We start from the raw sequence: 57,671 nt of genomic DNA, 5'->3' as shown, positions 1-57,671 counted from the left end.
ATCCTGACCAAAATAAGACAGTCATTTAGCGTCATTAGTCTGCTAGTGTCAGAGATAACAACCTTTCTCAGTCCAGTAGTCAATGCACCATATAGAAGAGTACTAACATTGACAACTTCAACACAGATCTCAGACAATAAGTCTACTCCATCCTTTATCGCATTACTGCCACTGTTTCTATTTCTCAGCCTGTTTATTGGTGCAGGTGTCTATTTTCAAAGCCAAGGCGTTGAATTTGCCTTTTACCAGTTACCCAGTGTCGTCGCCATATTACCCGCGATTATTTTTGCCATCATCATTTCCAAACAAAAACTCAATCAATCAATCAACACCTTTTTAGCGGGCATTGGCCACAGCAACATTATCGCTATGTGTATTATTTATTTATTGGCTGGCGCATTTGCTGCTGTCGCTAAAGCAACGGGAGGCGTCGATGCAACCGTTGCTTTAGGTTTATCTTTAGTCCCTTCCAACTTACTCTTGCCTGGTTTTTTTGTTATTGCCGCTTTTATTGCGACGGCAATGGGCACATCAATGGGTACCATTGCAGCTGTTGCGCCTATTGCACTCGGCGTGGCCAATGAAGCCCATATTGAGTTACCTTTAATGGCTGGGGCAGTGATCTCAGGAGCATTATTTGGAGACAACCTATCGATCATTTCTGATACCACCATCGCAGCCACACGGACTCAAGGTTGTGAGATGCGAGATAAATTTAAAGAAAACTTAATTTTTGCAATTCCAGCGTCTTTAATAACATTAATCCTATTTATCGTTGCAGGCCAAGGGCAAGCTCAAGTCACACCTCAAGAAATAGATTTTATTAAAGTCATCCCTTATTTGACGATCCTCGTTCTTGCTGTTATGGGCTTAAATGTCTTCTTAGTCCTTACCGTCGGGATCATACTGGCTGGGATGGCAGGCCTCTTGACGATGGATTACTCTGTCATTCAATTCGGGCAAGATATCTATACCGGTTTTAGTAACATGCAAGAGATCTTTATCTTATCGATGCTTGTTGGTGGACTCGCTGCACTGATGCAGCAACAAGGTGGGCTCATCTTTATCAGTTTAAAAATTGAATCCCTCATTGCACGTTTCTCTAAGTCAAAAGACGGACGATCACGCCGAGCATCAGAACTCGGAATAGCCAGCATAGTAACAGCAACAAATGCCTGTGTTGCCAATAATACTGTTTCGATTGTTGTCACTGGCGACATCGCAAAAGATTTAGCCAATAAACATGGCGTCAGTCCAAAGCGTTCTGCCAGTATATTAGATATTTTTTCTTGTATCGTTCAAGGTATTATTCCATACGGTGCCCAAGCTTTACTGGCAGCCTCTATTTTTGCTTTATCACCATTAGAAGTAGTGACACACGCATGGTATTGCATGATCTTAGCCGTGGTTGCTGTCACTATTGTTATCTTTCGTAAAAGAATCTAATCAATTTTCAAAATCAGACCCACTACGAATCATTAAACCAAAGTAAAGAAGTGCATTGTATGCACTTCTTTACGCGTTATATTTGGAAAATAATCACCAGATGAATAATGTCAATCCACTTCAACCATTACAGTATGACCTCCACCGTTTTCTCATGTATATGCTTATCATCGGCGCTGTGTGTATTTTCTGTGGGATCAGCATTGCATTATGGGCACAATACCAGTCCAATGGTTCATCCGTTTTCTTTTATCGCTCTGATTTACTGGGCAACTACTCTCACTCTCCTTACGCTTTTATCTACAATATAGCCCTCATGTTGGCAGGCTTTTTTATTCTCATTGCCATGTTGGCACTTTACTTTATCAAGCTCAGTCATATTAGCTTATTAATTTCTCTGGCTGGCGCATGGCTTGGGATCTCGCTCTTTTTTATGGGTATATTTCCGGTAAACTATTTACAGTTACACCATATAGCGACATTCAGTTATTTATTAAGCACCTTAATGCTTTACTTCTTTACCCTTACGGCCCGCTCTAGTCATTCCTATTTATGTACCTATCCAGTACTCTTTTTCAGTGGTATCGGATTTATTGTAGCCTTAATTTTACTGTTAAGTCTCAATTGGCAAGCGCTAACTTTTCCGTCATGCAAGCATTCAAATGAACAAGCCTGTTGGATTTTACTCATGGTATGGCTAAGGCCTGTCATCTTACTCGCGTGGTGTTTTTCTTTAGGTTTCAGTGTTAAACACATCATAAAAACAAGCACTCAATCCCCAATCGGTCATGATTTATAATAGAGGCATTTAAGTGAAAATAAGGTTAGCTCAATATCTTGCCATGACAGGGTTATGTTCTAGGCGAGCCGCCACTCGATATATACGAGATGGGCGAATAATGTTTAATGCGAGATTAGCTAATCATACTGATGCAGTGATACTCATTAAGCAAAACGATCCTAAAAAAGCACCATTAATAGATGATGTTATTTTATGTGATAATCAAGCCATCCCAAATATTGAAACAAAAAGCTATTGGTTGTTTCATAAAGCGGTCGGCACGGACTCACGTTTACTTAAAGACGATCCGAATAGTTTACTGCACCTTTTACCTACATCCCCTCGCCTCTATCCCGTTGGCCGGCTTGATAAAGACTCCAGAGGATTATTATTATTAACCAATGATGGTGCGTTAACACATCAACTTTCACATCCCGATTTTGGGCATAAAAAAGCCTATCATGTGCAACTCAGCAAGCCCTTTAACGATGCCTTTATAATATCTATGGCCAGTGGTGTGCATTATAAAGGCATCGTAACCTTACCCTGTCAAATAAATAGACTCGACTCCACAAAGTTTGAAATTATTTTAACGCAAGGACTTAATCGTCAAATTCGCCGTATGTCACAAGCATTAGGCTATCATGTTATCGATTTAAAAAGGGTCTCAATACAAGGGCTATCTTTGGGGAATTTACCTGAAGGTGAAAAAAGACAATTAACCCAAGAAGAAAGAAGCTGTCTCACTAACTTGCTCTCCTTAAACAAATCTGACTCACAGTAAAAAGGAGTGAGTCAATCTTCTCACTCCTTTATTCTTGACATTGAATTAGTGCACAATATCCATTTCAGCCAACAAATTATCAGCATTGTCCACGTACTTCATCACCCATAGCATATAGCGACTATCAACTTGAATTGACCTATTATTCTGAGGGTTATAATTCCAATCACCTATGATACTTTCATAAACACCATCAAATAACAGCCCGACTAATTCAGCGCGGCCATTTAACGTCGGAGAACCTGAATTTCCGCCGGTGGTATCTAATGTTGATAAGAAATTAACCGGAACCGAATTGACCGCCTCAACATAAAAGTCACCGTACTGCTTTTTCTTAATAAGCGCTAACTCTTTCTCTGGTGCATCAAAGGGGGCAATCCCAGTATTTTTTTGTACAATCCCTTCTAAACGAGTAAAAGGCTCAGCATATAACCCATCTTCTGGAGAATAACCTTTAACATAACCCACGCTCACTCGTAAACTAGAATTTGCATCTGCATAAATAGGCTTACCTTGGGCACGGTAATAAGCAATCAATGCCGCCATATATTGGGGACGTACTTTCATTAATTCACCCGTTAATTGTTTTTCTTTACTCTCCTGCGTCATATCACTTTCATACATAGCAACGGCAAATTGAATAAAAGGATCGTTCGATGCTTTAAACTCATCAATCGATTTATTCATCCAAGATAAGCGGGTGGCTTCATCTCCCAATTGTGTTTTTGCATACATATTATCCAGCGTTTGCTGAACCGATTTAGCATCAAAACCCGCTTTTATGCCAAAAAACGTATCCAATGCGCTAATATGTTCATTTTCAGGTAATTGTGAATAGCGCTGTAATAAATCAAATAATAATGCTTTGTCTACACTGGCTGCATAGCGGCGATCAATACGCTCTAACTGAGATTTAAATTCAGGTATATCACGCAATTGATAACCCGGCTCCCTATCGATATCCGCTAATTTTTTCTCATTCGCTAAACGATAAAGCTGACGAGCCGTAGGCACCATAGCGGTATAATCCATATACCCAAGGATCATCTTACGAGCTTGATTTTCTTGAGACTCAACAACCAAAGCATCTAATTGAGTTAGACTATCAGAAAAAGTCGCATTGTTTTTCGCATCCACTTTAATCCAAGTCGACAACGCTTGCTCACCTTGCTCTTTATCCGCTAACATCCCTGACTTGCCATAAAACTCAATCATAGAAGTGTAGTTTTTGGCATAATTTGCCAGTCCCGCAATCAAGCTTTCATATTTAATACGCTCATCCGTGCCAGATGGTGCCGTTTGCTTAATAATATCGATAAAACGCTCCCTCAGCATTTTAGCTTCAGGATAAGACCACTCAAACGTATTTTGGATCTCATTAGCCGTACGGTATCTATTCGTTCTTCCGGGATAACCCGCCACCATCACAAAATCATCTTTACTAACGCCTTTCGCTGACACTTTTAAGAAACTTTTAGGCTCATAGGGAACATTATCCACACTGAAATCGGCAGGCTTACCGTCTTTAGAGACATAAGCTCGATAAAATGAAAAATCGCCAGTATGGCGAGGCCACATCCAGTTATCAATGTCTCCGCCATATTTACCCACACTGGCTGCAGGATTATAAACTAAACGCACATCGCGTATAGCCAATTGCTTGACTAAGTAATATTCTAAACCACCATGAAAGCTATACACTTGACAGCGATAGCTTTTATCTATTTCACAGGCTGAAATTAATGCTTTTTCTCTTTGCTCAATACCTTGATAAAAAGCCTTCCCTTTTAGCTCCATGAGTCCATGTTTAATCTTATCCGTCACTTCAACCGCAGATTCAGTGACATAAACACGCGATCCAGGTGTCGCCGCAAGCTCATCTTGATACGTTTTAGCTAAAAAGCCGTTTTTAAGCAGATTATTCTCGGGTGTAGAATTATATTGTATTGAACCATAAGCACAGTGATGATTGGTCACCACCAAACCTTTTGGAGAAACAAAAGATGCTGTGCATCCTCCTAAGCTAATAACAGCATTCATGGGGTATTCAGTGAGAGTTGAAATATTCTCTGCATCGATTTCCAATCCCTTTGCCTTTAACTCATCAGCCATAGCGGGTAATTGATAAGGCTGCCACATTCCTTCATCGGCTTGCACCGAAAAACAGCCGACAAGCATGGTCATTAAAAACATTTTTTTCATTATATATCATCCATTTTTTTACTTTTATTCCTGATATTGAACAGAGTTAATCTTCATTAGAAGAGCTATTTTCTTTCCATTAACAGCTTTCTTCATCAGATTAAACTCAATCCTTTACGACTAAACCTTATCATAATTGTGTTCTTTAAATAACAATTCAAGAACCATATTGACACATTAAGATGTGTAAAATAGTCGTATTGAACATATCTATTCATGATAATGATGATAAAAACACATTTGGAAAGTGCGCTTTAACACTCTATGTTCTACAGTTGGAATATGAGAATGCTCCCAAAACGGCCTTGTCCATGACTCATTCGACCCCAGAGATCTTTTTATTGATTTTTGCGATTGTTGCTATGGCCATTGCCATACTCTTGCTTTCGCTCAATAGACTTATCGCAGGCAAACCTTTGCCTCGCGAACAAGAAGTGCCGTTTGAGTGCGGACTCAACCCCACGACAAGCCCATCCAAATCTCTTTCTATCAATTATTTTTTAGTGGCAAGTGCCTTCCTTATTTTCGAACTCGAAACCGCCATATTGTGGCCATGGGCGGTAAATTACTGGGAGTTGGGCATGGGAGGAATGATTTCAGCCGTCAGTTTCATGATTATTTTATTACTCGGTCTATTTTACCTATTAGCCAAAAGAGCCTTATCAATATGAGTAAAAATATTCCCATTCACCAAGATCTTAGCCCATTAGATAAACAATCCCCCCCCTCACCCACTAAAAATGGGGCGATGGGAACAGTATTAGCCGAATTAGATAATGTTATCGCTTGGAGTCGAAAGTCCTCTTTATGGCCCTATAATTTTGGCACCTCTTGTTGTTTTGTTGAAATGATGTCAGCCATGACATCCCGTTATGATATGTCTCGCTTTGGCGCTGAAGTTATTCGAGGCTCACCAAGACAGAGCGATGTATTGATTACCTCTGGCACCATTTTTTGTAAAGTCGCCCCCTTAATAAAACGCCTACACGAACAAATGTTAGAACCTAAATGGGTGATATCCATGGGCTCTTGTTCCAATTCTGGCGGTATGTATGACATCTACAGTGTTGTACAAGGACTCGATACCTTTATCCCTGTCGATATCTATGTGCCAGGCTGTCCTCCACATCCTGAAGCACTACTGCAAGGACTTAATCTACTCCAAGATCATGTACAAAATAATCCTAAAAGCATTTTCACTCGAGACAGAAAACCCTTAGGTCTCATTGTTGAATGAGTGGTATCAGTACAATAAATATAAACATCATTAGCAGGCGGGACCTTTCAGTATAAAAAATCATTTGCCCTAGCGCCTTAATTGAGAAATAAAGCCAGATGAAAACAAACACTGATAAAAAACAACAACACTCTTTAGAACTCAGCTTACTCGAAGATTTTAATGCTGAGCTCATTCTCTCGGTATCCGCTAACCTACCCAGTTTTAAGGTCGCCATTGCCGATCTCATTCCTATACTCAAATACCTCAAAGGGCAATCTCCAGTCAAATACGAAATGCTATTTGATATCTCCGCTATTGATGAATCTGAACGCTCAGATGATGGCTATTGTGTGTTTTACCATCTAATCTCTTTAACCGCTAACCGTGATATTTGCATTCGCGTTTATTTGAAAGACGACGCGCAAACAATACCGAGTATCACGTCAATTTGGCCATCGGCTAACTGGTATGAGCGCGAGATTTGGGACATGTTTGGCCTCACTTTTTCGGATCATCCTAATCTCACCCGATTATTAATGCCCGAATATTGGCAAGGACATCCCTTACGCAAAGATTACTCTTTTTATGCCACCAAAATGCCTCCTCCGTTTGATCTTGATAGTGAAGATTACGCCAACATAATGGAAAGCTATCAAATTCCCGATAATCGACGGCCTGATGAAGAAGATACCATGCTGCTCAATATCGGCCCGAATCATCCTGGAACCCACGGTATTGTTCGTCTAATGACAAAACTTCGCGGAGAGACGTTACTCGAAATTACCCCCGAAATAGGGTACCACCATAGAGGCGTTGAAAAATTAGCTGAACGACATACTTACCATAATTACATCCCCTATACCGATCGCGTTGATTATTTAGGCGGTGTTGCAGGAGAACTCCCCTACCTCTTAGCCATTGAACAACTCATTGGTAGCCATGTCCCTGAACGTGCGACTGTCATTCGAGTCATGCTCACAGAATTTTTTCGTCTCTCGAGTCATCTCGTTTGGATAGGTAGCTTTGGCCATGACTTAGGGGCCATTAGCCCTGCTTTTTATTGTTTTAAAGTACGTGAAGAAATTTTTGATTTCATCGAGCTTGTCACCGGAGCTCGCATGCATCCGGCTTTTTTTCGAGTCGGAGGTGTCAGCCAAGATATGCCCGACGGCTGGCAAGTATTAGCCCAAAAAGCCTGCGATAGCATGGAACAATGTTTACCTGAATTAGAAAAACTGACTATCAAAAGTCTTATTTTTCAAAATCGTACTCGAGATATTGGCATTATCAGCCGAGAACAAGCCATCGATTGGGGTTTTACCGGACCCAATCTACGCGCATCAGGGCTTGCATGGGATCTTCGCCGCACACGACCTTATTGCGATTATGACACTTATGATTTTAACATCCCCACCGCTCAACATAATGACTGCTTCACTCGTATCGACATTCGCCTACAAGAAATCACTGAAACGTTAAAAATCATCAGGCAAGCGATCGCTAGGTTAACAGTCATGCCTATTGGACCCGTTCAGGACATGGACTGCAATGATTATGCCTTTCCTCGTAAACAAAACACATTACAAGATATTGAAACCTTAATTCATCATTTTATCGATACTGGCCGGGGGCTTAACATGCCAAAAGGCGAGACTTTCTTTGCCACCGAAACCTCTAAAGGAATGACTGGCTATCATATCTTTAGTGAAGGTAAATCCAGTCCCTATCGCCTTCGAGTGAGAACCCCTTCGATCCCTCACTTTCAATCTGTTAAAGCCGTATGTGAAGGTGAACAAATAGGTAATTTAGTCGCTTACATTAGCTCCATCGACTATGTTTTATCAGATCTGGACCGATGAATTAAAAATAAAAAAGGATGCTTCTATGTTCACACCAGATGAGTTGACGCACTTAAAACAACATGTAAACCATTATCCTGAGCCCCGTGCTGGGGCGATTTACTGTCTCTATGCCGTACAAGATAAAGTAGGCCATATCAATGATAAAGGTATCGAAATAGTCACAGAGCTCACCGGACTGTCTAAAACACAACAAGAAGAGCTCATCTCTTTTTACACCCTATTAAGGCGCCGACCCATTGGGCGTAATGTGCTTAGGATCTGTGACAGTATCTCTTGCCATGTCATGGGCAGTAAAGCCATCTTAGATGCCGCCATTAAACAAACAGGCGTCCCCATTGGAGAGATCAGTAAAGACGGTTCAGTCACCGTACTGCCGAGTATTTGCTTAGGTTTGTGTAATAAAGCCCCCGCGGCCTTATTAAATGAAATGGATGAAGTCGAAAATTTAAATGTACATTCTATCAATGAGTATTTAAACAAACTCAGCGAAAAGCCACACGATCTGAATAACAAAGGTAGCGGTTCAAACATTATCGCCACGTCAGGACGGGAAAATAACAGCTAATGGATAAAATTCTCAGTCGTAATTTTCATCATCCGCACCCTCTTAATATCGATGAATATCAACAAGCGGGAGGATATCGTTCTTTAGACAGTATTATTGGACAGCCGCGAAAAGAATTATTGGCCACACTCAAAAATTCAGGGTTGCGTGGCTGTGGAGGAGCCGGATTTTCAACGGGATTAAAATGGAGCTTTAAAGCCCCCGATGCGCCCCACCCTGTTTATTTAGTCGTCAACCTCGATGAAGCTGAGCCCGGTTCCTTTAAAGACAGACAAGTTCTGTATCGCGATCCCCATACCATCATAGAGGGGGTCATTGCCTCAAGTTATATACTTGAGGCAGACAAGGCTTTTATTTTCATTCGAGGCGAGTACCGTAAAGGCGCTCAAGGGTTAGAAGCCGCAGTCAACGAAGCAAAAGCCGCAGGTCTACTGGGTTATAATATTCGTAATTCCGGCTGGAACCTTGAGATTGATGTGCACTTAAGTGCTGGGCGTTATATTTGCGGTGAAGAAACCGCCCTACTCAATGCCATTGAAGGCTACCGTGCCAACCCAAGAGCTAAGCCACCTTTCCCTATTGCTAAAGGACTCTGGGGAAGCCCGACTATTGTCAATAATGTTGAAACCATTTGCCATGTGCCCTTCATTTTACATAAAGGGATAGAGTGGTTTCAAAATCAAGGCACCAATGGCGCGTATGGAAGCCACATTTTTCAAGTATCCGGACCCGTTAAAAACCCAGGCTTTTTTGAACTCCCCTTAGGGACCACCGCAAGAGAAATTATTTATGAACATGCGGGCGGATTATTGGAAGGAAGAGAATTAATTGGTTTTCTTCCCGGCGGCGCCTCAACCCAGTTTATGTTACCCAAAGATTTGGACATTCCCATGCATTGGGATGGTCCGCCTACCGTTGGCGCCCGATTAGGAACAGGCGGGATCATCGTCATGGATGATAGCCTTTGCCCAATCGATTTTATGATTAATCTCATGCAATTTTTCACCCGAGAGTCTTGTGGATTTTGCACCCCCTGCCGTGATGGTCTACCTTTTGTTAAATATCAATTAGAAAAATTTGAAACGGGTGAAGCAGACATGACTGACATTGATACCTTACGTGAGTTATGCGACATCATTTACCCTAATACTTTTTGTGCTTTCGCGCCGGGAGCGTTAATGCCAATAAAATCAGGCATGGATAAGTTCGAAACACTGTTCCACCAGCATATCGACAATCACGGTTGCACTCACCCTTCACACACGCCCTCAACTGACGCGATAAATAATAAGGTTGATTGCTAATGGGCAAGTTCTATATTGATGATCAAGAAGTCAACTTCGAACCCGGACAAAATGTCTTACAAGCTGCATTAAAAGCGGGCATTAATGCCCCTTACTTTTGCTATCACGAAGCTCTGGGATCGGCCGGGGCTTGCCGCATGTGTACCATGGAGCTAGAGCCCACCAAAGAAGGAGAAAACTCAAGACTCGTGGTGACTTGCTTACAAGCTGCACAAGATGGTCAGCGATACCGTTTAAATAAAGGCATAGGCGATCATGTGCGTCAAGGCGTGGTTGAATATTACATGACTCGCCACCCCCATGACTGCCCCGTTTGCGATGAAGCGGGCGATTGTCAATTACAAGATATGACCATTCTTTCTCATCACACTTATCGACGCTTTAAAGGTGCCAAGCGCACTTACATGGATCAACCCATGGGCCCGTTAATTTATAATACGGCTAATCGTTGTATTACCTGCTATCGCTGTACTCGCTTCTATCAAGATTATGCATTAGGGGACGATTTTGGCGTGTATGCCTCAGGCAATAGAACGACGTTTAGACGCTCTGAAGAAGGCCACTTTGACAGCCCTTTTTCGGGGAATTTAATCGATGTCTGCCCAACAGGTACCTTTACCGATAAAGTCTTCAGGCGTAAATTTAGCCGCACATGGCAACTAGAAAAAAACGAATCCATATGTGGCCATTGCTCTGTCGGTTGCCATACAGAACCTGGTGGCAGAGACAATAGCTTACGCCGCGTCCACCCTTTTCCAAATACTAAAGTGAATGCCCACTTCATCTGTGACAGAGGCCGTTTCGGAGAACATTTCAGTGAAGCCAATGACAGGCCTTTATCGGCCCAAATAAATGGCGTCGTGGTTGATAATCAAAAAGCACTCGATCACATCAAAGACATACTCACAAAATCAGCGGGTAGAATAGGGATATTAAGCAGTCCTGATGAAGATGTATCCTGCCATTATGCCCTCGCCAACATTGCAGAGCATTTCAACGGACTCTTTAGCCCTTTTGTCATGCCCCAAACAGAAGATCGTACCGCAGCGGCGTTAGCACTCAGTCGTAACACACCCTCATTAACGGATATTGAAACGGCTGATGGTGCCATTATCGTTGGCGCATTAACTGAGACGGCCCCTATGATGGACTTGGCCGTACGTCAATTAATTAAAGCGGGAAAAACGGTGCATATGCTGCACGCCTCACCCACTTTACTGGCAGATATCGTCCGTAAACAGCACCCCGATCAAATTCATCAAGCCGCGCCCAAAAACTGGGCTCAGATTATTAGTAGCTTTGATGCTTCGCATGAAGCAGAAGAAATGGGACCCAATTTATTTGCCAATCTGGACACGGGAAAACGTATTATTATCCTTGGCGTTGCCGTTGAAATGGATATTGCCTCCATGCACGCCCTACATGATTTATGTCAAGCCTTCGAAAATAAACAACTCACGGTACAACTAGGCTTTGCACTCAATGGTGCCAATGCCACTGGCTCAGCCATGATAAGCGCTCAATATCCGTCAAAGCAGCTACTCGATGCCGTCAGGAAAAAAGAAATAGATACCTTAATGGTTTGCGGAGCCGATCCTTTCGGCTTCGGTGCGGCCGATTGGCTACCGGCAAGAGAACACATCAAACAACTAATTGTTTTTGATAATGTGAATTCGCCTACACTACAGATTGCCGATGTGATATTACCGCACGCCACTTGGTCTGAACGTCGCGGGATCAGCATTAATTATGAAGGGCGCATTCAAGGTTTTAATCATGCCTATCAGCGAGCTGGGACTCTCACTGCCGTTAACTTGGCCACCGCATTGATAGGGATTTCAGCCAATAATTTCTATGAACAGCAACATAATAATATAGAGACACTAACAGGGTTAAATGAACTCCACTATAATGGCTGTCAATGCTTAAATTTACATACTCAATTTGAAGGTCGCGCCGAAGCCAATCAAGTCTCTATCGATACCAATAAAGACAGTGTTCAAGTTGTTCGCCTCACTTGGCATGGGGGCAGTAATAAAGCCAGTTACGCGACCGCATTAGCCTCTATCAAGCCTTGGAAAGACAATATTATTTATTTACACCCTGATACGGCTAAACGACTGCAACTTAACGCTGAAACTAAGTTAAAACTAGGCAATCCAACCAATGCCAATGACAATCCCATCAACCGCTCTGGTATGGATCAGGCTTTTCCCATCATACTCAATGATAATGTCGCGGTAGACTGTCTCGCCTTAACCCGTACCACACTTCACCATGTCGGCCACTTAGTCAATGCGATTATTCCCATCGATAAACTCAGTATCATAGCAAAGGAAGGGTAAGCCAATGAATACTGAATTCTTTATTTACTGGATTGTGGCAATCATAGGTATGTTTATTACCTGTATCGTCTTAGTCTTAGCCGCCGGTTATATGGTCTTTTTAGAGCGACGAGGACTTGCCTTATTTCAAGATCGTTATGGGCCTAATCGCGTCGGTCCTTTCGGGTTATTACAACCCATCGCCGATGCATTAAAATTACTGACTAAAGAATTTTTTACTCCCCACTTTGCCGATAGATGGCTCTACATGCTAGCACCTCGTCTAGTCGTTTTCGCTGTGTTAGTGAGTTTTACCGTTATTCCATTAGCCCCTGGAATATCATGGGCTTCAGGTTTAAATATCGGTTTATTGCTGATATTAGCCTTAAGCTCATTACATATTTATGGTGTCTTTCTTGGTGGTTGGGCATCCCACAGTCAATACTCCCAACTCGGCTCTATACGCACCATTGCCCAGCTGATTAGTTATGAATTGGCCATGGGGCTGTCGTTATTAGGAGTCGTCATTTTAGCGGGATCCTTTAGCATCGATGACATCATTAAAGCACAAACTATTCCTTACATTTTTTTGCAACCCATCGGTTTTGTAATCTTTTTTTTAGCCGGGATCGCCGAGACGCATCGACTCCCATTCGACATGCCTGAAGCCGAAAATGAACTCGCTGCAGGCTACAATACCGAATATGGTGGTATGGCCTTTGCCATGTTCTTTTTGGGTGAATATCTCGGAATTATTTTAATTAGCGCACTCACGACAGTATTGTTTCTCGGAGGTTGGCATGGCCCATTTGTTGAAGATTGGCCTTGGCTTGGGGCAGTATGGTTATTACTAAAAGTCGCCTGTATTTTATTCTTTTTTGTGTGGATGCGGGCAAGTGTGCCACGAACCCGCTATGATCAATTGATGAACTTTGGTTGGAAATATCTGCTGCCTTTAAGCTTGCTCAATGTCATTGCCACAGCATTAATTTGTAGCTTTTGGTTATGACCTTGATAACGGCCTATCTTGATAAAGACCAAAAGAGGGGATCATGTATAAATTAATTCAAGAAATCTTTGGTGGATTTATCGTCACTTTAAAACATGCATTTCGTCCTAGAGACACCATTCAATACCCTGAACAAAGAAAAGCACGCAGTGAACGTTTTCGAGGCCGGATCGTGCTCACCAAAGATCCTGACGGTCAGGAAAGATGTGTATCTTGCTATTTATGTTCATCTGTTTGCCCTGTAGATTGCATCGATATACAAGGTACTGAAGATGAAAATGAACGTCGATATCCAGCAAAATTCGATATTAACTTTAGTCGCTGTATTCTCTGTGGCCTGTGCGAAGAAGCATGCCCGACATTAGCCATTCAACTCACCCAAGATTATGAGTTTTGTAGCACCAATAGAGAAAAATTACTGTACCACAAAGAAGATTTACTCATCGATGGAACGGGTAAACATCCTGACTACAGTTTTTATCATCATGCTGGTGTTCCCATAAAAGGTAAAGCCATAGGCGATAACCCTGATGAACAAAAACCTGTTGATGTTTATACTAATTTACCTTAGCAGTCATCAATGACAATCCGAATTTAAGACCATAGACCTAATACAAACAGCGTCAAAGAAATGTAGACCCATATTTCAAGATTAATACAAACAACATAATGGATATGAATATGGAAATCATCATCTGGAATATTATTTTTTATCTCAGTAGTGGTATTGTTTTAGGCGCATCCATCGCACTTATTTTTGTCAAACAAGCGATGCATGGTGCCGTATATCTGATTATCTCCCTGTTAGCACTCGCCATCGATTTTTATCTACTGGGTTCACCATTACTGGCTGTTTTGCAAGTTATTTTATATATTGGCGCTATCATGATCCTCTATGTTTTTTTCATCATGATCAATCCTCAGAACCCAAACTCTCAAATACAGCGCCCCGATCTCACCTTACCTTTAATACTGTTACTCGCCTTAGTAATTGAAACCACATATTTACTACTTGCGAGTCAACTTAATACACAAGCGATCCCCATCACTGTATTAGATCCTAAAGCATTAGGTATCGCGCTTTTTGGCCATTATAAAATTGCCGTAGAAGTGGTATCCAGTTTATTACTCGTCGCCCTCATTGCCGTGATGTACCTAGCTAAACCTTTCATGCCACCAAAATCCAAACCGACACTAGGTAAAAATAAATGAATCTTTCCATTTGCGTCAGTCTATCTCTTTTTTTGTTTTTTATTGGTTTAACCGTTGTGCTAGTCAGAAAAGAATTTCTTTTTATTTTAATGGGAATGGAAATTATGTTTAACGGCGCGGCATTGACCGCCGTCATTGGTGCCCAACATTGGCAAGACCCGTTTGGACAAGTATTAACACTCTTTATTATGATCATCGCAGGTGTCGAATTAACCGTCTCTTTACTCATAGTCATGCACTGTTACCGAACATTAAAAATTAGCAACATTGATGAATTAAAACAATTGCATGATTAATCTCATAAATTATCAAGGGCATAGATATGAATAGTCTGATCTGGTTAATCCCAGGAGCGCCACTCATTGGTGCAGGCTTTATTATACTCTTTGGCAGTCTAATCTCGGCGCAAATCTGTGCCCGAATGGCCGCTTTAATGGTGCTAATTTCTGCAACTTTAGTCCTCAGCCTTTGGGTTGAATTATTAGGGCAAGCTAACACCACGGTCCCTAATGCCATTTTATATCATCAAGCGCTTTTTTCTTGGATGTCGATTGGTGATTGGAAAGTCGATTTATCATTAACCGTCGATAAAATCAGTCTTATAATGATGACTGTCGCCAGTAGTGTGGGGTTTTTAATCCATCTATTTTCAATCAATTTCATGAAAGACGAACAAGGCGAAAGACGCTACTTTTTTTATCTCAATCTCTTCATTTTCGGTATGTTAAGTTTTGTCATGGCCCACGATCTCATCTTGCTTTATCTCGGCTGGGAAGTCATGGGATTGTGCTCCTATGCACTTGTTGCTTTCTATTACCAAAAGTCTCATTATGCCTATTGTGGTAGAAAAGCCTTTGTGGTGACACGCATAGGAGATACGGCCCTAGCGATTGCCATTATGGTCATTTTTGCTAACTTTCACTCCATTGAATTACCCCAAATTGCCACGCTGATTGATGCACAGCAAATTAACCCCATAAGCCTAACACTCATTGGTGGTTTGCTCATCATTGCCGCCATCGCTAAATCCGCTCAATTTCCCTTACATGTGTGGCTACCCGATGCCATGACAGGTCCAAGTACCGTATCGGCTCTCATCCATGCTGCAACGATGGTCACTGCAGGGGTTTACCTACTGATACGTTTTCACCCCTTATTTGATCAGCTACCCGATTTACAACTCATTATTGCCTTTATTGGTTGCCTCACGGCTTTTTTCGCCGCATCAGCAGCACTGTCGCAAAACGATTTAAAAAAAATACTGGCTTATTCAACCATTAGTCAAATCGGCTACATGTTCGCCGCCGTCGGCGTAGGCGCTTACGGATTTGCCTTATTTCATCTGATTGTTCACGCTTGTTTCAAAGCCCTACTCTTTATGAGCAGTGGCGTGATCATTAAAGCTTATAATGAAGAACATGATATTCGAAAAATGGGCGGTTTAGGCCAAAAAATGCCTTTTCTGCGTTATATCTATCTAATTGGATCATTGACACTCGCCGCCTTACCCTTTGTAACTGCAAGCTATTACAGTAAGGACCCCATCATTGCTGCGACCTATACACAAGACTTCGGCTTTTACTTAACAGCGCTTGCACTCCTAGGCGCGTTGATGACGGGCCTTTATTCAATGCGCATGTATCTCATGATTTTTTCAGGCACTCCTCGTAGTGAAATACATCCTTACGCCATGAGTATTGGCATGAAATTACCCTTAACTATTTTAGCTTTTTTAAGCATAACCATTGGGTTTATTCAAACCCCTTGGAGTTGGGGACCTGAGCTTCTCATTCCTTGGTTAGCAAGCGATCTCGGCCTTCCTCATCTTCCTCACGGTGCCATTGACGTTACCATTAACCTGCTCGGTATTGCTGCCAGTCTTATCGGCATTGGCCTTGCCTGCTACTTAACGCCCAAAGAGCTCAAACATCAACAAGGTCTGGGAAATGTCGCATTTTTGAATCAAGCTTGGTATATCGATGCGTTATCCATGAAATGGATTGTGACACCTTATTACTACCTTTGTTCTTTGTGTCGCGTTTTTATTGAAAAAGTTGTTTTTTTCCACGTCATTGAATCATCAATAACAGGCATGCTTATCACTGGACATCGCAGCTTGAGCCGCTCTCAAGCGGGATTGATTACTCGTTATTTATATTTTATTTGCTTTGGTGCCATTGGGTTGTTGGCCTATATCTTAATGACCATTTACCCTATACATGCATAAAGTAGAGTGCTAAAATGTTGAATACTATAATATTTACCCCCTTCATTGCTGCGATTGTCATTGCAATCTTTGCTCATCAAAAAAACGGCATTGCTAGAATAGCGAGCCTCAGCATTTGTACGCTAACATTTTTCTTCATATTAGGTATTGCCTTTTCACTTAGTGATATCATTTCAACGGTTACCGTTTCTCGCCCCTGGATACAAAGCTTAGGAATAACCTATCAACTGGCACTCGATGGATTTAGCCTTGTCATGATCTTAGTATCAACCTTTATTGCAATGATGTCAGTATTGGTTGCATGGCAAAGCATTCATCGTTGGGATATTTTTGGTCCCTTATTATTAATGACCTTAAGCGGACTATTAGGGGTATTTCTTGCTCGAGATATGATTTTATTTTATGTATTTTGGGAGGTAATGCTGATCCCTTTATATTTTATGTTAACCCAATGGGGGAGCCAACAGAGTCATCATGCTGCTACCCGTTTCTTGCTCTACACCATCACCGCCTCTTTATTCATGTTAATCGGGATCATTTGTTTATACATTCAAGTCGGACGTGACACTGGCGTGTATAGCTTTGCCTTTACCCATCTACTAGCCGCCCCCTTATCGGATAATAGTTTGTGGATTTTTCTGGCACTATTCATTGGTTTTGCGGTAAAAGTCCCCCTATTCCCTCTCCACCTTTGGGCTCCAGACACCTATAAAGAAGCTCATCCGGCAGTCACCATTTTGCTCTCAGGCGCCATGGCCAATGCTGGCGTTTATGGTATTTTGCGCATTTGCACCTTTGTGTCCCCCTTAAGCCTTACCACTTTATCTAACACTATTATGGGGCTTGCAGCAACGGGTGCTATCTATACTGGGCTCATCGCGTATCAGCAAAATAATCTCCGCTCAGTCGCAGCTTATTCCAGTATCAGCCATATGAATTTGGCCATCATGGCGATTTTTGCGATGCAACTACAAGCGATTAATGGCTCCATGCTACAACTGGTTGCTCATGCACTGTCAATTACGGGTATTTTTGCCATTATTGCCATGTTAGCCGCGAGAGGATTTGATGGTGAACTCGATGAAATGGGGGGATTATTCAAGCCCATGCCTAAATTAGGGGCGATGTTATTATTCTTTTTTATTGCCAGTGCTGGTTTACCTGGTCTAGGTAACTTTGCCAGTGAAATATTGATTTTAGTTGGAAGCTATCAAACTTCACCATTATGGGCAGCCTTTGCTGCAATCAGCATTGTCATCGGTATCGCTTATTTTTTACGTTGCTATGAACGCGCCATGTTAGGCCCAATCATCACCTCTTCCATTGAGCCAGACAATAAAACACACACTCACCTAAGCGACTTACATTGGCGTGAAATGACATTACTTTCATTACTCGTCATCGCTATTTTATGGCTGGGTATATCACCTGATACTTTCTTGCAGCCGCTTCATAACGCCGTGACCCATATTATTGAATATAACGTCAACGCATTAAGAGGCCACTAAGTATGCACTTAACTATTTTATTAATGATCCGCTTCGCTATGCGCTTAATATTGGCGGTGACAGACATTTCAACTATGCACGTCATATTGAAGCCAATAACTCGCCTTAAATACCCTCAACCTGTATTTCCCACAAGGAGTGATAAGCATGCAATTATCTGATTTAATATACTTATCCCCTTATATCTCCTTAGGATTAGGCGGGTTACTGGTTTTATTAACAGGTTTGCTGCCCGGTTCCCATAAAACACCATTATTTTTCACGGCCTTAGTATTCATACTAACAATACTCTTGTCTTTTCAACAACTCGACAGTCACCAGGTCATTGAAAATTTCATACTCATTAATCGATTTACCCAATCTTGCATTATTTTCTTCTGTGTCATCGGACTCATCACATTGTGGATGTCGGTTAACGCCGCGTCTCTTTTTAACCAGCTCGATGAAATATTTTACAGTCTACTGATCTTTGCTGTACTGGGTATGAGTCTTATCCCCAGCAACAATATTATCGCCTTTTTATTAGGCATTGAGTTAGTGACTATTGCCAGTTTCTGTTTATGTATCTGGTCTCCCAGTCGATACGGGGCAATAGAAGCGGCCAGCAAACTCATGATCATCGCAGGCGTTGCCTCAGCATTTTTAATCATGGGGATCGCACTCACCTATTTAGGCTCTGGTACCTTATTGTTTTCCGAAATATCTAAAGGGCTCAGCACCCATTCGGGCAACAACATTATTACCTTCATTGGCTTAATGTTTATCATCATTGGAGTCGGATTTGAGCTCGCACTCGCCCCTTTCCATAATTGGCTGGCGGATTTCTATGAAGGGGCGCCTCTGCCTATCGTGAGCTTTATCGGCACCATAGCCAAACTCGCCATTTTAGCTTGGGCTTTGCTTTTGCCCCATTGGCTGGGTGAGGCACTCTGGCAATATATTGAACCCGTTATCGCAACGATTGCCATTATTAGTATGATAGCAGGGGCCTTATTAGCACTCAAACAAACCAACATTAAGCGATTACTCGCCTATTCATCGGTCAGTCATTTAGGCATTATGCTCATTCCATTAGCCCTTTATCAACCCACCAGCTTCACTGTCATCATTTATTATGGCGTAAGTTATACCTTAATGACGTTTGCAGCTATGAGCATATTGAACAGTTTAGAAAGTGATCAGCAAACCATCACCCTTGAAGGACTCAGGGGGATCGGCCGCCGTCAGCCCATTATTGGCATTTGCATGACCTTTGTTATCTTATCTTTAGCGGGGATCCCTCCCTTAAGTGGCTTCTTTTCAAAATTTTTAGTGCTACAAATCACATTAAATAATGCTGAATATGCCTTTGCTATTATCATTATTCTCAGTAGTGCTGTGGCATTGTATTACTATTTAAGACTCATACTCGTCCTGTATCAACAACCCGATGAAACCCTCTCTCTCCAAGTAAAACCTCACACAATTCCTCCCCTTAACGGCTTACTTTATTGGAGCAATCATATCTTCATTATTTTTGCGACATTGACTGTCATTGCTTTAGGCATTTGGGCACAACCCTTTATAGCCTATGCAATGGGAATAATATATTGAATGATAGAACAATAAAAAAGCGGCCAATGGCCGCCTTTTTATCACTCACTTTAGTGTGCGTTTATAAGGCGACCCATAATTGAGCAGCAACAATCATCACCCCCGCAATCCCCACTAGCGTTAATGCTACATTACCACCAGAGACTTGATATCCTTCCATCGCCACTTTTCTCTGCTTAAGGGCCATAACAATAGGTAAGAAAATAATCATAAACACTAAGGGAATGGCAGCAAAACCCAGTACCGCCACGAAGCCATCAGGAATATAGAGTGCACAGACTAAAGGAGGAATAAAGGTAATCAACCAAGTCCGAACTTTAGACAGTAGCGTATCATCAGCACGCGTTAGCTCTGCAATAAAATCATACAAACTTAATGTCACACCGAGAAAAGAGGTCACCAATGCTAAATCAGCAAACAAGGCAATAAACTTACTGATCCATCCTTGATTAGCCATTTCTTGAAGTGCACTCACCAGCGCGGGTAATGAGCCTCTAAAACCATAAATGGCTTCACCGCCCACGGTACCTAACGTTACTGCAAGCCAAAGAATATAACAAACTAAAGGGAGGCTCGAGCCAATCAGCAACACTTTACGTAAAGCAACAGCATCGCCATCCAAATAGCGGACTAAAGTCGCAATACAGACATGAAAACCAAAAGACGTAAAAACAACGGGGATCGCTGCCATCCAAAGTGAAGAACGAGGATCGAGTGTGATGACTTCCATCGCCATTTGAGATGGACTGACCTCAGGCAGCAAGACACCGACCATCACCACTAATAAAATAACCATTAACGAAAAAAGAAACCGAGAGACCTTATCGACCCAAGCAACGCCGAGCGCAGCAAATAACCCTAAACTCACCGTAAAAATAATCACTGCCAATTGATTATCCAATACCACATCAAACATCGTACGCGCTTTTAATACCAGTAAGGATGAGCCGCCAGTCAAATACGCCGCGGTCAAAGCAAAGAGTAAACTTAAAAATGATAAACCTTGAATGAACTGCCCTTTTTTTCCTAATAATTTTCCCGTAATCGCATGCACATTATCCCCAACACCTGAACGTAAGTTCACTTCTAACATCAGTAATGAGGTATAAATCGATATCCCCCAAATAACGACTAATAATAACACTGCTGGGATCATCCCCAGTGCAGCAGTCGCTAACGGTAATGCCAACATCCCCGCACCGATAGCGGTGCCCGCCACTATCGTGATTGAACCTAATATTTTTAAATTCACAAGTTCGTCCTGTTTATTATATTTTATAGTAATGACATCAAGATAGCGCGACCCAAAAAGAAAACGCAAAGACAATGTAATTTAACATGATCCCTTACGATAAAGTAAGACGTTGACGTCAACAGTAAGCTACCACTTCAAACCGCAGCAAAACAAATAAGGATTAACAAAAAACAATAAGATCACAAAACAAATACATAAACACACCACTTAAACAACCTTAAGTCTGCATTCATAGGCAATATTACCTTGTTTTAGGCTTATATTTTTCACTCAGGATTGCACTTTACTTATTTGCCCTTATACTGATCGGCCTACTTCAGGGGAGTAGCTAACGATTTTATGTTTTACGCCATAAAATCGGGTCAGCATCAACATACTTGGCCAAACGCCATGGTGCTGACAGCAAGTCTTATTCAGGGATGTTCCAATCCTAAGACTTTCCAGCAAGACCTGAGTACAGTAACCGCACTTTGGGGTGGAGGTTTGCTGTACCCAGATGTTTTTGCCACCCCTAAAGGATCAATACCTTGGAAGCTTTAATCACCTCAACCATCAGTGTCGCTATCGCCGAGATTGGTGATAAAACCCAATTACTGGCACTCATACTCGCCGCTCGCTTCAAAAATAAAACCGCCATTATTTTAGGAATGTTACTCGCCACCTTACTGAATCATTTTGCCGCCGCTTGGTTAGGTGAATGGCTGATGAGTTATGTCACTCCCATAACAGTACGCTACTGGGTTGCAGGCGCCTTATTCTCACTCGCTTTGTGGATCCTTATCCCCGACAAAGTTGATGCTAAAGAAAGTCGATTTTACGTATTAGGTCCTTTTCTGGCCACATTTAGTTTATTCTTTCTTGCAGAAATAGGCGATAAAACACAAATAGCGACGATGGTGCTCGCGGCTAAATATAATGATTTAACCTTAGTGGTTGCTGGCAGTACATTAGGCATGATGATCGCGAATGTCCCGGTGATTTTCTTAGCTCAATTCAGTGCCGATAAACTGCCTATGCTCTGGATCCATCGCATATGTGCAGTGTTATTTGTGATCCAAGGGATCGCCACACTGCTATGGCCTTAATCTCTCAGCCATCCACAACTCTCTAAGGAAGAATCACGCTACTACGAGCTTAATTTCTTAATATCCATAGTCATTAAGAATGAAATAAAAAAGGGAAGCCTTAGCTTCCCTTCCAGGTTAATCAATATGGCAGGTTATAACCCCAATATATGCTTTATTCGAGCGCCATAATCACTATCCGCTTTTTCAAAATGCGCAACCATCTTTTGCTGAGTGACAAGTGATACCTGTGATAACGTGCCAGTGATGTTATTCACTAGACGCGTTTTTTCATCATCTGAAAACAAACGATAAAGATTACCCGCTTGAATGAAATCATCTTGATCATAGCGACTATAACGATCCGCCTCTCCATCTAATCTCAATGGTGGCTCTGCAAATTGTGTGGCATCTTTCAATCCTTCTAAAGAGTTGGGTCCATAATTTGGACGATTATCCCCGCCAGTTTGACTCCCATTATAAGGGCATTGCGTTCCCGCCATTGCGCCAGCTCGCTGATGATGATCCGCTTTGGTCGCATGAGGACAGTTAACCGGTAACTGATTATAATTCGCCCCAATACGATAACGCTGAGCATCAGCATAAGCAAACAGACGCGCTTGGAGCATTTTATCTGGTGAAGCTCCCACTCCCGGCACTAAATTACTCGGTGCAAGTGCAACTTGCTCCACTTCAGCAAAATAATTATCAGGCATGCGATTAAGCTCTAATTCACCAATCTCAATCAGCGGATAATCTTTATGAGGCCAAACTTTGGTTAAATCGAACGGGTTAATATGATAGGTATTGGCATCCGCTTCTGGCATTACTTGAATTTTAATTGCCCAACGAGGGAACTGGCCATCACCGATCGCAGCAACCATATCCCGTTGAGAAGAGTCAGGATCGATACCTTTTAAAACATCGGCTTGCTCAGCGGTTAAGTTAACCACTCCTTGTAAACTCTTAAAATGGAATTTCACCCAAAAGCGTTCACCCGAAGCATTCCAAAATGAAAAAGTGTGTGAGCCAAATCCATGCATTTGCCTGTAATTAGCGGGGATCCCACGGTCTGACATTAAAATAGTCACTTGGTGTAAGGCTTCAGGATTAAGTGCCCAAAAATCCCACATAGCATGAGGGTCTTTTAGATTGGTTTCTGGGTTACGTTTCTGAGTATGAATGAAATCGGGAAACTTTATTCCATCTCGTAGAAAAAAGGTTGGGGTATTATTACCCACAATATCGTGATTACCGGTTTGAGTATAAAAGCGCAATGCGAACCCTCGTGGATCCCGCTCTGCATCAGCAGAGCCCATTTCGCCTCCCACGGTAGAAAAGCGCACGAAAGACTCTGTTTTTTTACCCACACCATTAAAATGCTCTGCGATGGTATATTGACTTAAATCTCGTGTTAACGTAAATACGCCGTATACACCCGTTCCTTTAGCATGCACAACACGCTCAGGTATACGTTCACGATTAAAATGTGCTAATTTTTCAATTAGATGCCAATCTTGAAGTAATAGAGGACCACGCTCTCCGGCTGATAATGAATTTTGATCATCAGCAATTGGAGCCCCATTTTGCGCTGTTAAGTACTCATCTTGGTCATTCAAATTCATTACCTTAATCCTCATTATTTATCAGGCGTCTCATGCAATCATGACAGTGAAAACTCACCCTTAAGACAACTCTCTTCATTTTGATCGCTAGATATACGTTATTTACCGATAAACTAATACTAGTAGAAGATAACTAGTCTATATAACGATTGATTTAGATTGGATTGATCGTTATATACGATTAGAATTAAGTAACCCTATAAATAGTAAGAAACAAACAACACCGTTTAACAACATAGAAACAAATGTAAACACACACTAAGTTAACACGATTGGTTCGATTAAGATCTACTTACCTTTTGAATTTTAAATAATAATAGAAATCATTAATAAGTGTTTCTATTAACACAAAATATCAACATGGGAAATTAACCCGCATTAATAAGTGCTTGTTGGCGATCACGAATACTGTAATCACGACTCACTTGAGCAACTCGGATCCGGTAATGCTGAAATAATTCTTTTTTACCCCGATCTTGCGCTTCTTTATGCAAAAAATACTGTCGCCACTGCTTCACTGAAGCTTCATCTTGCCAAAAAGATAATGATAAGAATTTTGTCGGTTCAATGAGACTTTGAAACCGTTCAATAGAGATAAACCCTTCTATTGTCATTAAATGACTTTTCAACTCTGCTGCAATGCAAAAATATTCTTCTTTTCCTGAGGTCTTAGGGATCACTTCAAAAATCACTGCTATCATCTTTTTCCCCCTATCCTGTGCTGGTATGTTTCGGGAACCGCGGCTAAGAATGTACGCTTTTCTTCTAAAATAAATTGTTCTCGCTGAGCAAACATGAAGTTGTTTTTACCTTGTTCATCTTGTTTAAGGCATTTTCGATACTGTTCATATGCTGCCAAGTTTACAAAGCTAATCAAACCAAATGCCACATTATTCGTGCCTTCATGAGGTAAAAAATACCCCACTAAATCTCCTCCACATTCGGGAATTATTTCCCCCCAGTTTTCAGCATACTGTTGAAAAAGTCTGAGTTTAGCAGGAACAATTTTATACTCTATAAAACAGGTGATTGTCATCGTTCTCATTTCCTTTTATATTCAATTTATTATTTTCATTAAGAGACAATGAGTGTAACCCCGACTAAATCACTATGCTTCGGTCCCCATCGAACTAAAAAAACAAACACAGAATGAAATAGCACTATTGATTGATAGCTGATAAGAATGAGGAAAGTGAATGACCCCCAATATAGCCTATATTGCTGCACTCATAGGTGACTCTGCCCGTGCAAAGAGTTGACGGCATTACTGTCAGGTAAAGCCCTGACTGCTATGGAGCTGGCCATTGAGGCCGATATCGCAGCTTCGACAGCCAGTAGCCATTTAAATCAACTCCTTGAAGGAGAGTTACTTCACGTTAGAAAACAAGGCCGACATAAATACTTTCAACTAGCTGATCAAAAAGTTGCCGCCTTACTCGAACAGCTCCTCAATGTCAGTGCTACATTGTCACACCCTAAAGCCGCAACAGGGCCGAACAATCCACGATTAAGGCAAGCACGAGTTTGCTACGATCATCTTGCAGGCACATTTGGCGTTGCCTTATATGACAGCTTAATGTGCAATCACTACATTATTGAAAGAGATAACGACACCCTATTAACGAATAAGGGACAGCTTTTCTTTAACACTATCGATAATACTATCTTTACATCAAACACAAGCAAACAGCCTCAATGTAAAGCCTGTTTAGACTGGAGCGAAAGACGCAGTCATATGGCGGGTCAACTGGGTAAATGGATGTTAACCGATCTACTCGGTAAAAAATGGGCCACTAGAGACTTAGACTCAAGAGCGATTCAATTTACTCAACAAGGGCTCATATTGTTTTCAAAACGCTATAACATCTCATGCTAAATAATTAACTAAATAAAAAAAAAGAAGGCATATGCCTTCTCTCATTTTTATCGCAACCAATCTAGTCGACTACAACCTTGATGCTCGGCGTCTTAGACCAGAAAATAATGCCAATAAGGCAATACCCATAAACTGTAAACTGCCACCATCATCCTCTTCAGCCTTAGGAGTTATTTCTGGCGTCTCAATAGTGCCTGCATCTGGATAATAAAGATCTATCAAAAGGGGATCATGATCCGATGAAGAATACACATTCTCCTCTTTTTTCAGCGTCCCCGTGTATTGACTGGAATACTCAAATAAGTTCGACTCAGTAGAATTTATATGCCAGTCAATAACACTCACAACTTTATCAGCTAAGCTCTCATTACCAATAGCATAATCTAAACTCCCATTTTCACCATTATAGTTATATGAATACGTCGTTAAGCCATTTTCCTGACGATTAAGATTAATCAAACCATAGCCTTTATCTATTTTACTGCCCTCACGTTCATACACATTCCCCTCAAGGGTTGTCCATGATGCCGTGCAAATAGGCTGTGCTGTTGGAGCCGGATCAGTTGTTGAATTTGCCGCTTTAAGAGGACAAACCGATGTATCTGCAGCACCAAAGTCTAACTCTGAAGCGTCATAATCGGTTAATACTCTAATAGGATCTTCCATACCATAACTGTTTAAATCGCCAATAATCAGTAAGTCACCCTCAATACTTTTCACTGACTCGGCTAATATCTTAGCCGCGGATACCCTAAATTCATTACAGTGTCCCTGTAAATCACTCGGATCACTAAATTCACTACTATCCACCCAGTCCTCGAAACAAGCAGATCCTTTTGATTTAAAATGATTCACCACGACTGTTAAACTGTCTTCATTAATACTAAAAGTTTGCCCTAAACTATAGCGCTGAGATTGATCAAACGCAGGGTTTAAATCAGGTTCAGCTTCGGTTCCATTATCAGCGTTTGCAGCTACCCCACGATCGGCCACTTCTGCAATAACATGCTGCTCCGGCATCGCAATCACAAAAGCATCATTAACAGGTGAGACTGTTTCTAGGCGATACAATAGCCCGACCATGATAGAGTCTGTGCCCAAATAAGCACCTTGATATTTATCACTCGGCGCAACCTCAATAAATTGGTAAGCTAATTCTTTGGCTAACTCTTTATTGAGCGCATTTAATAAATCTTGAATAGCACTGTTATCACCAAATCCATTATTTTCAATTTCCATCAAGCCAATAATGTCGGCATTCATCTCAACCAGCGCATTAACAATTTTTGTGCGTTGAAGTTCAAGATCGGCTGCTGTTTTCGCGCCTCGAATATCGTCACCTTGAGTGACATTTTCATGGCCACCAAAACCAGAAGTAAAAAAATTCAATACATTAAAGCTCGCGACTCTTAAATCAGCATGTTCTGCAATTTCAGGTGCCGCCTCTCTATCATGTGCGTGGGTAAAGTCGGCTGCCGTTACTGTATTGGTTGCGATTAAACGATATTCACCATCACTAAAACTGACCATACCTTCTAATGACGTTAAGCGATCACCCACCCGAATATAAGCCGTTTGGGCATTAAAATCATTAAAGTAAGGAATAACGCCATCAGGCGCTTTGATATCTGACTCAAGTATTAAACGGTTAGCCTTATTAGCAGTTTCTATTGCAATCGCAGCATTTGATAAAGCAGGAGAGACCTGCGTCGCCTTAATAAGCGACCCTTTATGAGATAGCATCAAATTATTACGGCCCACACTGCCATCATAGCCAAAATTACGCGAAACATGCATATCACTATTAATATCAAGCTTAATTTTCATACCTTCTACGCGTTCAAGTGCGATGGTTAAGCTCTCACCATCACTGACAAACAATAACACTGGCTCAGGAATCGCAATTGCACCACCTATTTCAATTTTAGGCTCTATGCTCAAATCAATTTGTGTGAGGCCATTGTCCTCTTTTACTTTACCTTGAACACACACTTCAACGCCAGGCTGAATAGCCTCTGGCGCGATATCACTTAACGCCACAAAAATACCGTCAGAGCTAAAAGGCGAGTTCTCCCCCCCCACTTCTTTTAAGTAAAACCCTTTAAGTAATTCCTCACCTCGAGCGGTGACAACGCCTTTTACATTAATGGCATGTTCAGAGTAAAAAACCCCCGTATCTACCCCTTCTTCAATCGTCGCTAAAGGGCTAGTGCTCTCCGTTCCCTGCACATCATATATGGGGGTGAGAACAGAATTACTGCAGTCTATTGTCTCTATCTCTATCGCGATAGTATTGGTTAACACTTCATTTAAAGGGTTACGACTGTTCATGTCTGCGTGTGCCATACTTGGCAACATCGTGGCAAGCGCCAGCGAAGTCATAGTCAATTTTGTTCTACAAACCATGTTATCTACCTTATTTATCAAACTTACCGATTAAGCTTATCGTTATCATGCTGACGCTTTATTCACGCTTAAAATACAGATAAAGAGCGATCACTACAGAAGCGAATAAAACATAAATCACAACAAATAAGGAACAAAAGTAACACAGAAGAGCCAAAGAGATAAAGCCCCTTTCAATGAATGAAATCAGTGAATTAAATCAATGGAACGGTAATATTGGAGGGCAGGCTTGGATCATAAGTTAAGTTTAATCTTGCACTGATGCAGTCAATCTAAAATGACGAAATATCATAAACAATAAAAAAGGGAGCCAAAGGCTCCCAATGTCAATTTCATTTCACATCCATAATCAATGAGAGCTAATGGCTCCTTTGATTAACGTTTGCGACGTGACAATCCCAATAATGATAATAGCCCTAAGCCTAAGAAGCCCAGTGAGCCACCGTCACTGCTGCTCTTACTGCCAGTATCAATTTCTGGCTCAACCTCAGGCTCTTCTTCTGTGTAATCAAGCGCGATGATCACAGGATCATGATCGGATGCTGAGAACGCATTATCAGACTTAACAAGATCGCCAGTATATTTGCTTGAATACTCAAACATATTCGACTCGACCGAGTTAATATGCCAATCTTCAATCGCCACCACACGCTCAGCAACACTCGTATTCCCTAACGCATGATCAAGATTTCCTAGCTCACCGCTATAGTTATAAGAATAAGTCGCTGCGCCATGAGCTTCAGTATTAAGGTTAATAAAGCCATAACCTTGTTTAATCTCACGAGCTTCAGTGTCGAAAACTTCCCCAGCTAATGTCGTATGAGATGCGGTATATATAGCGCTATCAGACGTTTCGGCGTCATAATCGGTTAGCACTCGAATAGGATCTTCCAACCCATAGGCATTCATATCACCGATAACAAGAATATCGCCTTCCACTGTACTTAACGCATCACCGAGAACAGTCGCTGCCGATACACGAAACTCATTACAACGACCTTGTAGATCGGCAGGATCGCTACTTTCAACACCTTCGATCCAATCTTCTAAACAAGCTGACCCCTTAGATTTAAGATGATTCACCACAACGGTTAAACTTTCATCATTAATGCTGAAGGTTTGAGCAAGACTGTGACGCTGATATTTATCATAAGCAGGGTTAGCTTCTGCTTGCCCATCTTTAATACGTGCAATGATAGTGTCAGGTGCATGCTGCTCCGGGGTCTCAATCACAAAAGCATCACCCACTGGCGTAACGGTGCTTGGGCGGTATAAAAGACCCACAGCAATAGCATCAGAGCCTAAATATTGACCGTCATACTTATCCGCATCAGTAATTTCAATAAACTGATAAGCCTGCTCTTTTTCAAGCCCACTGTTAAGCGCGGTTAATAAGTTTTGAATGGCACTTTTTTCACCATAGCCGTTATTTTCAATTTCCATTAATCCGACAATATCGGCATTCATAGCAATAATCGCGTTGACGATTTTAGTGCGTTGTAGCACCATATCAGCTTCGCTCTCGGCGCCACGATTACTACCACTTGGGTTAGCATCGCCTTCGATAGCATGAGTGAAGTAATTCAATACATTAAAGCTTGCGACACGAATATCACCTAATGAGGCAGCCTCAGGCGTATCAAGCCTGTCGTTATTATGAATGAAATTCGTTTCTTCCAGTGTATTGGTGACGACCAAGCGGTATTGGCCGTAACTGTAACTCACCATCCCCTCTAAATCAGCGATTGTGTCACCGATACGAATATAACCCGTTTCGGCATTAAACTCGTTAAAGTAAGGTACTACGCCTGAACCAGCCTTATAATCTGACTCAATGAAAAGTTGATTCAAACGGTTTGCTTCCGCTAAAGCGATGGCTTCTTCAGATAGCGGTGCATAAACTTGAGTCGGTTTCATTAAAGGCGATTTGTGTGACAACATCATATTGTTACGACTCGCATCATAATCATAGCTAAAGCTACGGCTCACCAATAACTCATTCGTGGCTTCAAGCTTAATTTTCATGCCTTCGAAACGTTCAAGCGCCGCTTGTAAGCTATCGCCCTCATTAACATAAAAGCTGGTCGCAGTCAGTGTCTCACCTTGGGCGCCCACTTCCATTTTTTGCTCATCTTTGATATCAATTTGCGTTAGGTCATAATACTCTTTCACTAATCCTTGCACGCACACTTCAACGCCTGGTTGAATAGATGCAGGTGCTTCTTCACCTAGGTAAACAAAAATACCGTCAGAGGTCTCAGCAACGCCATCTCCTTCGACATCTTGCAGATAAAAACCTTTGAATAAACTCTCGCCACGCGCGGTAACAATCCCCTTAACAGTCACTTCAGAAGCTGACTCAAAAGTGTCTTCGTCGATCAAAGGGCTAGTCGTACCTGTACCTTGTACCGTATAAATCGGTGTCAATGTATGATCTGCACAAACAAAAGGTTCAACTTCGATAGGATCCGGTGTGTCGCCCTCGTTGCTGACAGTCCCTAAGCCTGAAAAGGTATCTTTATCTAATGCTGTCCACTGACTCGCAACAAAGGCCGCACTTGCTGTTAAAGCATCGGTATTACGTGCAAACGTGGTATCTTGGCCCCAACCACTTTCAGTCGGCACATCACCAACCACATCGACAACGACATCACCATTGAGTAATCCAACGGCGTCGCCGCCATTAAACACTAAGCTACCCGTCATTGCATCGACAGACTCATCCAAACCTAGAACAGCACTCGAATGGTGAATCACTTTTACTGCACCCGCTGCAATCTCACCTTCAAGTGTTACCGAATCAGATGCCTCTGTATCACCATCTTTATAACGGACTAAGCTATACGTTGATAAATCAACCGCGCTATCACCACTATTATAAAGCTCTATGGCTTTATTATTACTGCTACCTTCGACATACTCACTGATGATCACATCAGCCTGCGCCATAGTCGGTAACATGGCAGCAATTGCCGCCGAAATTATAGTTGTTTTTGTATTATACATTTGATTTCAACCCCAGTTTTATCATTAAATCACCCATTCTGTGTTGGGCGTAAGCGGGATTGTCACAGACTTTAACTGTTAAAAAAAGGTAAAATAAAATATTTTTAAGACCAATAAAAACTATAAAAGAACAAAGTAAAGTCAAAAATCAAACAAACCATGCATTTAGTTAACAATAAAACCCTAATATAAAAATGATGCTTAATGTGAAATAGAATAAATAATGACCATAAAAAAAGGGAGCAATATGCTCCCTTTAAAAACATCATGAATATTCAATATCAATAACCATCAAATACCCTGAGCAATTCAGTCTATTATCGCCAAAAACCCCAACGAGATAAAAACTGAATAATACGCTCAATGATCTGCTCGATAATCGAGGGCGTCGGTGTTTCTTCTTCAGGCTCAGGATAACTTAATGCAACAATAACGGGATCATGATCAGAGGCTGAAAAAGCATTTTCAGATTTCGTTAAATCCCCAGTATACTCACTTGAATATTCAAACATAGTCGATTCTACTGAGTTAATATGCCAATCTTCGATTGCTACCATACGCTCAGCGACACTGGCATTACCTAAGGCATGATCGAGATTACCGAGCTCGCCACTATAGCTATAAGAGTAAGTTGCCGCGCCATGGGCCTGAGTATTAAGATTAATAAAGCCATAGCCTTGTTCAATCTTACGCCCTTCAGTATCAAACACTTCACCCGATAGAGTGGTATTTGATGCCGTATAGATATCAGCAGTTGAAGTCGTTGCATCAAAATCGGTTAACACACGAATAGGATCTTCTAGGCCATAGGCATTCATATCACCGATAACAAGAATATCACCTTCAACGGTTGCTAATGCATCACCAATAACGGTAGCAGCAGAAACACGAAACGCGTTACAACGACCTTGTAGATCAGCAGGATCGTCATTTTCCTCACCCGCTAACCAATCCTCTAAACAAGCAGACCCCTTAGACTTTAGGTGATTAACCACAACCGTTAAGCGTTCATCGTTAATGGTAAAGGTTTGCCCTAAGCTGTGACGCTGGTACTTATCATAAGCAGGGTTAGGCTCCGCACTATCACCTTCACCTCGGGTTACAAGCCCTTCTGCTGCATGTTGCTCAGGCGTTTCAATCACAAAGGCATCACCAGACAATGTCACTGTACTTGGGCGATATAAAAGACCGACGGCAATGGCATCTGATCCTATATACTTACCCTCATATTTATCAACATCATTAATTTCAATAAACTGATAAGCCGCTTCTTCATCAAATTCGCCATTCAGTGCCGTTAATAAGTTTTGAATGGCACTGTTTTCACCATAACCGTTATTTTCAATTTCCATTAAACCGACAATATCGGCATTCATGGCAACAATAGCATTCACGATTTTAGTGCGCTGCAAGATCATTTCAGCTTCTGTTTCTGCACCGCGATTACTGCCCGTAGGATTCGCATCACCTGCAATGGCATCGGTAAAGTAATTTAATACATTAAAGCTTGCGACTCGAATATCGCCTTGGGTCGCAACAGTGGGCGAATCAAGTCGATCATCAAGATGAATAAAGTCACTCTCAATAAGCGTATTCGTTGCGATTAAACGATATTGATCGTAGCTATAACTAATCACACCTTCAAGGTTAACCAGTTGATCACCAATACGAATATAACCTGTCTCAGCATTAAAATCGGTAAAATAAGGCACTGCTCCGTCATCGGCTTTAAAGTCTGACTCGATAATTAACTGGTTTTCGCTATTGGCATCCGCTAAGGCGATGGCCGCTTCAGACAGAGCTGGGTAAACTTGTGTGGGCTTCATTAAAGGCGCTTTATGTGACAACACCATATTATTACGAAAAGCATCATAATCGAAGCTGAAGTTACGTGTTACCTTCATCACACTCGCTAATTCAAGTTTGACATTCATCCCTTCAAAACGCTCAAGCGCTGTTGCTAGATTTTCTCCTTCCGACACATAAAAAGCACTGGCCGCAAGCATTTCCCCTTGCTCACCCACTTCCATCTTCTTGTCATCTTTGATATCGATTTGAGTCAGGTTGTAATACTCTTTCACCAATCCCTGCACACACACTTCTACACCAGGCTGAACAGTATCAGGCGCAGCTTCGTTCAAATAAACAAAAATACCATCCGATGTTTCAGCTAAACCGTCACCTTCTATATCCTGTAAATAAAAACCTTTAAATAAGTTTTCACCACGCGCGGTAACCACCCCTTTAATCGTCACCTCTTCAGCAGATGCATAAGTCCCTTCAGCAATAAGCGGACTCGACTCTCCAGCACCTTGTACCGTATAAATCGGTGTTAGGATCTCACCTTCACACGTAAACGGCTCTTCAACAGGTGCGTCAGGATCCACAACATCGGCAATAGCCCCTAGACCCGAAAAAGTATCTTTGGCTAGCGTCGTCCATTGGTTTTCAATAAAAGCGGCACTCGCACTCAAGGCATCTTGATTACGCTGTAAAGTGACATCTTTTCCCCAACTAGACGCTGTTGGAACACTGCCCACGACATCAATAACCGTATCGCCATTGAGCAGCGCAACGGCATCACCGCCATTAAAGCTAAAGCTGGCAGTCATAACATCCACATCAGCCTCTAACCCCAAAGACGCACTGCCATGAGCAAGGACTTTTATTCCACCGGCGGCAATTTGTTGTCCATCAAGAGAAATAGCATCTGTCGCGTCTGTCGATCCATCTTTGTAACGTACAATACTGTAGCCCGTTAAATCGACACTGCTATCACTTGTGTTATAAAGTTCGATAGCTTTATTAAAACTACTCCCCTCAACATATTCACTAATAACGATATCGGCCTGAGCCAAATTTGGTAACATAGAAGCCACGGCAAGCGAGGCAATGGTTAGTTTTGTTTTATACATCATATTATCAACCCTACTGCTTTATAATTTAATCACCCATTTTTTACTGGGTGTAAAAGGATTGTCACAGACTTAGCTAATAAAAAAAAGTAATAAACAAAATATTTACACATCACCTTTAAATATATCACATCAATAAAGAGACAACCCATAATAAAAAGTGCTTCAATAATATAAGCATTTTATTTAGTAAAATTTTGAATATAAATAATTTATTTTGATTGTAATATTTAAATACTCACTAAATCAGCGATTGTTTTTGCCAAAAAATGATAATGAAAAATAATAATAAAAATATCGACAATAGAAAAAGCAATTCCAACACAGTGCCTACATTGATTAATATAGAAACAGATTTAACAATGTAAATAAATGTAAGCAACCAAAACCACCTTAATAAAAACCAACGGAATACTACGATACAAAGGATATCAAAGTGTACAATAAATATTAAGTTAACAATATTGAAACATAAGCACAATTAAAAAATATGGATTTAAATTCAAATAAATGGTTTTCAAACTCTGCTTATTATTAGAAATGACTTTCAAATGTTTGTGCCCAGCGTAATAATTCAACTCGATTTCTAGACTCCGTCTTACGATAAACAGAAGATAAATGCGCTTTAACAGTATGCTCACTGATACACAAACGCTCAGCAATTTCTTTATTTCTCGCACCACTTGCTACCAACTGAATAATCGTTTTCTCTCGTGTCGTTAATAAATGGAGGGCGGCAACCGACTGAGGAGACAAACCCGCAGCAGGATCAGAACGCTCAATTAAATGACGATAGACTTTACTCAGTAATGGCCTTTCATACCACAGTTCATCGGCAATCATCTTACGTAAGGCCGTGAGTAACAAGTCCATTCTCTGATCTGAAAATAATATCCCCCTGATCCCTAGCATTAACGCTGATTCAGGATCAATACTATCTCGCTCAACGCAATATAAAGCGACAGGGACATGCTGTACTAATTTCACAGCGATCAATGGAATACCGTTATTATTGAGTGCTGCTTTTTGCTGAGCAATGAGATAAAAGCTGCTTTTATTCTCCGCTTCTAACTGCTCAACCTTACTGACAACACGCGTTTTAAAACCAATCGATTCTGCTAAAATAGCAAGATGACAAGGTGTGGTCATTTGGTGAAGAAACACTAACTCGTCAATATCTGCCATGCTTAATTACCTTTGACTTCTAGACAGGATAAATCCTTTTCCAATAGAAGATTAAAAACCATTGGGGCACGCTGTTTAGTATAGGTCAGTAAAGCCATTACCCCCAATGAAGTGGAGAGCTGAAATCCCATCAAAACAAAAGGTGTTAACTTAACCGATTTTACAAACTGAAGAAAACAAGATCATATTCCTTTACAAAATCAAATTCAATCGATTGAATTTAAAATAGAAATAAGCAGCACCCAGTATTCTTTCATAAATAAAATATACTGGATGCAGATAAATGCTCGTTCAAGCGTTTTTATGAAGCAAAACCTGCCAATCATTAAACTGTAAACTGAAGTTTCTCAATTTGCCCATCTTGGTATTTAGACAAGAAGAATAAAACAAGAATACTGTCAATCAATGCCATTAACATATCTGATTGCGTATCCCATACATACCCTTGTGTACCTAAAAATTCCTCAGCGCCGTCACAATCGCAACCCACCATTCAATTAACTCATAAGATGCTGATAAAGCTAAAACAAAGCAACAAATAAGAAAAGGTCGCCAATAACTCACCTTAATGACATTCAAGCGAATAAAAATTTCTCTCGCTAACGTAGCCGGAATAAAGCCCTGAACAAGATGCCCTATCTTGTCATAATTATTTCGCCCACTATTTGTCACCTCTGCGACCCAATCAAATAATGGGACTTCAGCATAGGTATAATGGCCACCGACTATTAAAATGATACAGTGGTGTAAGATAAGTCCATAGGATAAACTCGTTAACTTGAAGCTTTTAAAGGTAAAAAATAACACCGGTAAAGCGATAATCGCGGGTAACACCTCTAAAAACCATGTGAATTGATCTTTAGGGTTCACACCTGACCATATCAACACAGCAAAATAAGTCATTAATCACAAGAGCTTGTTATGCAAAATAATTTCTCCTAAAATAATATTGTTCTAAATGTAAAACAAACACTTTAGCCATCTAGCCCTCCACACTGTAAATAAAAAATGCTATTTTATACGCAGCTCACAACAGAATCTCGCTTAAACCAACAAATTATAAGGTACTCACATCATGGCGCAATACTCGCTGGAAAAGGATAAAATTAAAATCCTGCTATTAGAAGGCGTACACCAATCGGCTGTTGACGTATTCCAACGTGCTGGTTACAGCAACATTGAATACCATAAAGCATCGTTAGGAGAAGAAGCTTTACAAACAGCAATTAAAGATGCCCATTTTGTTGGACTGCGCTCTCGCACACAATTAACTGACAATGTCATCGCAAAAGCAGAAAAATTAGTCGGCATCGGCTGTTTTTGTATCGGCACCAATCAAGTCAATTTAAAAGCAGCTGAAAAGCACGGTATTCCAGTATTTAACGCTCCGTTTTCCAATACCCGTAGTGTAGCAGAACTCGTTCTTGGTCAAGCCATTATGCTATTGCGAGGCATTCCTAAACGAAATGCAGCCGCTCACAGAGGTGAATGGCTTAAAAATGCAATAGGCAGTTTTGAAGCCCGTGGTAAAACCTTAGGCGTCATCGGTTATGGCCACATCGGTACCCAATTGGGTATTTTGGCTGAAACACTGGGGATGCGCGTTATCTTCTTTGATATCGAAGATAAATTACCTTTAGGTAATGCACAACAAGTTCATACGATTGAAGCGCTTTTATCGGGTTCTGATGTTGTCAGTCTGCATGTTCCTGAAACCAAACAAACAAAGGACATGATAGGCGCTAAAGAATTAGCCCAAATGCGCAAAGGCAGTATTTTTATTAATGCTTCTCGCGGAACAGTGGTCGATATTCCTGCATTAGCCAGCTCAATTAAAGAAAACCATCTTGCTGGTGCCGCTATTGATGTATTCCCTGTTGAACCAAAATCGAATAACGATGAGTTTATCAGCCCATTACGTGGACTCGACAATGTTATTTTAACACCTCATGTGGGTGGCAGTACCTTAGAAGCCCAAGAAAACATCGGCATTGAAGTGGCCGGTAAGTTGGTTAAATATTCCGATAATGGTTCAACGATGACCGCGGTGAATTTTCCAGAAGTGTCACTGGCACAACATACTGGCACCTCACGTCTATTGCACATACACCATAACCGCCCAGGGGTCTTAATCAAAATTAACCAAGCCTTTGCAGAGCAAGGTATCAACATTGCAGCTCAATATTTACAGACAACCATTGATATTGGTTATGTGGTTATGGAAGTCGATTCCGATCAAGGCAGCAAAGCACTTGAACAAATGAAATTGATTGAAGGTACCATTAGAGCGCGCCTACTTCGTTAATGGAAAAGCAATTTAAAAAGCACTATTCAAATAGTGCTTTTTATTCTTATTCATATTGCACGACGAAGAATTCAGGTTACAATCGAGACACTTGCTCATTTATAAAATGTCGGATCACTCCATGACACATCCCCTGACTCAATCTAGCTGGTCTCTTGATCAACAAACACCTGAATTAATGATAATTCCACTCACACATTTAGGATTAATGAAGATCAGTGGAGAACAGCACCACAGCTTCCTTCAAGGACAGGTGACAACAGATATTGACTCTTTAGGTACAGATAAATGGCATTGGGGTGCCCATTGCGATCCTAAAGGCAAAATGCTAGCAAGTTTTCGAGTCTTTAATTTTAATGACGCGCTACTGATGTTAATGCCTAACACAACATTACAAGCAGACTTACCTCTGCTAGCCAAATACGCTGTTTTTAGTCAAGTCGAACTCACAGATGCCAGTAATGAGTTCACGATCTTAGGGATTACAGGGACGCAAGCGAGCACTTGGATTAAAAAGCAATTCGGTGAAGTCAATTCTCCGGTCTCCTTAATTGAAAATGGTATCATCATTCAAGATAATGACCGCTTTATCATTATTGTAAAACCTGAGTTCGCCAATCAATTAATGACGAATAATGACACATTCATTAACCACAGTGCTACTTGGCAAGCACTTGAAATTTTAGCGGGCTACCCTAATATTGATGTCGCCCATCAAGGGCAATTTGTTCCTCAAATGTGTAACTTGCAAGCCATCAATGGCATTAGCTTCACTAAAGGTTGTTATATGGGGCAAGAAACCATAGCCAGAATGAAATACAGAGGCGGTAATAAACGTGCTCTGTACATCATTTCAGGCACCACAACCCAAAATATTTCATTAAACAGTAAATTAGAAATCGCCTTAGACGAGCTCAATTATCGTAATGCAGGAAAAATCATAGAAATTGTTCAGGATAACGATAGAGTGTTACTGACCGCAGTCATGCCAAACGATACGACAATGGAGGCTACATTACGCTTTCAAGGTGACACTCAAGCCAACCTACGTATTCAACCCCTTCCATACTCACTAGAAGAATAACTTGAACGTTAAAAATGAAGACTGATAAGTGACTCACCCAGAAGTAATACACCATAAATCTGTTTATTCGAGTCACCCTAAAAACTCAATATGCATAGAGATAAAACAGGGAAACAACATATGAAAGCAGGAAAAAATGATGCAAAACTGTTAAAGCTCGCGATCGAAATAGGCGTTGGGTACGCAAAAAAAAGAGGCTTTTCAGACTTTGATAAGGGTATTTCACCTAAAGATAAAGTCGAATGTATTTATCGCCTACTGGTTAAAGACAAGCTCATACAGCCCCTTGCAACAGATAAAGAAGACGGCCCCAATATGAAACACAAACTGATTTTATGGATAACCCGCCAACTACCTGAAGAACACCCATTACTCAAATAAGTTCATGATTATGACATCATAATACCGCGTCATCCTCAAGCTATTAAGAATGACGCAGTATTATGAAACGGCTAAAGTTTACCTAATACACTATAAAAATAACGTTAACCTTGCTGCTGTCAATTATGGTGTAATTGATAAGTATAAATACCACCATCACCCACTTTATCAAAATCAACGGCAATACAGTCTTGACACTTATCATTATTCACATTAAACATATAATGAATATAAGCGTCAAACTTATCCTTCTTTATTATTGATGAAAAAGCAAAATCATTGCCAGAGACTTGATCAATCACAGTCGGTATTTGATTATTATCAACATCCCTAGCTGAAATCACTTTTAACTCTTTTCGGATAAGATCAATAGAGACACATGCAGTTCCATTTCTATTATCAGCCTGTTTATCACTAAAAAATATCAGCTCAATATAAATATTTCCTATATTATTATTAGCATTAGAAGATTTGAACCGATTAAGAGTACTCGAAATAACATAAGTTAACGCTGATGTTTTACCAAACAAATAAAAATCATGAATATCATTCCTAAAAAAACCCCTGCGCATGAAATCATAAGGGCATCCTTTAACCGCAATTTCTCCGACATGTTTAAAACCATTAATATCAGTGATATTCTGATGCTGACTTGCCTTTATATTAGATATGTACATCAAAGTGTCTCTTAAATAAATAGAATGAGTATCTAAAAACTGATGACTCAACATCTGTATTTTGGTCTTTATTATTAATAATAATATCGATAAAGCTCTTCGGCTTAATATTCATAGCGACCTTAATAAAAGATCCTACACACCAAAATAGCGCAGTATAATAACACAGAAACCAAACACAAATAAACATTTGTAACTAGTAACTTACAATTTAATACATATTAAGAACAACAAAGAAACAGTGTTTAAATGGCTTAAAATAGAGTTATAGCTCTAAATTGAAAGGGAGGAAGAAAACAAAGAAGACCACTTAATATAAAAATGCCCACTTTCAATATTACTATCGAAAATGGGCATTATTTTCATCAATAAAGTAAACTTAGTTCATTTTATTGATTAGTGATCTATCGGCGAAATGACAAATAACAAATCATTTTGTGAGACTTGCTGACCATTACTATTAAGAATACGTTCAATACGGTACTTCTTATCTTCAGGGTATAGCACTGCATTTTGGCGGTTAAAGCCTGCTAATGTCAGTTGAGAGAACATTTTCATTGCTTCAGTTAACGCGAGAGTTTGATCAACCGTGACTATGTCGCCTTCCTTTACAAAGTCTGCTTCACCCGGTGCAGGTGACGTATAGAAAATACCTGCGCCTTGCGCTAAGACTTTAAGCTCATTGCTGCCACCGACACGCAGTGATTCAGTATCAACACTCACAGTATCAGCTGCAGCTTCCATCTCAGCAATCAACTCAGGAATATCTAACTCTGCCATCAAGCGTGGTAAGTAGTTAGTATCATAAACACCTTTGTTGAAGGTCTCATCTTTCAAAATACGCTTCAACAATGGGATATTCGTTGCAATACCTTTCAGTACTACTGAATCTAAGTACTCATAAAGCTTAGTAATAACATCCTCACGGTTTTCACCATGACAGATAATTTGTGCAATTAAACTATCGTAATAAGGCGACACTTCTTTGTCGCCTGCCGCAATAGAAATAATCTCAATATCATCACGCTCAGGCATCACACACTCAGTGATCATGCCAGGGTTGGGTTGAAGCTGTAAAATACCCTCGCTGTCCAGTGCCGCTTTCTCAGCAGTAACACGAACTTCAATGGCATAACCTTTAGATACTGGCGCTAAGTCTTCAATTGAGCGCCCAGCGGCAATATCAAACTGTGCACTCACAATATCGATACCTGACGTGACTTCAGTCACCGGATGCTCAACCTGTAAACGCGTATTCATTTCCATGAAGTACACTTCATTAGCATCAAGGTTATAAATAAACTCTACCGTACCAGCCCCCATATAATCGGTAATATCACCTAACAAACGAGTATATTCAAGCACGAGCTCTTGCAGCTCAATAGGCAACATTGTTGAACCTGACTCTTCAACAACCTTCTGGTTATTACGTTGAACTGAACAATCACGTAAGCCCAAGACTTTGGTATTACCAAACTGATCACGTAATAATTGCACTTCAATATGGCGCAAAGAGGTGACGTATTTTTCAAGGTATAAATCACCATTACCAAAAGCAGCGGCCGCTTCTGTTGACGTTTGCTGGAATAATCCAATCATATCCCCTTGGCGTTCTACGATTTGAATACCTTTACCGCCGCCTCCTTGTACCGCTTTAAGCAGAACAGGATAACCGATCTCATTGGCCACATTGACCGCTTGTTCGGCATTATTCAAAATACCATGACTACCAGGAACTACAGGTACATTTTGAGATTGTGACGTCTTAATGGCATTCGACTTATTACCCATCGTCGTCATGCTTTGTACACTAGGGCCAACGAAGTTCACGCCATTATTAACACATAATGCCGCAAATTGTGGACTTTCAGATAAGAAACCAATCCCAGGATGAAGCGCATCAACATTCTCATATTCAGCCACTTTTAAGACCGAATACGCATTCAAATAACTCTCATCAGAAGTATTTCCCCCGATACAGACTAACTTATCGCTGGCTTTTAACATATCTGCTGGCACTGAAGTCATATCAGGATCAGATGCAACCAATACCACATTAATATTATTATCATGAGCCTTACGGATTAACTTAACCGCCGTACAACCACGAGCATGAATAAGCACTTTGTTTATCGGCTTCATCAAGGCGCGAGGATCATCTTGTACTATCTCTTGATCGGCAATAGAAGCTTCAGGTACTAGCGTCGACAATGCATTAGTGATCACACTCTCAATATTCATGCTCGGCTTTGGCATCAAAGGATCGATACTGGCTAACTGATCGTCAATCGTATTACTGAATGGATTCGTCACTAACCCATGCATCGCACCCGGTACTTTAGACAAGTAATTTGACAAGGTCGATGTTGAAGGTAAGTAAGCTGGCACCACCATTTGACCCGCAAATGGCATATTGGTCCCTGAGAGATAATATGTTTGCACTAAAGGATGGGTCACAAAACTCGCCTGCGCGCCCCCCGTACAATCGCCATAACCAAACATTAATACGGGTAATTCATTATCACGAATAAAACGGGTGATCCTGTCGTTGACCACAGCCATAGAGAACAATGCTGCCGCGCCTTCTTTGGTCTGCATGCCACCCGAACTAATAAAACAAATAACAGGCATTTTACGCTTGGCGCATTCGATTAATAGCGCACTGAATTTTTCAGCGCTGGCCATATCAAAAGCACCGGCTTGGAAAGCCGTATTCGACACCGCCACGCCCACTCGCATGTGCTGACCTTCACTGTCAAAGTCGGCTAAACCTGTAATTAAACCACAAGGGCGAATGCCTTTATCTAAAGCATCTTCAATCGATAAACGAAAACCGGGGAAATTCAACAAATTGGCAGAAATCTTATCACCGTTAATCTCTTCAAATTGCGTGAAGAATTTATCAACGATGGCATTCCAAGACATTTTACCAGCACGTTTTTCATCTCGTAAGACTTTTTGGATCAACAAATCTTGATAACCCATCGTCAAACGGTTCCAGAAATCTTTCCGGCGACCAATACGCACCGGGTTAATCGCTCCGGTGTACTCGTTATTTTCTTCTTCACTATCAAAAAATTCTGGGAGTAGTCGCTCAAAGAAGTAAGTTAAAATAACGAATAAGCTGTCATTTAATTGTGGGAAACCCACACTCTTCCATTGCTCAGTACGCGTCAATAGTTCAGCACGGTTTGACTGAGACATAAAATATTTCAGCCACTTATAAAATTTACTCTTATCATTGGGCACATCTTGCGTCGAAATGGCCGAATCGATAGAGTCATGTAATAAGTTATTGACTGAACCGCGTGCCAAACTCTTTGACATCATGGCTTCTTTAGCAATTGAGGCTAAATTTCCCACCACATTATCATATAAGGCATTAAAAATAAGGATATTACGACATTGCCAGATAAAGTCTTCACGTAATTCTTCATGCTGAATAACGTCTAACACGGTCAGTTGGTTTAACTCAGGCCAATCGGCTTGTTTAACCGCATCAGGTAAACTGTCAAGATGCTGAATAAGCCCTTTAAAGTTATTCTCAGCATTGCCTTTCCACCGATGAAATAAAGACCAACCAATGTTGAAGATAAGAGCCTTACGTGCTTTTTTGTAATTTTCTTTAGGCTCACCTAGAATGAAACGCGTTAACATATTACGTTCTGTTGAGACATCTTCACGCTTAGCAATAAAATTGCCCCAAAGCTTATTCAAATCTTCATCGTAAACCAATTTATCAGGGTTAGATAACCAAGATTGAAACACTCTATTTTGTTCTTGTGCAATACGCTCAAGCAAATCACCTTTTGGCACACTCACTTTTGATAAGCGCCCATATTGCTCTTGAGAAATAGAATGAATACGACTGCGTAAGGTTAGATAACGTAAATAACGATAGGCGCTACCGAACAAGTTAAAATACATCGTCGGGTTCGTTGCAACAGCCAACTCCGCATTAACTTCTAACGCTGTTAAACTCTTCGAGGGCTTTAAGAAGCGCGCTAAACTACGATCATAATGCTCACGTAAATCATCAGACTCACGCACAAATTGCAATGCCGCTTGCTCTATCGCTTCAATACTGCTGATAATGGCGCGACGTAAGTTATGCTGACGCTCATCTTTATCGCTAGGTGAAAAATCAACAATACCATCAATACAACCGGCCGCATAAAGCTCTTCTGGCGACACCCCAACCGATTTAGCACACTCTTGCCAAGACAAATTATATTTACGCGCAATACTTTGTAAGCCTTGAGGTTGAATTGTATTAAAAATACCATCGCGCAGCGAGAGTAAAATGTTAGCAGCAGCCAAGGGAATAGCGCCACCAGAATAGCCTGCACCAATGACGATACCCACGGTTGGAACATCCACATTGGCACTTTCAGCAATCGCCTTTGAAATAGCATGAGCTTGGTTTTGACTATTAGCCACTTCCCCGGCATCGGCACCCGGTGTGTCAATTAAATAGATAATAGGCATGCCGAGTTCAGAAAAATGACGAATGGCTTTACAGGCTGCCAAGTGATGCTCAGGCATCCAAGCACCGTTCGCCGTGGTCCGTTCTTGCGCAATAAAACCAATACGGCGAGTACGAGAACCAAAGTTTAATTCAATTTCCGCACTGTAAAAAGGGCCCATATTCGTTTCAGTGACCAATTTTCCTTTTAAATCGGCTATCACACGTTTAGCCCCAAGACGATTCTTATCTTGAGTGGGCTGAATCACCTTAGTGACATACTCATCCACGTTGAGTTGGGCAAGGTTTTTTAAATTCGTTTCAATGGCTTCATCATTGAGAAGCCCTTTGATTTCTTCTGATAAAGTTTGTTTACTGTGCTCAGGAAATAAAGAGAAGTCTTTGGCCAATTGTTCCGCTTTTAAAAAAAGCGGATCGGCGGTAACTGCCTGAGTCTGATTAGTGGGCTGATTGGTGCTGGTCATCTAAAGATCCTCTGCTTAGCCTCAAAAAAAAATTTTTTAGCCCGTGAATATAACTTTGTTATCATGTCAAATACCATTAAACTGCGCTAGACGCTTTGTTCCATTTTTGAGACAGTGACCATAACATGCCAGATTTAAACGGTATGATGCTGTTTGCCGCCGTTGTTCGAGCGAAAGGATTCTCTCAAGCTGCTCGCGAAACAGGCATGCCAAAATCAACAATTAGCCGTAAGGTTGCTCAACTTGAAGAACAGTTGGGCGTGCGCTTACTGCAACGAAACACACGCAGCTTGAGCCTGACTCAAGTAGGTGCGCTTTTTTTTCAACACTGTATCAGTATAAGTGATGAACTGGAAGCTGCCAAAGCCACCATAGAAAACACCCATAATGATGTTTCTGGTTCGCTTCGAATCGCGATCCCAGTCTCTTTTAGCCAAGAACTCATTGCCCATCTTTGCAGTGGCTTTATGCGCCTTTATCCTAATATCGAACTTGATGTTCAATTTACCGATAATGACGTCAGCCTCGTCGGTGAAGGTTATGATATCGCCATTAAATACGGGCCATTACAATCATCAGATTTAGTCGCAAGACTGTTATTTGAACGTCAATCAATTCTTGTCGCCAGCCCCCATTATTTAACCACGCATGGGACGCCCGCCACACCTCAAGATTTAGCCCAACATAGCGGTATTTTACTGGGTACCTCTCGCTCTGCTCCCATTTGGCCTTTAGGTAAAGGCCAAGCAAAAACCATGGTCAATTTTAAAAAGAAGGTCAGAGTCAACAGCGCTGTCATGATCAAACAACTGGTCTTAGATGACTTTGGCATCGCCATGCTATCAGGCTCTGTCTGTAAAGCAGAACTGGCCAGTGGCCGCTTAGTGCCATTATTACAAGAATGGCCCATTGAAGCATTCAAAGTCTATGGGGTTTATTCTAGCCGACGTCAGCTGGCTACCAGCATCAGTGCCTTTCTTGATTTTTTCCATAAACGTTTTACTCATCAAGAATCATTACAATCCTTAATGATGTAGTATGATTAACCGATATGCCCAAGTGACTTGAACATACAGGATCCAATGGGCATTGAAAGGCTTTTATGCCCAAACTCCAGAAGAAGCTTACAAACAAAAGACCATATCAATAATGACACGATTAAAATGAAGGCACTCAAATCCATCTTCAATCACGCTCAATACATTGCGCAGCAGCGATGGACATCTCATTCAATTAAGCGCAAATCGCCAAGCTTAATGCCAGCAACAGATAACATCACACCGTTACAGAAAACCCTTATAGAACAAGTTGAACTCAGCTATCGCCTGGCCGAATCTCAACTTAACCTCAACTTTATCAGACCCAGTGTCGGATTTAAATTGCGAGGAAAATGTGCTGGTATGGCACATTTACAGCATAATCACCTAAGGTTTAACCCCCTATTATTCATCAATAACAGCCAAGCTTTCTTAAGCGAAGTCGTGCCCCATGAAATCTGCCATTTACTGGTCTATCAAATATTTGGCAAAGTAAAACCTCACGGTAAAGAATGGCGAAATATGATGCGGCAGGTTTTTAATGTTTCCCCTCGCACCACCCATGACTTTGATATTAGTCCCGCCACCGAAGTCCATTTTCGCTATCAGTGTCATTGTGGCCCCGTGCATTTATCCCTTCGTCGGCATAACAAAGTCTTACGCGGTAAAACCCAATACTGCTGTCGTCGCTGTAAAATTCAATTAACTCTGATGCCAGAAAGACCCACTTAACCCGTTTTAGGAAACGCCAAAGAAAAACAAACCCTAGATTTTATAAGGATATTTTCAAGAATAAGATTTCCATTGCTCAGCCTATCTCAATCACTTATTATCCCTCCCCTTAGTCGTACTCGATAATCATTTGATGTGTCATTTGGAGTTAATTTGAAACCTGCTTTTTTTATCTCGTTGATCACCTTTTTATTTGTTACTTTTTCAAATATTACCGTCGCCTCTCCCGCTCATCCCACCAGTTTTAGTCAAGCGAAAAAGCTGGCCAAGAAAATGTACTCGTCTCAGTTATCCACCATCAGTTTTTATTGCGGTTGTGACATATCCATCAAAGGAAAAAAGTGGAACACCGATTTTTCTCGCTGCGGCTATAAAGTGCGTAAGCAAGTGGTTCGTGCCGGACGTATCGAATGGGAACATATTGTACCAGCGTGGGAATTTGGCCATCAGAAACAATGTTGGCAGCAAGGAGGACGAAAAAACTGTACTAAAAAAGATGCAGGATTTAAGAAGATGGAATCCGATTTACACAATTTAGTGCCCGCCATCGGCGAAGTGAACGGCGATCGCAGTAATTATCGTTTTAGTCAATGGAACGGTAAAGCTCAGCAATACGGTCAATGTCATATGATTGTCGATTTTAAAGCCCGAAAAGTGGAGCCTCCCGTCAACACCCGAGGGAAAATAGCCCGAACCTATCTTTATATGCAAAAAACCTACAAGCTAAAAATCGCTAAAAGCCAATTAAAACTATTCAAAGCTTGGAATAAAGCCTACCCAGTAGATAAAATGGAATGTAAACGCGATAAAGAAATTGCTAAAATCCAGGGCAATCACAATGCCTTCGTCAGCAGCCATTGTGGTCCCAAAGGCGGCCAACAAAAAGTAGCAAAATAAGGCTTTATATCTATGAGAATTCCTAGAATATATCACTCATCATCACTAACAGTAGGTCAAGCATGTCCGCTCGACGAAGAAGCGGCTGTTCACGTAGGAAGAGTCCTGCGAATGGACGTCGGTGAGCAAGTCAGTCTGTTTAATGGTGACGGCAACGAGTACTTATCCGAAATCCAAGCCGCATCGAAAAAAAATGTCACCGTGAATGTCTTATCTTCTGTGACTAATCACAGCGAATCGCCGCTTAATTTACACCTTGGACAAGTCATCTCCCGTGGAGACAGAATGGATTTTACCTTACAAAAATCTGTTGAGTTGGGCGTCAATACTATTACCCCCTTATTTTCAGAGCGCTGTGGCGTCAAACTGACAGGGGAAAGATTAGAGAAAAAAATCCAACAATGGCAAAAAATAGTCATTAGTGCTTGCGAGCAATCGGGTCGCAGCCAAGTCCCCATCGTTCGCCCTGCGATGCCTTTGCAACGTTGGTGCAGTGAGCACTCTGATGCGGTAAAGCTCAATTTACACCCAAGGGCCAATCATGGCATTAATGCACTTGAACTACCCACAAAACGTGTCCGGTTACTCATAGGACCTGAAGGCGGTTTATCAGCAGCAGAAATCAACATGACTGCAGAGCATCAATTTACCGATATTTTATTAGGTCCCAGAGTCTTAAGAACTGAAACGGCCGCTTTATGTGCCATTAGTGCACTGCAATTAAAATTTGGCGATTTAAGCTAAAGTCGCCAGTTGAACAGACTGATACCTAAAAGGCTTAGGTAAAAGAATACTGAAATTAATCAAATGTAATAGACAAATACAATAAAGGAATCGCGTTATGATCAAACTGGGTATAGTGATGGATCCCATCAGTGATATTAACATCAAAAAAGACTCCAGCTTTGCTATGTTGCTGGCAGCTCAAGCACGCGGTTATCAGTTATTTTATATGGAAATGCAAGATCTCGCGATGCTCAATGGCCAAGCCAGAGCCAATATGCGCGCATTAACCGTGACCCCCGACCCACAAAATTGGTATCAGTTGGACAGTCCTCAAGATCTGCCTTTATCGGATCTCGATGTGATCTTAATGCGTAAAGATCCGCCCTTTGATACTGAATTTATCTACGCCACTTATATGCTTGAACGAGCTGAAGAACAAGGGGTTCTGATTGTCAATAAGCCCCAAAGTTTACGTGATGCCAATGAAAAACTCTTTACCGCTTGGTTTGCCGAGTTTACGCCAGAAACCTTAGTCACACGCGATGAGAAACGTATTCGCGATTTTTATGCACAAAAAGGCGATATTATTTTAAAACCCCTCGATGGTATGGGCGGCAGTTCAATCTTTAGAGTAAAAAAAGATGATCCTAACTTAGGCGTTATCATTGAAACCCTCACTCAACACGGCCAAGAATACGCGATGATCCAAGCGTTTATTCCTGATATTACCGCAGGTGATAAACGCATTTTAGTCATCGATGGTGAGCCAGTCCCCTTTTCCTTAGCCCGTATTCCAAAAAAAGGCGAAACACGGGGTAATTTAGCGGCCGGTGGCCGTGGCGTAGCACAGCCGTTATCAGAGAGTGACTGGCATATCGCGAAAACTTTAGGTCCAGAACTAAAAAAACGCGGCCTCATTTTTGTCGGACTCGATGTGATCGGTGATAAACTCACAGAAATTAATGTGACCAGTCCCACTTGCATCAAAGAAATTGAAGCCGCTTTCGACGTCGATATAACAGGTATGTTAATGGATGCGATTGAAGCCAGACTGGCACAACAACCAACAGACAATATCGAATAAAATCTGTTTTTTTATTAAGTATATAGCCATGACGCTTCAAGAAGCATGTTTTCAGGTGGTCATGGGTATAACATGCGAGTATAAAGTGGCTTTCAATAAAACCACTTTATTTCAAATCAGAAGAAATGATAACCACTACCGCTATCACTATCTTTAAATAATCTAAAATCTTATGAAATCAAAGTCATCAGGGCAGATAAAACCAACAAAAGGATACTACTTAATGATATTAAAAAACAAAAAATGGTCTTGCCTCCTCCCCTTCTTATCATTGGGTTTACTCCTTTTCCCCTCCAGTACATTCGCCGCTAAGCCCATTACTCAATTAGAGAGTCAACCTGTCCCCGCCCGCCCTAAAAACATCATCATCATGATAGGAGATGGTATGGGACCAGCTTACACAACCGCTTATCGTTATTATCAAGATAATCCCGATACCGAAAATATTGAGCATACCGTATTCGACAGGCTCCTCGTTGGCATGTCCAGTACTCATCCAACAAAGAGCGAAGGAATCGTCACCGACAGTGCCGCAGCCGCTACGGCACTGTCATCGGGTATAAAAACCTATAATGGGGCAATTGGTATCAATAAGCATAAACAAGCCGTTAGATCCATTATGCAGTTAGCGAAACAGCAAGGCATGTCGACAGGTATCGCAGTCACCTCACAGGTCAATCATGCCACTCCCGCCGCCTTTTTAAGCCATAATGAAAGTCGCCGCAACTATGATGAAATCGCACTGAGTTATTTACACACTGATACCGACGTCATTCTCGGAGGAGGACAACAATATTTTTCATCTGAATTGATTGAACAGTTTAAAAATAAAGGCTACCAATATATTACTGATGTTTCTGAGCTTAATTCATTGAAACAAGCCAAAGTACTCGGTCTATTCGCTGATAAAGAATTACCTTGGGCCATTAATGAAAAAAAGGCCCATAAACTCAGTCGAGAAACACAAACGGCATTAACACTACTCTCCAATAACCCTAAAGGCTTTGTGTTACTGGTTGAAGGCAGCCTCATTGACTGGGCAGGTCACAGTAATGATATTGTCAGCGCCATGGGAGAAATGAATGAATTTGCTAATGCAGTGGAAGTCGCTGAGCAATTTGTCAGGCAACACCCAGAGACCTTACTCGTTATCACCGCCGATCATAATACCGGGGGACTCTCTATCGGAGCCAACGATGTCTACGCATGGAATAGCGCATTAATTCGAGGCGTACAAAGCAGCCCTGACAACATTGCCATTGCCGCACTTGAAAGCCATGATTGGCAAGATATCGTGTCAAAACAATTAGGTTTTAAACTCAATGAAGCCGAAATTAACCAACTGGCAGCAGCAAAAAAAGAAAATCAAGATATTTTCACCGATGAGATCAATAAAATTATTAGCCGACGCTCCCATACTGGTTGGACAAGCCATGGACATACTGGCGTCGATGTACAAGTGTTCGCTACGGGTCCCAGCTCAGCTTTATTCCATGGACATCAAGATAATACTGATATCGCCAACAATATGATCAGCCTCCTGCCTACTAATCAAAATAATCCCAATCCATGACTTCAATGAGTGTTGCAGTTTTCCTGTAAAAATACACAAAGAATGTATGTTTAATGATGTAAATATCAACAATTCGTTGATGGGAATTTAAATAATTAAACACTCACTTTCATTCTTTGTCGTTTACTCTAAAAGTAAAAAACACATAAAACAACAACAGACTATCAACCAACTCCATGATTTTAAAATATAATAATTAAACCTCGGCATTGACATCAACAATGGTCGCTCAACAACATTTTCATTCCATATTAAAAATAATCAATAAAAGTGTCATAAAAGAGATGTAATTTAACACTCATCCTTTTACTATTCAGCCAATAATGATGAAAACAAGCATCAATTACTCTTAAATTAAACAATAAGATAAATACCTCTGATCCCTAACCCGTTAATTCACTTCAAAATAGGAAAATCACCATGCTTTTCAAAAGAGCTATGCTATTGGTGTGTGCCGTCAGTATCTTCCTCCCCCTCGCTGCGGGAGCAACCACAAACAATCCGGCTATCGATATTCAACAAGCCCCTGCACGTCCTAAAAACATAATCATTATGATCGGTGATGGCATGGGTCCAGAATACACCAGCGCTTATCGTTATTATCAAGATAATCCCAATACAGAAGAAGTCGAAGAAACCGTGTTTGATAGACTGCTTGTGGGTATGGCCAGTACATACCCTGCTAGGGTTAGTGGCTATGTCACCGATTCTGCGGCTTCAGCAACCGCGCTGTCATCGGGTATTAAAACCTATAATGGCGCAATCGGTGTTGATGAGCATAAAAAGCCTATCAGTTCCATTATGCAGATCGCCAAGAAAAAAGGCATGTCAACAGGCGTCGCCGTTAAATCACAAGTGAATCATGCCACACCCGCGGGCTTTCTCGCTCACAACGAAAGCAGACAAAACTATGTCGCCATTGCAGAAAGCTATATCGATACCGATGCCGATGTCATTCTAGGCGGCGGGCAGCGCTATTTCTCTGAAACCTTAATCAATAAATTCAAAGATAAAGGTTATCAATATATTACCGAGCTATCTCAATTAGACAGTGTCAAAAAACCTAAAGTATTAGGCCTATTTGCAGACATCGAATTACCTCTAGCGGTAAACGATAAAGATATCAACAGTTTAACCATAGAAACCAAGAAAGCCATTTCATTGCTTTCTCAAAACCCAAACGGATTCGTATTATTAGTTGAAGGGAGCCTCATTGATTGGGGCGGTCATGATAATGATATCGTGAGTGCTATGGGAGAAATGGAAGAATTTGCCAATACTATCGAAGTCGTTGAACAATACGTACGCGACCACCCTGACACCCTAGTCGTGATCACAGCCGATCACAATACGGGCGGACTATCGATTGGGGCCAATGGCGTGTATGCATGGGATCCCCAACTGATTAAAGGTGTCAATGCGAGTCCTAAACACATTGCTGAAAAAGCAAATGAGGATCAAAATTGGCAACAAAACATGATAACAAGCTTAGGTTTTACACCTGATAGTCATGAGCTGCAAACATTAGCCGATGCAAGAGAAGAAGGCACCAAAGCGCTGACCACCGCCATTAAACAGCTGATTAGCCTAAAATCAAATACAGGCTGGACATCGGGTGGTCATACTGGCGTCGACGTGCAAGTGTTTGCTGACGGGCCTGGGGCTAATTTATTTAGAGGTCATCAAGACAATACCGATATTGCAAAAAAAATGATCAGCTTATTGCCGTAAGCTATCCCCTACCCAAGTGAGTAAAAGAAACATTTCAACTCACTTGGGTATTACCAAGAAAAAATAACGTATAATGGCCGCAAATTCTTACTTGATGTGACGCCAGTGCTAACCAATCCTTCTCAAATTATTTTACGTAATCGCGAATTAGTCGACAATCATTCTGTATTAATCCTCAATTATGAAAGTGATTTACTCCCAATCGAATTGCTTGAAACAGCTTCAAGCGTTTGCGCATTAGCGCTGGATTACCATCATTATTTACAATTAGAAAACCATCAACATCAAAACCTACAGCTTCATTTTGGCCATCAACTGCCCCATGATGAACGCTTTGATACCGTCATTATTTACTACCCGAAAGCCAAGTCATTAACCCCTTATTTAATTAATCTTGCGGGCTATCATTTAAAACCTGAAGGGCAGCTCATCATTACGGGTGAAAATAAGGGGGGAATAAAATCCATTACTAAACAAATGCCTGATTATTTTAGCGCGCCAATGAAGCTGGATAATGCACGTCACTGCCTACTTTATTGTAGTGAATTACAACAAGTAGCGCCGCAGATCAATATCGAAGACTGGACCAGTCGATATCAACTCACGACTCCTCAAGGTGACATCACTATTTGTAATCTTGTGGGGGTGTTCAGTGAAAAACGTCTCGATGCGGGCACAAAATTATTATTAGAACATCTCCCAAAAATGACCGGAAAAGTCCTTGATTTTGGTTGTGGCGCGGGTGTCATCAGTGCTGCCATCTTAAAAGCACAACCAACACTGGATATTGATTGTATCGACATCAATGCCATGGCCCTTGAAGCCTGTAGACTAACGATGCAAGCTAATGATATTCAAGCCAATATTTTTGCATCAAACGGACTTAGCCAAACCAACTCACTCTATGATGGCATTATTTCTAATCCACCCTTTCATGATGGATTATCGGCAACCACACAGATCGCTAAAACGTTTGTGCAAGACAGTGCCTTAAAGCTCAAAAAAAGAGGCTTATTTTACATCGTCGCCAACCGCCATTTACCTTACGCAGACATCATTGAAACCCACTTCAAGCAAGTCAATGTCAAAGCAGAAACGAATCATTATAAAATCTATTCTAATATTACTTAGCTAAGTACATTAAATTCATATTGACGATAATATTCAAGATAAGTTAGGTAAATACTCGACATCGCCAACTTATCTTGAATAATGAGACTCGTCATCACTGGATCGGCAACATTTCGTACCATGGCAAATAACGGATCATAACACTCAAGCGAGTATGGCCTAACCCAATCCTTGAACATGACTCGCCCAAATAGCAGACTCACCGGGTCCTCGATGTTTACTCGTTTCTAATGCATTAATGACTTTTTGCTTTGAAAACACCCTAAAGGTGAAAAGCAGCAACAAAGCCACACATATTCAAACCTAAATGCTATTAAATAGATATAATGAACTTAGTTGACTCAAATACTTTTTTCTCTAGGCTGTCAAAACAAAAAACAGTCATGTCCCCATAAAAACAAATGGGTCCGTATCATTAACTTTATTGCTAGGTGAGCACCACAGTGGAATTAATTAACATAGATTGTCTCGGCAAACCGTTAAGACTCGAAGGCTCAATGGCGGGTTGGCAGCAACTTTTTTGGGGAGAGTCTCTAGTCTCTGTTATCGACGCCAGCGCTGATAATGAGGGCAAAAAGACCCATGCATTTGAATTATCCGTTCAAACTGCCAGTCAAGCAACACCTTCAATTGAGCCCCCATTACCACAAAAAATCCAAATCACATTAGAAACCGACTTAAGCTGGCAACCCTTTTCCATCCATTATCGATTATTGAAAAATGAGGTATTACTGACTGAAGGCAGTCGAGACACCAAAGATATTGAACGCCAAGTCCCCCTAAAACCCGTTAAAGCCAAAAAGCCTTTTAGCATCATCGGCCTTGCTTCACTGGGGTTTAAGCTACTCAAGAGTGCAAAAATCATCAAAGTGGTCTTAGCGGGAGCCAGTATTGCCGCTTATTCATGGCTCTTTTCTTTTCAGTTTGCCATTGCCCTCATCGCCTGCTTAGTGTTTCATGAATATGGCCATATTCGTGCGATGAAATATTTTGGCATGAAAACCAAAGGGATTTACCTTATTCCTTTTATGGGAGGCTTAGCACTCAGTGATGAGAAAATAAATACCCGCTGGCAAGATGTGGTGATTTCCATTATGGGACCCACTTTCGGATTATTCATGTCCATCATTTCATTAATCCTTTATTGGGTAACAGGCAACATTTTTTTTGCTGGACTGGCCGCTTTTAATGCATTATTGAACCTGTTTAACTTACTGCCCATATTACCCTTAGATGGTGGGCATATTTTAAAAAGCATCAGTTTCTCAATGAATAGCGTGGCAGGACTCGTCGCTTGCGTGCTAGGCGCCGCCATCGGCATTTACATCAGCTATACCTTAGGCTTAGCGCTACTGGGGTTTTTGCTGTTAATTGGCAGCGCAGAAATTATTTTTGAATGGAAAACACGTCACCAAAGTCACTTGTTGCCCTTAGACCGATACGGACAACTATTTTCAACCCTATGGTATTTCGTCACAGTAGGCTTATTCATTGCCATTATTTGGTACTTTGCCGGCACAGGCGACAGCATGTTGGGACTACCACTTAAAATTTTGCAAAGCTAGCGTAAACATATTGACCCATTCACTTAAGCCTTTGTTGTTAAGGCTTAAGTGAATAATGAGAGACGATGACTCATATTGCCTTCATGATTATTTAACACTATAGAATTTCAACAATAAATTAAACAACTTAGATTTAGCCAGCGGCGCTAAGGATTGCAGTAAATGCTCAATGGCTTGATTGGCAGAAGTTTCATCCCATTCATCACTAGGTTCATCGGGATAACAAGAAAAATCTTGGTTAAAAATATCATCGTACTTCTCAGATAAATCATATTGATCAGACAAGTTAAATTTAGCATTGAGCTTTTGGTTAGTATAAATATACCGTTGATACATCATCTTTGCTTGCTGCTTGGAAGGTAATAGCTTGCCATGATCACTCAAGCCACTGCGCAATAAACGGGACAATTCACTCTTAGGTAAGGTTTTATTGATTAAATGACCCATCTTGGTCTTTTCGAATCCATTAGAGCAATTAACCCTAACCCCCTTAATACCTTGCACACCGATCTGATGGCAAAAATCTTGCACCACATCACCTTGCTCAAAATTTTCAGGTTCAAATATTCGAATATTTATATTTTCTTGGCCAAATACATCCGCCCACATGCATAGCTTATCAAAATAGTTTAAATACCGATAAAAACCTTGAGAGGGAAACGCTCTTGGCGCACTGGCATAATAGTCCAACGCAGGACTCGCCCCCTTAGAGCCTTGCTGATGATGAGAAATCATTTGTTTATCTTGACGTCTGATATAAACAATGACCGTCACAAAAAAACCACGCAAGGCTTCTCTAATATGAGATATTCGACTCTCTCTAAAAATCCAACTCAGCATTTCATTAGAAAAAATAATGTGATTTTGTTCAATACTGTCAAATAACTTTCTCAATTTGTCCAAGGCTAATACATGAGTAGAACCAGAATGCACATCCTCTGTCATCACCCACTCGCTAGGATGCCCCGACTGACCTGATGGGCCTCTAATGTCAAAGTAATGAAAGTCCTGCTCATGTAGCACATCCTGTTGAGTTAACAACGCTTCTTGAATCGAAGAACTGCCCGTTTTATGACTACCTATATGTAAAAATATCTGTTTCATAAGCCTCATTCATTGCTTGTTATCGGTGAAAGTGACAAAATTAGAAGCACTTAAGGCTTAAATGCAATTACGACTTAATGAGCCATTTCATACATAAGAAATTAAAGTGACCTACTTTCAGATAAGGCAGAAATTAAAAGGTTCAGTGCTTGCCGACACAACCGACAAAGAAAAAACACTATAAAATAAACAACGATTATTGGCAGCTGATAATTAAAAGCATATAAATTCAATTAAGTAACTGCCTACAAAAAAATAATTTCACGTAAAAACGAACACTCCACGCTTAAATAACCACCAAAAAAATGACATACATCAAAATTCATTTACCTTTTTTTACTGTGTTTTTAATCTTTCTGTTAATTGCCATTGAGTCATTTGAGAACCGCTGCAGACATCGCCTTCTTCAGTGCCGACGAGCCATTGCTTTAAAAATGCGACTCTTTTAAGCGTGAGCTGGACTTTATGATCTGCTGCACACATTGGAAACACACTGCCATAGTATCGAGGCTCTTCTTTGTGTGGGTATTGCAAATCAAAATCAGCATCCCTGGATGTAATCCAAGCCAGCTGCGCGCTCTTAAGCTTGCCTAGGAAGACCTTATCCTCGCTGTATACCGTCTTAATTTTTTTATACACTCGATTCAACTGCACATCAGCTTCTTCAAGCCCCACTCCAGCACATCGATTCATCTCCATTTGTGTATAGGCTTTAGACAAACAGCGATTCGGCTCTTTAGCAAACACGGCGCTCGAACTCATAAAAGCTAAAAAAAACGCAATAAATGTTAAATATGTCACCCGCACTCCTTATAAACAGTGATCCCTTATAAATAAAACACCACTCTGTAATAGAAAAATAATAGAAGATAAATGATGTTTTAGTGAATAATACATCACAATATAAGATCCCTATCATGATCAACACAATCCCCTCACCCACCGCTAATGTCGACCGCACAGATGGCCAAAAGATAAACGCTTAAAGAACCTGCTCAGGGAACAACCATTAGCATTGCTCGATTTGTGATTTCATCACTCTTATCTTCCAAATCCCCTCAAGTACCAAAGTGGTACTTTTTACTACTTATTAACATCGCTATTTTGGGTTTTTTTGGCTAAGATAACTGTTCATTTCAAAGCGTTCACAGCCCTTTTTCCTCGAACCCCACAGCCGCGTGACGTACAATCATTATTATGTTCGTGCGACGTGAGGTCGTATGAAGCGCTGTTCACCGCTTATGAGTGAACCATCTGTATCACCAGATGACCCTATGACTCTGAATAAAGAAGCGAGTCTGACAATGTAACAAAGTCCATTGGACG

44 protein-coding genes, 2 pseudogenes and 1 riboswitch are annotated in these 57,671 nt (G+C 41.1%); of the genes and pseudogenes, 30 read left to right on the top strand and 16 right to left on the bottom strand.

What is annotated here, in order from left to right; genetic code table 11:
• The first annotated feature begins 108 nt into the window (after positions 1-108).
• From L2764_RS06305 to L2764_RS06295, 3 genes are all read left to right on the top strand, one after another.
• Positions 109-1,446 (top strand): Na+/H+ antiporter NhaC family protein, encoded by a 1,338-nt coding sequence (locus L2764_RS06305; RefSeq protein WP_248939381.1) that lies wholly within the window; start codon positions 109-111, stop codon positions 1,444-1,446.
• 100 nt (positions 1,447-1,546) lie between these two features.
• Entirely contained in the window at positions 1,547-2,245 is a 699-nt protein-coding gene (locus L2764_RS06300) for a hypothetical protein (RefSeq protein WP_248939380.1), read from the top strand.
• Positions 2,246-2,264: 19 nt separating this feature from the next.
• On the top strand, positions 2,265-3,011 hold the full coding sequence (locus tag L2764_RS06295) for a pseudouridine synthase (RefSeq protein WP_248939385.1): 747 nt from the start codon (positions 2,265-2,267) through the stop codon (positions 3,009-3,011).
• Between the two features lie 45 nt (positions 3,012-3,056).
• Here the strand turns inward: L2764_RS06295 and L2764_RS06290 are convergent, their stop codons facing one another.
• Positions 3,057-5,213 (bottom strand): S46 family peptidase, encoded by a 2,157-nt coding sequence (locus L2764_RS06290; protein WP_248939379.1) that lies wholly within the window; start codon positions 5,211-5,213, stop codon positions 3,057-3,059.
• Between the two features lie 311 nt (positions 5,214-5,524).
• Between L2764_RS06290 and L2764_RS06285 the strand changes: the two genes are divergently transcribed.
• The 13 genes and pseudogenes from L2764_RS06285 (at position 5,525) to L2764_RS06225 (ending at position 20,036) form a co-directional block, all read left to right on the top strand.
• Positions 5,525-5,884 (top strand): NADH-quinone oxidoreductase subunit A, encoded by a 360-nt coding sequence (locus tag L2764_RS06285; protein WP_248939378.1) that lies wholly within the window; start codon positions 5,525-5,527, stop codon positions 5,882-5,884.
• A pseudogene (locus L2764_RS06280) lies at positions 5,881-6,444 on the top strand (NADH-quinone oxidoreductase subunit B); the annotation flags it as partial. The gene L2764_RS06285 and the pseudogene L2764_RS06280, both read left to right, overlap by 4 nt.
• A 104-nt stretch (positions 6,445-6,548) precedes the next feature.
• Positions 6,549-8,291: an NADH dehydrogenase (quinone) subunit D gene (gene nuoD / locus L2764_RS06275; RefSeq protein ID WP_248939377.1), complete on the top strand. Its 1,743-nt coding sequence runs from the start codon at positions 6,549-6,551 to the stop codon at positions 8,289-8,291.
• A gap of 25 nt (positions 8,292-8,316) precedes the next feature.
• On the top strand, positions 8,317-8,859 hold the full coding sequence (locus L2764_RS06270) for an NADH-quinone oxidoreductase subunit NuoE family protein (protein WP_248939376.1): 543 nt from the start codon (positions 8,317-8,319) through the stop codon (positions 8,857-8,859).
• A complete protein-coding gene (nuoF, locus tag L2764_RS06265; protein WP_248939375.1) occupies positions 8,859-10,163 on the top strand; it encodes an NADH-quinone oxidoreductase subunit NuoF in 1,305 nt (434 codons plus the stop codon). Before L2764_RS06270 ends, nuoF begins: the two co-directional genes overlap by 1 nt.
• The gene (locus L2764_RS06260) at positions 10,163-12,508 is read left to right on the top strand and encodes a molybdopterin-dependent oxidoreductase (RefSeq protein WP_248939374.1); all 2,346 of its coding nucleotides are present in this window, start codon (positions 10,163-10,165) and stop codon (positions 12,506-12,508) included. The genes nuoF and L2764_RS06260 overlap by 1 nt, the downstream gene beginning before the upstream one ends.
• A gap of 4 nt (positions 12,509-12,512) precedes the next feature.
• Complete coding sequence (gene nuoH, locus L2764_RS06255) at positions 12,513-13,496, top strand: NADH-quinone oxidoreductase subunit NuoH (protein WP_248939373.1); 984 nt, start codon at positions 12,513-12,515, stop codon at positions 13,494-13,496.
• A 43-nt stretch (positions 13,497-13,539) separates the two neighbouring features.
• Positions 13,540-14,067, top strand: coding sequence for an NADH-quinone oxidoreductase subunit NuoI (gene nuoI, locus L2764_RS06250; RefSeq protein ID WP_248939372.1), 528 nt, complete (start codon positions 13,540-13,542; stop codon positions 14,065-14,067).
• Positions 14,068-14,177: 110 nt separating this feature from the next.
• Positions 14,178-14,708 (top strand): NADH-quinone oxidoreductase subunit J family protein, encoded by a 531-nt coding sequence (locus tag L2764_RS06245; RefSeq protein WP_248939371.1) that lies wholly within the window; start codon positions 14,178-14,180, stop codon positions 14,706-14,708.
• A complete protein-coding gene (nuoK, locus tag L2764_RS06240) occupies positions 14,705-15,004 on the top strand; it encodes an NADH-quinone oxidoreductase subunit NuoK (protein ID WP_248939370.1) in 300 nt (99 codons plus the stop codon). Before L2764_RS06245 ends, nuoK begins: the two co-directional genes overlap by 4 nt.
• A gap of 26 nt (positions 15,005-15,030) precedes the next feature.
• Positions 15,031-16,935, top strand: a complete 1,905-nt coding sequence (gene nuoL / locus L2764_RS06235; protein ID WP_248939369.1) for an NADH-quinone oxidoreductase subunit L — start codon at positions 15,031-15,033, stop codon at positions 16,933-16,935.
• A 14-nt stretch (positions 16,936-16,949) separates the two neighbouring features.
• On the top strand, positions 16,950-18,443 hold the full coding sequence (locus L2764_RS06230) for a complex I subunit 4 family protein (protein WP_248939368.1): 1,494 nt from the start codon (positions 16,950-16,952) through the stop codon (positions 18,441-18,443).
• A gap of 147 nt (positions 18,444-18,590) precedes the next feature.
• Positions 18,591-20,036, top strand: a complete 1,446-nt coding sequence (locus L2764_RS06225) for an NADH-quinone oxidoreductase subunit N (RefSeq protein WP_248939367.1) — start codon at positions 18,591-18,593, stop codon at positions 20,034-20,036.
• Positions 20,037-20,097: 61 nt separating this feature from the next.
• Here the strand turns inward: L2764_RS06225 and L2764_RS06220 are convergent, their stop codons facing one another.
• Complete coding sequence (locus L2764_RS06220; RefSeq protein ID WP_248939366.1) at positions 20,098-21,288, bottom strand: amino acid permease; 1,191 nt, start codon at positions 21,286-21,288, stop codon at positions 20,098-20,100.
• A gap of 316 nt (positions 21,289-21,604) precedes the next feature.
• Positions 21,605-21,798, top strand: a riboswitch (yybP-ykoY riboswitch).
• A 20-nt stretch (positions 21,799-21,818) separates the two neighbouring features.
• On the opposite strand from L2764_RS06220, the gene L2764_RS06215 reads away from it, so the two are divergent.
• Entirely contained in the window at positions 21,819-22,376 is a 558-nt protein-coding gene (locus tag L2764_RS06215) for a TMEM165/GDT1 family protein (protein WP_248939365.1), read from the top strand.
• Between the two features lie 134 nt (positions 22,377-22,510).
• Here the strand turns inward: L2764_RS06215 and katB are convergent, their stop codons facing one another.
• The 3 genes from katB to L2764_RS06200 form a co-directional block, all read right to left on the bottom strand.
• The gene (katB, locus tag L2764_RS06210) at positions 22,511-23,980 is read right to left on the bottom strand and encodes a catalase KatB (RefSeq protein WP_248939364.1); all 1,470 of its coding nucleotides are present in this window, start codon (positions 23,978-23,980) and stop codon (positions 22,511-22,513) included.
• A 368-nt stretch (positions 23,981-24,348) separates the two neighbouring features.
• The gene (locus L2764_RS06205; protein WP_248939363.1) at positions 24,349-24,681 is read right to left on the bottom strand and encodes an antibiotic biosynthesis monooxygenase family protein; all 333 of its coding nucleotides are present in this window, start codon (positions 24,679-24,681) and stop codon (positions 24,349-24,351) included.
• Positions 24,678-25,016, bottom strand: a complete 339-nt coding sequence (locus L2764_RS06200; protein ID WP_248939362.1) for an NIPSNAP family protein — start codon at positions 25,014-25,016, stop codon at positions 24,678-24,680. Before L2764_RS06200 ends, L2764_RS06205 begins: the two co-directional genes overlap by 4 nt.
• 219 nt (positions 25,017-25,235) lie before the next feature.
• Here L2764_RS06200 and L2764_RS06195 point away from each other — a divergent pair, with 219 nt between their 5' ends.
• Positions 25,236-25,856, top strand: a complete 621-nt coding sequence (locus L2764_RS06195; protein WP_248939361.1) for an ArsR/SmtB family transcription factor — start codon at positions 25,236-25,238, stop codon at positions 25,854-25,856.
• Positions 25,857-25,925: 69 nt separating this feature from the next.
• Here the strand turns inward: L2764_RS06195 and L2764_RS06190 are convergent, their stop codons facing one another.
• From L2764_RS06190 to L2764_RS06170, 5 genes and pseudogenes are all read right to left on the bottom strand, one after another.
• The gene (locus L2764_RS06190; protein WP_248939360.1) at positions 25,926-28,262 is read right to left on the bottom strand and encodes an ExeM/NucH family extracellular endonuclease; all 2,337 of its coding nucleotides are present in this window, start codon (positions 28,260-28,262) and stop codon (positions 25,926-25,928) included.
• A 375-nt stretch (positions 28,263-28,637) separates the two neighbouring features.
• Positions 28,638-31,268 (bottom strand): extracellular exonuclease ExeM, encoded by a 2,631-nt coding sequence (gene exeM / locus L2764_RS06185; RefSeq protein ID WP_248939359.1) that lies wholly within the window; start codon positions 31,266-31,268, stop codon positions 28,638-28,640.
• A 317-nt stretch (positions 31,269-31,585) separates the two neighbouring features.
• Positions 31,586-34,186 (bottom strand): extracellular exonuclease ExeM, encoded by a 2,601-nt coding sequence (gene exeM, locus L2764_RS06180; protein WP_248939358.1) that lies wholly within the window; start codon positions 34,184-34,186, stop codon positions 31,586-31,588.
• A 531-nt stretch (positions 34,187-34,717) separates the two neighbouring features.
• Positions 34,718-35,368 (bottom strand): helix-turn-helix transcriptional regulator, encoded by a 651-nt coding sequence (locus L2764_RS06175; protein WP_248939357.1) that lies wholly within the window; start codon positions 35,366-35,368, stop codon positions 34,718-34,720.
• 325 nt (positions 35,369-35,693) lie between these two features.
• Positions 35,694-36,271 (bottom strand): annotated as a pseudogene (locus tag L2764_RS06170) (DUF2238 domain-containing protein).
• Between the two features lie 172 nt (positions 36,272-36,443).
• Here L2764_RS06170 and serA point away from each other — a divergent pair.
• From serA to L2764_RS06155, 3 genes are all read left to right on the top strand, one after another.
• Entirely contained in the window at positions 36,444-37,673 is a 1,230-nt protein-coding gene (gene serA, locus L2764_RS06165) for a phosphoglycerate dehydrogenase (protein ID WP_248939356.1), read from the top strand.
• Positions 37,674-37,794: 121 nt separating this feature from the next.
• Positions 37,795-38,757 (top strand): tRNA-modifying protein YgfZ, encoded by a 963-nt coding sequence (ygfZ, locus tag L2764_RS06160; RefSeq protein WP_248939355.1) that lies wholly within the window; start codon positions 37,795-37,797, stop codon positions 38,755-38,757.
• A gap of 120 nt (positions 38,758-38,877) precedes the next feature.
• A complete protein-coding gene (locus tag L2764_RS06155) occupies positions 38,878-39,138 on the top strand; it encodes a DUF5062 family protein (RefSeq protein ID WP_248939354.1) in 261 nt (86 codons plus the stop codon).
• Positions 39,139-39,257: 119 nt separating this feature from the next.
• Here the strand turns inward: L2764_RS06155 and L2764_RS06150 are convergent, their stop codons facing one another.
• Together L2764_RS06150 and L2764_RS06145 are read right to left on the bottom strand one after the other, a co-directional pair.
• Positions 39,258-39,815, bottom strand: a complete 558-nt coding sequence (locus tag L2764_RS06150; RefSeq protein ID WP_248939353.1) for a hypothetical protein — start codon at positions 39,813-39,815, stop codon at positions 39,258-39,260.
• Between the two features lie 396 nt (positions 39,816-40,211).
• Positions 40,212-44,765: an ATP-binding protein gene (locus L2764_RS06145; RefSeq protein ID WP_248939352.1), complete on the bottom strand. Its 4,554-nt coding sequence runs from the start codon at positions 44,763-44,765 to the stop codon at positions 40,212-40,214.
• Positions 44,766-44,890: 125 nt separating this feature from the next.
• Here L2764_RS06145 and L2764_RS06140 point away from each other — a divergent pair, with 125 nt between their 5' ends.
• The 8 genes from L2764_RS06140 (at position 44,891) to L2764_RS06105 (ending at position 53,676) form a co-directional block, all read left to right on the top strand.
• Positions 44,891-45,802: a LysR family transcriptional regulator gene (locus tag L2764_RS06140; RefSeq protein WP_248939351.1), complete on the top strand. Its 912-nt coding sequence runs from the start codon at positions 44,891-44,893 to the stop codon at positions 45,800-45,802.
• Positions 45,803-45,928: 126 nt separating this feature from the next.
• Complete coding sequence (locus tag L2764_RS06135; RefSeq protein ID WP_248939350.1) at positions 45,929-46,534, top strand: SprT family zinc-dependent metalloprotease; 606 nt, start codon at positions 45,929-45,931, stop codon at positions 46,532-46,534.
• Positions 46,535-46,687: 153 nt separating this feature from the next.
• On the top strand, positions 46,688-47,431 hold the full coding sequence (locus tag L2764_RS06130; protein ID WP_376708381.1) for an endonuclease: 744 nt from the start codon (positions 46,688-46,690) through the stop codon (positions 47,429-47,431).
• 12 nt (positions 47,432-47,443) lie between these two features.
• A complete protein-coding gene (gene rsmE, locus L2764_RS06125; protein WP_248939349.1) occupies positions 47,444-48,175 on the top strand; it encodes a 16S rRNA (uracil(1498)-N(3))-methyltransferase in 732 nt (243 codons plus the stop codon).
• Positions 48,176-48,272: 97 nt separating this feature from the next.
• Positions 48,273-49,241: a glutathione synthase gene (gshB, locus tag L2764_RS06120; RefSeq protein WP_248939348.1), complete on the top strand. Its 969-nt coding sequence runs from the start codon at positions 48,273-48,275 to the stop codon at positions 49,239-49,241.
• Between the two features lie 223 nt (positions 49,242-49,464).
• Positions 49,465-50,814, top strand: coding sequence for an alkaline phosphatase (locus tag L2764_RS06115; protein WP_248939347.1), 1,350 nt, complete (start codon positions 49,465-49,467; stop codon positions 50,812-50,814).
• 420 nt (positions 50,815-51,234) lie between these two features.
• Positions 51,235-52,545: an alkaline phosphatase gene (locus L2764_RS06110; protein ID WP_248939346.1), complete on the top strand. Its 1,311-nt coding sequence runs from the start codon at positions 51,235-51,237 to the stop codon at positions 52,543-52,545.
• Positions 52,546-52,650: 105 nt separating this feature from the next.
• Complete coding sequence (locus L2764_RS06105; RefSeq protein WP_248939345.1) at positions 52,651-53,676, top strand: methyltransferase; 1,026 nt, start codon at positions 52,651-52,653, stop codon at positions 53,674-53,676.
• Here L2764_RS06105 and L2764_RS06100 read toward each other — a convergent pair.
• Together L2764_RS06100 and L2764_RS27690 are read right to left on the bottom strand one after the other, a co-directional pair.
• The gene (locus tag L2764_RS06100; protein ID WP_248939344.1) at positions 53,673-53,855 is read right to left on the bottom strand and encodes a hypothetical protein; all 183 of its coding nucleotides are present in this window, start codon (positions 53,853-53,855) and stop codon (positions 53,673-53,675) included. The genes L2764_RS06105 and L2764_RS06100 overlap by 4 nt on opposite strands.
• Positions 53,836-53,967 carry a hypothetical protein gene (locus L2764_RS27690; protein ID WP_283106927.1) on the bottom strand — a complete coding sequence of 44 codons (132 nt, stop codon included), beginning with the start codon at positions 53,965-53,967 and terminating at the stop codon, positions 53,836-53,838. Before L2764_RS27690 ends, L2764_RS06100 begins: the two co-directional genes overlap by 20 nt.
• Positions 53,968-54,119: 152 nt before the next feature.
• Here L2764_RS27690 and L2764_RS06095 point away from each other — a divergent pair, with 152 nt between their 5' ends.
• Entirely contained in the window at positions 54,120-55,241 is a 1,122-nt protein-coding gene (locus L2764_RS06095; protein ID WP_248939343.1) for a site-2 protease family protein, read from the top strand.
• 87 nt (positions 55,242-55,328) lie between these two features.
• On the opposite strand, the gene L2764_RS06090 is transcribed toward L2764_RS06095, so the two are convergent.
• Entirely contained in the window at positions 55,329-56,345 is a 1,017-nt protein-coding gene (locus L2764_RS06090; protein ID WP_248939342.1) for a hypothetical protein, read from the bottom strand.
• A gap of 336 nt (positions 56,346-56,681) precedes the next feature.
• Positions 56,682-57,146, bottom strand: a complete 465-nt coding sequence (locus L2764_RS06085; RefSeq protein WP_248939341.1) for a lysozyme inhibitor LprI family protein — start codon at positions 57,144-57,146, stop codon at positions 56,682-56,684.
• Positions 57,147-57,671: the final 525 nt, after the last annotated feature.

The organism is Shewanella surugensis, from assembly GCF_023284005.1.
Lineage (GTDB): Bacteria > Pseudomonadota > Gammaproteobacteria > Enterobacterales > Shewanellaceae > Shewanella > Shewanella surugensis.
Note: the sequence above shows the minus strand (reverse complement) of the source record. Positions and strands in the feature narration are given on the sequence as shown.

What these genes read in the sequence shown, in the direction of transcription:
- L2764_RS06300 (WP_248939380.1), top strand. Translation starts at nt 1,547, where the DNA reads ATGAATAATGTCAATCCACTTCAACCATTACAGTATGACCTCCACCGT.
- L2764_RS06290 (WP_248939379.1), bottom strand. Translation starts at nt 5,213, where the DNA reads ATGAAAAAAATGTTTTTAATGACCATGCTTGTCGGCTGTTTTTCGGTG.
- L2764_RS06285 (WP_248939378.1), top strand. Translation starts at nt 5,525, where the DNA reads ATGACTCATTCGACCCCAGAGATCTTTTTATTGATTTTTGCGATTGTT.
- nuoD (WP_248939377.1), top strand. Translation starts at nt 6,549, where the DNA reads ATGAAAACAAACACTGATAAAAAACAACAACACTCTTTAGAACTCAGC.
- L2764_RS06270 (WP_248939376.1), top strand. Translation starts at nt 8,317, where the DNA reads ATGTTCACACCAGATGAGTTGACGCACTTAAAACAACATGTAAACCAT.
- nuoF (WP_248939375.1), top strand. Translation starts at nt 8,859, where the DNA reads ATGGATAAAATTCTCAGTCGTAATTTTCATCATCCGCACCCTCTTAAT.
- L2764_RS06260 (WP_248939374.1), top strand. Translation starts at nt 10,163, where the DNA reads ATGGGCAAGTTCTATATTGATGATCAAGAAGTCAACTTCGAACCCGGA.
- nuoH (WP_248939373.1), top strand. Translation starts at nt 12,513, where the DNA reads ATGAATACTGAATTCTTTATTTACTGGATTGTGGCAATCATAGGTATG.
- nuoI (WP_248939372.1), top strand. Translation starts at nt 13,540, where the DNA reads ATGTATAAATTAATTCAAGAAATCTTTGGTGGATTTATCGTCACTTTA.
- L2764_RS06245 (WP_248939371.1), top strand. Translation starts at nt 14,178, where the DNA reads ATGGAAATCATCATCTGGAATATTATTTTTTATCTCAGTAGTGGTATT.
- nuoK (WP_248939370.1), top strand. Translation starts at nt 14,705, where the DNA reads ATGAATCTTTCCATTTGCGTCAGTCTATCTCTTTTTTTGTTTTTTATT.
- nuoL (WP_248939369.1), top strand. Translation starts at nt 15,031, where the DNA reads ATGAATAGTCTGATCTGGTTAATCCCAGGAGCGCCACTCATTGGTGCA.
- L2764_RS06230 (WP_248939368.1), top strand. Translation starts at nt 16,950, where the DNA reads ATGTTGAATACTATAATATTTACCCCCTTCATTGCTGCGATTGTCATT.
- L2764_RS06225 (WP_248939367.1), top strand. Translation starts at nt 18,591, where the DNA reads ATGCAATTATCTGATTTAATATACTTATCCCCTTATATCTCCTTAGGA.
- katB (WP_248939364.1), bottom strand. Translation starts at nt 23,980, where the DNA reads ATGAATTTGAATGACCAAGATGAGTACTTAACAGCGCAAAATGGGGCT.
- L2764_RS06205 (WP_248939363.1), bottom strand. Translation starts at nt 24,681, where the DNA reads ATGATAGCAGTGATTTTTGAAGTGATCCCTAAGACCTCAGGAAAAGAA.
- L2764_RS06200 (WP_248939362.1), bottom strand. Translation starts at nt 25,016, where the DNA reads ATGACAATCACCTGTTTTATAGAGTATAAAATTGTTCCTGCTAAACTC.
- L2764_RS06190 (WP_248939360.1), bottom strand. Translation starts at nt 28,262, where the DNA reads ATGGTTTGTAGAACAAAATTGACTATGACTTCGCTGGCGCTTGCCACG.
- exeM (WP_248939359.1), bottom strand. Translation starts at nt 31,268, where the DNA reads ATGTATAATACAAAAACAACTATAATTTCGGCGGCAATTGCTGCCATG.
- exeM (WP_248939358.1), bottom strand. Translation starts at nt 34,186, where the DNA reads ATGATGTATAAAACAAAACTAACCATTGCCTCGCTTGCCGTGGCTTCT.
- L2764_RS06175 (WP_248939357.1), bottom strand. Translation starts at nt 35,368, where the DNA reads ATGGCAGATATTGACGAGTTAGTGTTTCTTCACCAAATGACCACACCT.
- serA (WP_248939356.1), top strand. Translation starts at nt 36,444, where the DNA reads ATGGCGCAATACTCGCTGGAAAAGGATAAAATTAAAATCCTGCTATTA.
- ygfZ (WP_248939355.1), top strand. Translation starts at nt 37,795, where the DNA reads ATGACACATCCCCTGACTCAATCTAGCTGGTCTCTTGATCAACAAACA.
- L2764_RS06155 (WP_248939354.1), top strand. Translation starts at nt 38,878, where the DNA reads ATGAAAGCAGGAAAAAATGATGCAAAACTGTTAAAGCTCGCGATCGAA.
- L2764_RS06150 (WP_248939353.1), bottom strand. Translation starts at nt 39,815, where the DNA reads ATGTACATATCTAATATAAAGGCAAGTCAGCATCAGAATATCACTGAT.
- L2764_RS06145 (WP_248939352.1), bottom strand. Translation starts at nt 44,765, where the DNA reads ATGACCAGCACCAATCAGCCCACTAATCAGACTCAGGCAGTTACCGCC.
- L2764_RS06140 (WP_248939351.1), top strand. Translation starts at nt 44,891, where the DNA reads ATGCCAGATTTAAACGGTATGATGCTGTTTGCCGCCGTTGTTCGAGCG.
- L2764_RS06135 (WP_248939350.1), top strand. Translation starts at nt 45,929, where the DNA reads ATGAAGGCACTCAAATCCATCTTCAATCACGCTCAATACATTGCGCAG.
- rsmE (WP_248939349.1), top strand. Translation starts at nt 47,444, where the DNA reads ATGAGAATTCCTAGAATATATCACTCATCATCACTAACAGTAGGTCAA.
- gshB (WP_248939348.1), top strand. Translation starts at nt 48,273, where the DNA reads ATGATCAAACTGGGTATAGTGATGGATCCCATCAGTGATATTAACATC.
- L2764_RS06115 (WP_248939347.1), top strand. Translation starts at nt 49,465, where the DNA reads ATGATATTAAAAAACAAAAAATGGTCTTGCCTCCTCCCCTTCTTATCA.
- L2764_RS06110 (WP_248939346.1), top strand. Translation starts at nt 51,235, where the DNA reads ATGCTTTTCAAAAGAGCTATGCTATTGGTGTGTGCCGTCAGTATCTTC.
- L2764_RS06100 (WP_248939344.1), bottom strand. Translation starts at nt 53,855, where the DNA reads ATGTTCAAGGATTGGGTTAGGCCATACTCGCTTGAGTGTTATGATCCG.
- L2764_RS06090 (WP_248939342.1), bottom strand. Translation starts at nt 56,345, where the DNA reads ATGAAACAGATATTTTTACATATAGGTAGTCATAAAACGGGCAGTTCT.